The sequence below is a fragment of the Rhodanobacter koreensis genome (assembly GCF_054782855.1).
Window position 1 is genome coordinate 54,603 of sequence record NZ_BAAGRR010000002.1, and the last position, 56,315, is coordinate 110,917.

The window sequence follows — 56,315 nt, forward strand, 5'->3', positions numbered from 1 at the left end:
CCATCGAGTCGGTCCAGGTCGCCACGGTCTGGCCGTCGATGCTGAGAATGCGATCACCTGGCAGGATGCCGGCTTTCGCGGCGATGCTCTGCGGCGCGGCAGTCACCACCGGTGCCACATCCGGCCGGCCCAGCATGAACATCAGCCAGAACGCGGCGATGGTGAAGATCAGGTTGAAGCCGGGGCCGGCGGCGACGATGGCAATACGCTTCCACACCGACTTGCCGGTGAACTCCTGATCGCGCAAGGCGGGGTCGACCTCGCCCTCGCGTGCATCCAGCATCTTGACGTAACCGCCCAGCGGGATCGCGGCAATCTGGTATTCGGTGCCGTCGCGGCCGATGCGCTTCCAGACCGCGTTGCCGAAGCCGACCGAAAAACGCAACACCTTGACCCCGCAACGACGCGCGACCCAGTAATGGCCGAATTCATGAAAGGTCACCAGCACGCCCAGCGTGACCAGCAACCAGAACACCGAGCCGAAGAAGGAAGTCATCAAGTACCGTTGGGAAAAGTCATCGGACCAAGGATATCAGCAAGCATTGCGCAGAATGCGGTGGGCCGCCTCACGGGCGACCCGATCGCGTTCAGCAAGAGTCCCAACATCGACCACGGCTTGCGCCGGCAGTTCCGCAAGGACTGCCTCGACGACATCGGCGATCGACAGGAACGGCAGTGTTCCAGCCAGGAACGCCTCCACGGCGACTTCGTTGGCGGCATTCAGCACGGCGGCAGCATCGCCACCGGCACGCAGCGCCTGGAAGGCGAGTGCCAGGCAGCGGAACGTGGCCAGGTCCGGCTGTTCGAACTGCAATGGTGCACAGGCAGCCAGATCCAGTGGCGTTACCCCGGCCTCGACCCGCTGCGGCCATGCCAGGGCATGGGCAATCGCGGTGCGCATGTCCGGATTGCCGAGCTGGGCCAGTACCGAGCCGTCGACGTATTCGACCAGCGAGTGCACCAGGCTCTGCGGATGCACCAGCACGTCGATCGCCTCGGCTGGTGCGCCGAACAAGTGGTGCGCCTCGATCACCTCCAACCCCTTGTTCATCAGGGTGGCCGAATCGACCGAGATCTTGCGGCCCATCACCCAGTTAGGGTGCTTGCAGGCCTGTTCCGGTGTGATGTGGGCCAGCTCCGCGCGGCTGCGGCCACGGAACGGGCCGCCGGAGGCGGTCAGGATCAGCCGGCGCACGCCGCTCTGATTCAGGTCGGGACGACCGCCAGGCAGGCACTGGAAGATCGCGTTGTGTTCGGAATCCACCGGGACCAGCGCGCCACCGCCGGCGGCCACTGCTTCCAGCAGCAACGGCCCGGCCATCACGATGGATTCCTTGTTCGCCAGCAGCAGGTGCTTGCCCGCACGTGCAGCGGCAAGAGTGGAGTCCAGCCCGGCAGCGCCGACAATCGCAGCCACCACGGTGTCGCACAGCGCGCCGGCGGCTGCGTCGGTCAGTGCGGCGTGGCCGCTGGCCACCTCGCAGTGCACGCCGGCGGTGGCCAGACGACGGGCCAGTTCGGCCTCCAGTGCGGGATCGGCAATCACCGCCAGCTGCGGTCGATGCCGTATGCACAGCTCGGCCAGCGCCTCGACCTGGCGATGCGCGGTCAGCACGGTGGCGCGGAAGCGCTCCGGGTGGCGCGCAATGACGTCGAGCGTGTTGCCGCCAATCGAGCCGGTCGCGCCGAGGACTGCGACGTTCTTCATCATAGGCAGGCTCTAAAGTCCCAGCAACAGCAAGCCGGCGGCGAACACCGGCAACGCGGCAAACACGCTGTCGAGTCGATCCATCAGGCCGCCATGGCCGGGAAAGATGGTGCCCGAGTCTTTCACCTGGGCGTGCCGTTTCATCAGACTCTCGATCAGGTCGCCGACAATCGAGGCTGCCACGGTGAGCAGGGCCAGCACGGCCAAACCAAGCATCTGTGCGCTTCGTACATCGAGCAGCCAGCCACCGAACATGGTCACCAGCACCCCGGCAACCATGGCACCGTAGGCACCGGCCCAGGTCTTGCCCGGGCTGATCTGCGGTGCCAGCTTGCGCTTGCCAAAGGTGCGACCGCTGAAATAGGCGCCGATGTCGGCGGCCCAGACAATCACCAGTGCCAGCAGGGTCCACCAGTGGCCGTGCGGCAATCGCTCATGGATGCTCACCAGGGCGATCCATGCCGGGAAGATCACGAACGCACCGGCCAGCAGTTTCAACATGCGGTTTTCGCCGGTCGGAGCGGCGGCGAATGCGAAATGGCGCAGCCACAGGCAGGCCACCAGCCACCATGCTACGCCAGCGGCCAGCAGTAGCGGCGTCGTCATGCCGAGATGTCCGTACCACAGCAAGGCGAACACGATGATGGCGGCGACCAGCAGGCCGATACGTGCGAACTGATTCTTCAGTCCGCTGAGCTGGGCCCATTCCCACAGCGCCGCGAGGAACGCCGCCGCCGAGATCAGCGCGAACACTGTGCTCGACGACAGCAGGATGATCAGGATCACCAGTGGCGCGAGCACCAGGGCAGTGAGGGTGCGCTGAAGCAGCATGGAAATCCTTCAGGAAGTGGCGGCGACCTGCTCACCGGTGCGACCGTAACGGCGCTCGCGGCGGGCATAGTCTTCGATGGCCTGACGCAGGCAGGCCTGGTCGAAGTCCGGCCACAGGGTATCGGTAAAGTACAGCTCGGCGTACGCGGCCTGCCATAATAGGAAATTGCTGATGCGATACTCGCCGCCGGTGCGGATGAACAGGTCCAGCGGCGGTAGATCGGCCAGGCTCATCCAGCGGTTCAGCATGGTCTCGTCGATGTCATCGACGCCCAGCTCGCCGCGTTTCACGGCCTCGGCAGCCTGGCGGGTGGCCTGGACGATGTCCCAGCGGCCACCGTAGTTGACCGCAATATTCACGTGCAGCTTGTCATTGCCTGCGGTACGAGCCATCGACGCCTGCATGCGCTGGCGCAGCGGCTCGTCGAATGCGCTCAGGTCGCCGATGAAACGCAGGCGCACGCCGTTTGCATGCAGTTCGTCCACTTCCTTGTCCAGCGCGCGCACGAACAGATTCATCAGGGCGCCAACTTCGTCCTGCGGGCGCTGCCAGTTTTCGCTGGAGAATGCGAACAGGGTCAGTGCCTGCACGCCTTCGCGCATGCAGGATTCGATCGCCGCGCGCACGGCCTTGCGGCCGGCGTTGTGGCCGAAGCTGCGCGGGCGGTGACGGGCCCGGGCCCAGCGACCGTTGCCATCCATCACGATGGCGATATGGAGCGGAACCTGTCGAGCCTTGGCCTTGGTCATGGAATGAGGCAGGGTGATGGCCTCGTCAGAGTGCCATCAACTCCTCTTCCTTGGCCTTCACCACGGCATCGACATCCTTCACGGCGCGATCGGTCAGTTTCTGGATCTCGTCGTCGACGCGACGGTCGTCGTCCTCGGTAATGAGTTTCTCCTTGAGCAGATCCTTGACCTGCTGCAGGGCGTCGCGGCGCACGTTGCGGATCGCGATCTTGGCATTCTCGCCCTCGTGGCCGACATGCTTGGCCAGCTCCCGGCGGCGTTCCTCGGTGAGCGCCGGCATGTTCAGGCGGATCACCGTGCCGGCGGTGGTCGGCGTGATGCCGATATCCGAGGCCATCAGGGCCTTCTCGATCGGCGCCACCATGGTCTTTTCCCACGGTGTGATGAGGATCGTGCGCCCATCGGCCAGCGCTACCGAGGCAACCTGGGTCAGCGGCATGTCGGCGCCGTAGTAGGGCACCTTGATGTGATCCACCAGCGCCGTGCTGGCGCGGCCGGTGCGCAGGCGGGTGAGGTCGTGCTTGAGCGATTCGATGCTCTTGCCCATGCGGGTCTGGGCATCGGTCTTGATGTCGTTGAGCATGTGAGGTTTCCCGGTGGATCTGGCTAGCCGTGAAGTATAGCAGCGGGGGCCGGTTCAGCCGCCGTCGACCAGGGTGCCGATCGCGTCGCCGTGCATGATCCGCATCAGGCTGCCCGGGACGGTCATGTCGTAGATGCGCAGCGGCATCTGGTGGTCGCGGCACAGCGCGATGGCGGCCGTATCCATCACCGCCAGCTTGCGCTCGATCACGTCATCGTAACCAAGCCGCTCGTAACGGGTGGCATCGTGGTGCTTGGCCGGGTCGGCGGTATACACGCCATCGACCTTGGTGGCCTTCAGCAGCAGCTCCGCACCTACCTCGACGGCGCGCAGCGCGGCGGCCGAGTCGGTGGTGAAGAACGGGTTGCCGGTGCCGGCGGCGAACAGCACGATGCGGCCCTTCTCGATATGGCGGATCGCGCGGCGGCGGATGAAGTCCTCGGCCACGTCGTGGATCTGGATCGCGCTCATCACGCGGGCGAAGCCGCCGCGGCGCTCGATCGCATCCTGCATCGCCAGCGCGTTCATCACCGTGGCCAGCATGCCCATGTGGTCGCCGGTGACCCGGTCCATGCCGGCGGCGGCCAGACCGGCACCGCGGAAGATGTTGCCGCCGCCGATCACCACACCGATCTGGATGCCGGCGCGCTGCACCTCGATGATCTCGTCGGCCAGCCGGCCGATCACCTTCGGGTCGATGCCATAGTCGGCCTCGCCCATCAGGGCTTCACCGGAGAGCTTGAGCAGGATGCGATGGTACTTGGGCTGGTCGCTCATGGGATCTCCGGATTGTATGGGGCAAACCGCTGCATTGTAGCGGAGAGCGGGGGCGGGGAACGAGGAGTGAGGAGTGAGGGCGTTCGCCGCCAGGCTCCTGCCAAAAAAGAAAAGGGCCGCGGTTTCCCGCGACCCTTGATTCGAAGCGTTGCTTTTTCCAAACAGTCAGGCCACGGATGGCCGCTCTGCCGATCAGGGGCGACCGTTACCGCAGGCCGGCCTGCTTCATCACTTCGGCGGCGAAATCCTCTTCCACCTTCTCGATGCCTTCGCCGACAGCCAGACGGACCACCGAGATCACATCGGCGCCTTCCTTCTTCAGTGCGTCGGCGACAGTCGCATTGGTGTCCAGCACGTAGGGCTGACCCAGCAGGGTGACTTCGGAGATGATCTTGTTGACCTTGCCGCCGACGATCTTCTCGAGGATCTCGGCCGGCTTGGCCTTTTCCTTGTCGGACATCTGGCTCAGCGCGATGTCCTTTTCCTTGGCCAGGAAGTCGGCAGGGACATCCTCGGCACGGACATAGGCCGGATTCATCGCCGCCACATGCATCGCAATACCCTTGGCCAGCTCCTCGGAGCCGCCCCTGAGCGCCACCAGCACGCCAATGCGGCCGCCGTGGATATAGCTGCCGATCACGCCGTCGGTCTTGACGACAGCCATGCGGCGCACGTCGATCTTCTCGCCGATGGTGGCGATCAGTGCCTTGGCGGCTTCCTCGACATTGCTGGCACCCGGATAGGCGGCAGCCTTCAGCGCGTCGATGTCGGTGGCGTCGGAGTTCAGCGCGACGTCGGCTACGGTGTCGCTGAACTTCAGGAAGCTGGCGTCCTTGCCGACGAAGTCGGTTTCGCAGTTGACTTCGACCAGCACGGCCTTGCCGGGGGCCTGGGCGGCTACGATGCGGCCTTCGGCGGCGATGCGGCTGGCTTTCTTGTCAGCCTTGGCCAGGCCGGACTTGCGCAGCCATTCCATCGCTACTTCGATGTCGCCGTTGTTCTCGACCAGCGCCTTCTTGCATTCCATCATGCCGGCGCCGGACCGCTCGCGCAGCTCCTTGACCAGTTGGGCGGAGATATTGCTCATCGTTATTCCTCTAATGCCTTGGTTGCGCGGTGGCAGCTGAGTGCCACCGCGCGGTTATCGCTTGCTTGCGGATCCGACGGCAGGGACTGCTGTCGTCGCGCTTACTTGGCGGCGGGTGCGCCGTCGTTGCGCGAGCCACGACCACCGTCACGGCCACCTTCGCGGCGCGGTGCACCGGCGCCCTTGCGCGGGGCAGCGTCGCGGCGCGGAGCCGGCTTGCGATCGATCTTGGCGACCGGGTTGCCTTCCTCGTCCAGCTCGACGAAGTCGTTGGCGTCGCCCTGGGCAGCGGCCGGCGCGGCAGCCTTGCCTTCGAGGATCGAGTCGGCGGCGGCGCGGGCGTACAGCTGGATCGCGCGGATCGCGTCGTCATTGCCCGGGATGGCGTAGTCGACCAGTTCCGGGTTGTAGTTGGTGTCGACCACGGCGATCACCGGGATGCCGAGCTTCTTGGCTTCCTGCACGGCGATGTCTTCGTGACCGATGTCGATCACGAACAATGCGTCAGGCAGACGGTTCATGTCCTTGATGCCGCCCAGCGAGGCCTGCAGCTTGTCGCGCTCGCGGCGACGGGCCAGCACTTCGTGCTTGACCAGCTTCTCGAAGCTGCCATCGGTCTCGGCCGCTTCCAGTTCCTTCAGGCGGGCGACCGACTGCTTGACGGTGCGGAAGTTGGTCAGCATGCCGCCGAGCCAGCGCGAGGTGACGAACGGCATGCCGGCGCGTGCGGCTTCCTCGGCCAACGGCTCACGGGCGGAGCGCTTGGTGCCGACGAACAGCACGGTGCCGCGCTTCTGCGCCAGAGCCGACAGGAAATGCATCGCGTCGGTGAACAGCGGCAGGGTCTTTTCGAGATTGATGATGTGGATCTTGCCGCGCGCACCGAAGATGTACGGGGCCATCTTGGGGTTCCAGTAACGGGTCTGGTGACCGAAATGGACGCCGGCTTCGAGCATCTGGCGCATGGTGACTTGTGCCATGGGTGTAACTCCTTGCAATGGTCCTTGAAGGACCTGGGGGTTGGGACCTCCACGCATCCCCGGCTTCGACCGCGACATGCCCGTTTCTCGTTGGTGGGCGTGCCGCGGCACCCCGAAGGCGGTGCCGATGCGTGTGTGGCGTTGGTTGGGTGTTGTACCGCGGGGCGGTTACAATTCCCGTTCGCTTTGCAGCTTGATCGGGGCGTGAAAACGTCCCATGCGGTCTGCAAAACTCCGAAATTGTAGCCGGTCTGCCGGCTTGGCGGCAAGTTGCTGATGCAATTCAAGTATTGAATCGCGGAACTTGCAGCATCATCTAGGCGAAACCATGGCGATTACCCTGAAAACCCCTGAAGACCTCGAAGGCATGCGTGTTGCCGGCAAGCTGGCGGCCGAGGTGCTGGCGATGCTGAAGGAGCACGTCAAGCCCGGGGTGACCACGGAGGAGCTGGATCGCCTCGCCTACGAACACATCGTCAACGTACAGCAGGCGATCCCGGCCAACGTGGGTTACCACGGCTTTCCCAAGACGCTGTGCAGTTCGGTCAACCATGTGATCTGCCACGGTATTCCCAGCCCGGGCAAGGTGCTCAAGGACGGGGACATCGTCAATCTGGATGTCACCGTGATCAAGGATGGCTGGCATGGCGACACCAGCCGCATGTATTTCGTCGGCACACCAGGCGTGCTGGCCAAACGGCTGGTCGACACCACGTTCGAGGCGATGATGCGCGGCATCCAGGCAGTGCGCCCCGGCGCCACCTTGGGTGACGTCGGTCATGCGATCCAGCAGCACGCCGAGGCGGCGGGTTTCAGCGTGGTGCGCGAGTACTGCGGCCACGGTATCGGCAAGGTTTACCACGACGAGCCGCAGGTGCTGCACTACGGCAAGCCCGGTACCGGCGTCGAGCTGAAGAAGGGCATGACCTTCACCGTCGAGCCGATGATCAACGCCGGCAAGCCGCAGACGAAGCAGCTGCCGGATGGCTGGACCGTGGTGACCAAGGATCATTCGTTGTCGGCGCAGTGGGAACACACGATTGCGGTCACCGACAACGGCTTCGAGATACTCACTGCCTGGCCCGATCAGGAGTAGCGGGCAAAGAGCAGGCGGGCAAAGGGCAGGAGTGAGAAACGAGTGGTGGCACGATGTGCTTTACTCGTTTCCCACTCCTGTTTTCTCGTGTCCCGGATCCTGTCATGTCACCGTCCGACACCCCCTTGCCGCCGTTGCCTCGCCTGCCCGTGGCGGTGCCACGTTCCGGTGTCTCGGTCGAGGCGCGCCGCGCCTTGCGGCAGTTGCTGGGTGATGTCGACCGCGCACTCGCCACTGCTTTCCGGGACGGCACGGACGTCAGCCTGCTGGCCCGGCGGCGCGGCGAGTCGGTCGAGCGGGTAGTGGCGCATGTATGGGTGGCCTGCCTTGGCGACGTGGGTGATACGGCGTTGTTCGCGGTCGGTGGTTTTGGCCGCGGCCTGTTGTTTCCGTATTCGGATGTGGATCTGCTGGCGCTGGTCGAGGCAGCCGAGCCGGCCCGCTTGCGTGCGCTGGAGCAGTTTTTTGCCACGCTGTGGGATGTCGGCCTGAAGGTCGGGCACGCCGTGCGTGATCCAGTGCAATGTCGTGCACTCGCAGTGCAGGATGCCAGCGTGTTCACCAGCCTGCTGGACGCACGTCGGCTGGCCGGTGATCCGGCACTGGACGCGCGCCTGCGTGCCATCGTCGATGATCCTGCGCTGTGGCCGCCGCGCGAATATCTGGCGGCCCGGCTGGCCGAGCGCGATGCACGGCATGCCCGTTACGATGACACCGCCTACAACCTCGAACCGAACCTCAAGGATGGCCCGGGCGGACTGCGCACGCTCGATTCGCTGCGCTGGATCGGCCGACGGCTGGCGCATGCGGACGACCTGTCCGCCATGGTGACCGAAGGGTTGCTGGATCCTGCCGAACAGGCTGCGCTGGAACAATCCGAAGCCACCTTGCGCCGTTATCGCTATGCGCTGCACCTGGAGGCCGGCCGTCCCGAGGAGCGTCTGCTGTTCGACTACCAGCGCGCGCTGGCCACGCGGCTGGGGTTCGAGGACGAACACGCGAAGAATCTCGGGGTCGAGCAGTTCATGCAGGGCTATTACCGTGCAGCCAGCCAGGTCGAGCGGCTGGGAGTGCAGGTAGCCGAACGTTTCGAGGAAATGCTGGAGCCGCCGGGTGAGGCGGAATCGGTTGGCACCGATTTCGTCCGCTACGGCAAACGGCTGGCGGCACGTGATCCGCAGCTGTTCATGCGGCGACCCGCTGCATTGGTGGAAATCTTCATCGCGCGACTGGACCAGCCCGGCGTGGTCGGCTTCAGCGCCGATACCATGCGGCGCATTCACCAGGCGACCGCTGTGCATGGCGATGCTCTGGCGGACGATCGCGACGTGCTGGCGGTCTTCCTGCAGCTGCTGCGTCGCGGGGCACCGGCCGTGGAGGCGCTGTGGCGGATGAACCGGCATGGCTTGCTGGCGGCGATCCTGCCTGCGTTCGGCAAGGTATTCGGCCGCATGCAGTACGACCTGTTCCATGTCTACACGGTCGATGAGCACACCTTGCGCGTGCTGCGCAACATGGCGCGGTTTGCCGATGCATCGGCGCAGCGCGAGTTTCCGCTGGGCTGCGAAATCTGGGCTGGCCTGCCCGCGCCTGAAGTGCTGCTGCTGGCTGCATTGTTCCATGACATCGCGAAAGGTCGCGGCGGCGATCACTCGGTGCTGGGCGAGCAGGATGCACGCGTATTCTGCTCGCGACTGGGCCTGGCGCCTGGCGATGTCGAGCGGGTCGCGTGGCTGGTGCGCTGGCATCTGCTGATGAGCACCACCGCGCAACGCCAGGACATCACCGATCCGGAGGTGGTGCACCGGTTTGCCGAGCTGGTCGGCAATCGCGAGCGGCTTGGCCAGCTGTACCTGCTGACCATCGCCGACATCATCGGCACCAGCCCGCGACTGTGGAACGGCTGGAAGGATCGCCTGCTGTCCGATCTGTGCATCGCCACCCGTTACGCCATGCGCAGCGATGTGGAACTGCCGCGCGACATCGGCGTGCGGGTGAGCGAATGTTCCGAATATGCGCTGGCCCTGCTGATGAACGAGGGTTACGCCGAGGCCGATGTGGTGCGTGTGTGGGCCGATTTTCCGCAGCTCAGCTTTCTGCGCCATCGGCCCGAGCAGATCGCCTGGCAGACCGGCGCGATCCTGCGCGCGGGCGGTGCGGTACCGCTGGTCGCCGTGCATCCGCTGTCGGTGCGCGGCAGCACGGAATTGTTCGTTTGCACGCCTGACCGCGATGGCCTGTTCGCCACCGTCACGGCGATGCTGGATCGTCTGCGCTTCTCGGTCATGGAATCGCGCGTGCTCAGCTCACCGACAGGCATGGCGCTGGATACCTTCCTGCTGCTTGATGCGGAGAGCCAGCAACCGGTCAGCGCGGCTCGTGCCGAGGAGCTTCAACAGCGTCTGCAGCGCGCCCTGGCGCAATCCGGTGGGGTACAGCCGAGCAAGCGCGGCATGTCGCGGCATCAGAAACATTTCCAGATGACCCCGCAGATCAGTTTTCATGCCGCCGGCGACCGCACCCAGCTGGCCCTGGTGGGTGCCGACCGCCCCGGCCTGCTCGCCGCGGTGGCGCAGGTCATGCTGCACACCGAAGTGCGTGTGCACGATGCGCGTATCGCCACGTTCGGCGAGCGTGTGGAGGATTTCTTCCAGCTGACCGATCGGCACAATGCGCCACTCGGTATCGCACAGCAGGAACGCCTGCTGCAGGCGTTGCTGGAGCGGATTGGTCCGGCCAGGGACTGAGTGCCGCCCGTGTCGGCGTGAGCTGGAGGACTCGCGTTATCATCGCGGTCGCTGCGTACGGCAGCGCCAGCTGGCGATTCTGTTGTGACCTATCCGCTGATCAAGTCGTTGCACCTGTTGTTCGTCATTGCCTGGATGGCCACGGTGTTCTATCTGCCGCGCATCTTGGTGAATCTGGCCGAGTCGGCCGATGAGCCGGCCGTGCAGGCACGACTGCAGTTGATGGGGCGGCGGCTGTACAAGTTCGGCCACAACATGTTTGGCATCGCCTTCCTGTTCGGGCTGACGTTGTGGCAGGGCTGGCGGGTGTTCCCGCAGGCGCTGCCGAACGTCACCGCCTCGATGCACTGGATCGATGCCAAGCTGACCCTGGTGGCACTGCTGCTGGTCTATTTCGTATGGGCCGGGCGCATGCTCAAACGCAGCGAGAAGGGCGGTGCGCTGCCCTCGTCACGCACCCTGCGCTGGTTCAACGAGTTGCCGGTGCTGTTGCTGCTCGGAGTGGTCTACCTGGTGATCGCCAAGCCGTTCTGAGGCCTGCCCCGGCGGCGCCATCAATCCTTGGCGTGGAACTCGCGATACCAGGTGACGAATTTCTCGACGCCTTGTTCGATGCTGGTATTCGGCGCATAGCCGACGTCCCGGCGCAGCGCGGACACGTCGGCCCAGGTGTCGGGTACATCACCGGGCTGCATCGGCAGCAGGCGTTTCTCGACGGTGCGCCCGAGATGCTGTTCCAGCAGCTCGATGAAACGCAGCAGCTGCACGGGCTGGTCGTTGCCGATGTTGTAGATGCGGTACGGGGCGCTCGATGTGCCGGGATTCGGCAGTTCGGCGTTGTAACCCGGGTCAGGTTCGGCCGGATGGTCGAGTGCACGGATCACGCCCTCGACGATATCGTCGATATAGGTGAAGTCGCGGCTGTGGTGACCGTGGTTGAACACGTCGATCGGTTCGCCGCGGCTGATCCGGTCCGCGAACAGGATAGGCGACATGTCGGGACGGCCCCACGGTCCGTAGACGGTGAAGAAGCGCAGGCCAGTGGTCGGCAGGTTGTACAGGTGGCTGTAGGTGTGCGCCATCAACTCGTTCGCCTTCTTGCTGGCGGCGTAAAGGCTGACCGGATGATCGACCGCATCCTCGACCGCGAACGGCAGTTTGCGGTTGGCGCCATAGACGGAGCTGGATGAGGCGTAGACCAGATGCTCGATCTTCCCATGCCGGCAGCCTTCAAGGATGTTGACGAAGCCGACCAGATTGCTCTGCACGTAGGCGCGCGGGTTCTGCAGTGAATAGCGCACACCGGCCTGCGCAGCCAGGTTCACCACCCGTTGCGGTTTGAACATGGCGAAGGCGTGATCCACCGCGACAGCGTCGGCGAGATCGGCGCGCTGATGGGTGTAGTTCGGATGATCGACGAAACGTGCCAGCCGGGCTTCTTTCAGCGCAGGATCGTAGTAGTTGTTGTGATTGTCGAAGCCGTGGACTACATCGCCGCGCGCCAGCAGGCGCTGCGCCAGGGCGGCGCCAATGAAGCCGGCGGTGCCGGTGACCAGAATGCGCATGGACGTTCCTCGGGATGACGATTGCATTCTATCGCCGAAGGCAGAGCGCATGACCGCAGCAGCGAGGATTGACAGCCAATCTGGGCTAAACTAGCGTTTCGACAATTCCACAAGACCAAGGTGGCCCGCGCCCAGCGCCGGCCGAGTGTGCGACATGGCAACTACCTATTGCTCACGCTGACATCCTCGACGCCTTGTGTTTTTCATTGAAGAAGGGCGGATGCCCTTTTTTGCTTTTCAGAGAATGGTTCCCATGATTGAGATCACGCTACCCGACGGCAGCAAGCGGCCGTTCGATCACCCCGTCACCGTACAGGACGTGGCCGCCTCGATTGGCGCCGGTCTGGCCAAGGCGACGCTGGCCGGCAAGGTCGACGGTCAGCTGGTGGATGCCAGTTTTCCGATCGAGCACGACGCCAGCCTGCAGATCATCACCGACAAGAGTCCCGAGGCGCTGGAGATCCTGCGCCACTCCACCGCACACCTGATGGGGCAGGCCGTGCAGCGCCTGTATCCGGGCGCGCAGGTCACGATCGGTCCGGTGATCGACAACGGTTTCTTCTACGACTTCGCCTACGAACGCCCGTTCACGCCGGACGATCTGCCGAAGATCGAGGCAGAGATGGAGAAGATCGTCGCCGAACAATTGCCGGTGACGCGCAGCGTGAAGTCGCGCGGCGAGGCGGTGAAGTTCTTCCGCGGACTGGGGGAGAACTACAAGGCCGAGATCATCGAGTCGATCCCCTCCGACGAGCCGCTGTCGCTGTATTCGCAAGGCGAGTTCACCGACCTGTGCCGTGGCCCGCATGTGCCGAACACCGGCAAGCTGCGTGCGTTCAAGTTGATGAAGGTAGCCGGCGCGTATTGGCGCGGCGATTCCAACAACGCGATGCTGACCCGTATCTATGGCACGGCATGGTTGAACGACAAGGATCTGAAGGCTTACCTGCTTCAGCTGGAAGAAGCCGAGAAGCGTGACCATCGCAAGATCGGCAAGCAACTCGACCTGTTCCACCAGCAGGAAGAAAGCCCGGGCATGGTGTTCTGGCATCCGAACGGCTGGGCGATCTGGCAGGCCGTGGAGCAGTACATGCGTGGCGTATACAAGCGCAGCGGCTACCAGGAAGTGCGCTGCCCGATGGTGCTGGACGTGTCGCTGTGGAAGAAATCCGGACACTGGGACAACTACGCCGAGAACATGTTCTTCACCGAGTCGGAGAAGCACACCTATGCGTTGAAGCCGATGAACTGTCCCGGCCATGTGCAGGTGTTCAACACTGGTCTGCACAGCTATCGCGAATTGCCGATCCGCTACGGCGAATTCGGTGGCTGCCATCGCAACGAGCCGTCCGGCGCGCTGCACGGCATCATGCGCGTGCGTGCGTTCACCCAGGACGACGGCCATATCTTCTGCACGCCGGACCAGGTCGAGGCGGAAGTCACTGCATTCCATCTGCAGGCGATGAAGGTATATGCCGACTTCGGCTTCACCGATCTGGCGATCAAGCTGGCGCTGCGGCCGGACAAGCGCATCGGCTCGGACGAATTCTGGGATCGCACCGAGGAAATGCTGCGTCGTGCTCTGCGCGCGGCCGGCGTGGAATGGGAGGAACTGCCGGGCGAGGGCGCGTTCTACGCGCCCAAGATCGAGTATCACCTCAAGGATTCGATCGGCCGTGCCTGGCAGGTCGGCACCATGCAGGTCGACTTCATGATGCCCGAGCGTCTCGACGCCGAGTATGTGGACGAACACTCGCATAAACAGCACCCGGTGATGCTGCATCGGGCCATCGTGGGCTCGATGGAGCGCTTCATCGGCATCCTGATCGAGCACCATGCCGGCCTGCTGCCGGCGTGGCTGGCCCCGATACAGGCAGTGGTGCTGAATATCACCGATGCGCAGGGCGATTACGTCAGCCAGGTGACGCAAACCCTTGTCGACAAAGGTTTCCGGGTACAATCGGATTTGCGCAACGAGAAAGTCGGCTATAAAATCCGCGAGCATACGATGCAGAAAGTGCCTTATCTCCTCGTGGTCGGTGACCGCGAGAAAGAGACGGGTGCGGTTTCCGTGCGTACCCGTTCGGGCGAGGATCTGGGCAGCATGCCGCTGGCCGATTTCGTTGAGCGACTGGTGACCGAAACCCGGCGCTGAGCGCCGAACGGTCAGTTTCATTACTTCTTCTGGAGGATCGTGGTATCGCTACCACCGACAACAAGGGCAACCGTCGTAACCTGGAAATCCGCGTCCCGCGGGTGCGTGTGATTGGTGCCGAAGCGGAACAGCTTGGCATCCTGACCCGTGACGAAGCGCTGGCGCTGGCACAGGAAGCCGGCATGGATCTGGTCGAGATCCAGCCGAACGGTGACCCACCGGTCTGCCGCATCATGGATTACGGCAAGTTCAAGTTCGAAGCCCAGAAGAAGGCGCAGGCCGCCAAGAAGAAGCAGAAGCAGGTCGAGATCAAGGAAGTGAAGTTCCGCCCGGTCACGGACGTGGGCGACTACCAGATCAAGCTGCGCAACATGCTTCGCTTCCTCGAGGAAGGCGACAAGGTCAAGGTCACCATCCGCTTCCGCGGCCGCGAGATGTCGCACCAGGACCTGGGCCAGAACCTGGCCAAGAAGATCCAGGAAGACGTCGGCGAGAACGGTCAGATCGAGTCCTTCCCGCGGCTCGAAGGGCGCCAGATGGTCATGATGATCGGCCCCAAGAAGAAGCAATAAGACAGACGGCGGCCCAAGGGTCGCCGTTTGCCTTCCATGGTCTGGCATCGGGCAGCTTTATTCCGTATAATCGCTGGTTCGACCCGCAGGAAGGGTCGTGAACCGATCGTGGCAGGACGGAAAGCGTGGTCTTCGGATCACCGCCAGATCAGTCAGAAACCAGATACGGAGCATTCTCATGCCCAAGATCAAGACCAACCGGGCGGCGGCGAAGCGTTTTCGCAAGACCGCGTCGGGCAAGTTCAAGGCAGGCCATGCGTTCAAGTCGCACATCCTGACCAAAAAGTCGACCAAGCGTAAGCGCGGTCTCCGTGCCACCAACCACGTCAAGGCTTGCGACACCAAGGGTGTAGCACGCATGTTGCCGTACTTGTAAGGCAGGAGATAAACCATGGCTCGTGTAAAGCGTGGCGTTACCGCCCGTCGTCGTCACAAGAAAATCATTGGCCGCGCCAAGGGCTACTACAACGCCCGCCGCAAGGTCTTCCGCGTTGCCAACCAGGCCGTCATCAAGGCCGGTCAGTACGCCTATATCGGCCGCAAGCAGCGCAAGCGTCAGTTCCGCGCCCTGTGGATCGTCCGCATCAACGCGGCCGCGCGCATGTTCGGCCTGTCCTACAGCCGCCTGATCAATGGCCTGAGCAAGGCCGGTATCACGGTCGACCGCAAGGTGCTGGCTGATATCGCCGTGCACGACATCAAGGCGTTTGGCGTGATTGCCGAGAAGGCGAAGGCCAGTCTGGCCGCTTGATCGGCTGGCGCCTCGGCGCTGACGATATGATGTGAATCAAGCGGGGAGGAGGCCAACGTCTCCTCCCCGTTTTTGTTTCTGTGAATCGCTAACCGGAATCGCATCGATGGACGATCTGGACAGCCGCGCCGCGCAGGCGCTGGCCGATATCGACAAGGCCGACACGCTCGATGCGCTCGATGCGCTGCGCGTCAGCCTGCTGGGCAAGAGCGGCATCGTCACCGCTGCGCTGAAAGCGCTGGGTGCGCTGGCACCGGACGAGCGCAAGACACGCGGCGCCGAAGTCAATCGCGTCAAGGATCGTCTGGCCGACGCATTGGCCGCGCGCAAGCAAGTGCTCGAACAGGTTGAGCTGGATCGCCGGCTGGCTTCCGAGAAACTCGATATCAGTCTGCCCGGTCGCGATGGTGAGCGCGGCGGCATCCATCCGATCACGCGTGCACTGGAGCGCATCAGCGCGATTTTTGCGCGACTCGGCTACCAGCGCGCCGACGGTCCGGAGATCGAGGACGACTGGCATAACTTCGAGGCGCTGAATTTTCCGCCGCACCATCCGGCGCGCGCGATGCACGACACCTTCTATTTCGGCGACGGACGCCTGCTGCGCACGCATACCTCGCCGGTGCAGATCCGCTCGATGAAAGGTCGGCAGCCGCCGATCCGCATCATTGCGCCGGGCAAGGTGTATCGCAGCGATTCGGATCAGACCCACTCGCCGATGTTCCACCAGATCGAAGGTCTGCTGGTCGATGAGACCTCCAGCTTCGCCGATCTGAAGGGCACGCTGGCCGAATTCATTCGCGCCTTCTTCGAACGCGATTTCGAGATGCGTTTCCGCCCCAGCTACTTCCCCTTCACCGAGCCGTCGGCCGAAGTGGATATCCGCTGGGACGCTGAGGACGGCAGCACGCGCTGGCTGGAAGTGCTGGGCTGCGGCATGGTGCACCCGACCGTGCTGGCCAATTGCGGCATCGATCCGGAGCGCTACACCGGCTTTGCCTTTGGCCTTGGCGTGGAGCGCTTCGCGATGCTGCGTTACGGCGTCTCCGATCTGCGCGCGTTCTTCGAGAACGATCTGCGCTTCCTCAAGCAGTTCGCCTGATTCCTTGTATTGAGCTGGGCCAGCAGGAAACGACACGATGAAATTCTCCGAAAACTGGCTGCGCGAACTGGTCGAGATCAAGGCCGATCGCGCTGCACTGGCCCATGCGCTGACCATGGCCGGACTGGAAGTGGAAGAACTGACCGTGCTGGGCGAAGGCCTGGCCGGCGTGGTGGTGGCCGAGATCGTCGCCGCCGAGAAGCATCCCGAAGCCGATCGCCTGCAGGTGTGCAAGGTGGACGTGGGGCAGGGCGAGCTGCTGCAGATCGTATGCGGCGCGCCGAATGCGCGTGTGGGCATCAAGGTGCCGCTGGCTACGGTCGGCACGAACCTGCCGGGAGGCATCGCGATCAAGGCAGCCAAACTGCGTGGCATCGAATCGTTCGGCATGCTGTGTTCGGCGAAGGAACTCGGCGTGGATGCCGATGCCTCCGGTCTGCTCGAGCTTCCGATCGATGCACCGGTCGGACAGCCGTTGGCCGATTACCTGGGGTTGCCCGACGCCAGCTTTGAGCTGAAGCTCACGCCGAACCGCCCGGACTGCCTGGGGCTGGTGGGTCTTGCGCACGATGTCGCTGCCTTGTTCAGCAGTGCTGTGAAAGTGCCTGCGCAGGTGGCCGCACCGGCGACGGGCACAGCAAAGCGCGGCATCCAACTGCAGGCGGGCAAGGACGCGCCGCGTTATCTGGGACGTGTCGTCGAGGGCATCGATCCCGCTGCACGCACACCGCTGTGGCTGGCCGAGCGCCTGCGCCGAGCCGGCATGCGGCCGATCAGCGCCGTGGTCGACATCACCAACTACGTGATGCTGGAACTGGGCCAGCCGCTGCACGCGTTCGACAACAATGCGCTGCAGGGCGACATCGTGGTGCGTTACGCGCATGCCGGTGAGACGCTGAAATTGCTCGACGGCAGTGAAGCTAGGCTCGACGAAGGCTTCGTGCTGATCGCGGACGAGCACAAGGCATTGGCGGTAGCCGGCGTGATGGGCGGTTTCGACTCGCGCGTGACTGACACCACCCATGACATTTTTCTGGAATCCGCGCATTTCGCGCCGGCCGCGATCATGGGGCGTGCGCGCAAGCTGGGCTTGCACACGGATGCTTCGCATCGTTTCGAACGCGGTGTCGACCCGGAGCTGCCACGCCGCGCGCTGGAACGTGCCACCGAGCTGCTGCTGTCGATTGCCGGCGGCAAGGCCGGGCCTGTGCTGATCGCGGAGAACCTTGCCGATCTTCCGAAGCCGGCGGCCGTGACGCTGCGTCGTGCACGCCTCAAGCGCGTGCTGGGCGTGGACGTGGCCGATGCGGAGGTCGCGCGCATCTTCACCGCGCTGGGCATGCAGGTCGAATCACAAGCGGATGGCTGGCGGATCACCGCGCCGAGTAGCCGTTTCGACATTGAACGCGAGGAGGACCTGATCGAGGAAGTGGCACGGATCTTCGGCTACGACAACATCCCCACGCATTCGCCGGCCGGCGCACTGGCGCTGGCGATCGAGCCGGAAGCGCGCATCAACGAATTGGCGCTGCGCGAGCAGTTGGCCGCGCGCGGCTACCACGAAGCGGTGAACCTTTCCTTTGTCGCGGCGGACCTGTTGACGCGCTGGGGCTTCACCGAGCAATTGGTGCCATTGGCCAATCCGTTGTCGACGGATCTGGCGATCATGCGCCCCTCGCTGCTGCCGGGCCTGATCGAGGCGTTGCGGCACAACCGTGCGCGGCAACAGGAGCGCGTGCGACTGTTCGAGGTGGCCCGGGTATTTGCGGCGGGCGATCCGCCGGTGGAGACCCCGAGCCTGGCGATCGTTGCCTGCGGCAGTGCGCGTGGCGAACAATGGGGCGAGCCGTCCCGTCAGCTCGATTTCCACGATCTCAAGGGCGATCTCGATGCCCTGATCGCCTGGGGTGGCGAGCCGCGGCGATGGTCGGTACATGCCGACGGCTTGCCAGGCTGGCTGCATCCCGGCCGCGGCGCAAGGGTGGTACGCGACGGCGAAACCGTCGGTTACCTCGGCGCGTTGCATCCGCAACTGGCCAAGGCGCTGGATCTGGGACCTGACGTGCACGTGCTGGAACTGGCGCTGGAGCCCCTGCTGGCGCGCCGCCTGCCGCTGGCACAACCGGTTCCGCGATTTCCTGCGGTACGCCGGGACATTGCGATGGATTTGCCGGAAGAGGTCAACTGGTCACAGATTGAGCAAACCGTTCGCGGCAGTCTTGGCGCGCGCCTGCAGGAACTGCGGCTGTTCGACCGCTACAGCGGCAAAGGGGTCGAAGCAGGCCGAAAAAGTCTCGCTATGGGCTTGATTTTACAGGACGCTTCACGCACCCTTACTGACGACGACGCGGACCGTTGCGTACGAGAAGCGATAGCTGCGTTGGAGCAGACATGCAAGGCAAAGCTGCGAGGATGAAATGGCGCTGACCAAGGCGGAAATGGCCGAGCGGCTTTTCCTCGATGTAGGCCTCAACAAGCGTGAGGCGAAGGAATTCGTGGACGCCTATTTCGAGGTGGTCCGCGAGGCGCTGGAAAATGGGGAGCAGGTGAAGTTGTCCGGTTTCGGCAATTTCGATCTGCGGCTGAAGAACCAGCGGCCGGGGCGCAACCCGAAAACCGGCGAGGAGATTCCGATCTCCGCGCGGCGCGTGGTGACGTTCCGGCCGGGACAGAAACTCAAGGTAAGAGTCGAGGGCTATGCTGGATCAAGGGAATAACACCGAACTGCCCGCCATTCCGGCCAAGCGCTACTTCACCATCGGTGAGGTGGGCGAGCTTTGCGGCGTGAAACCCCATGTGCTGCGCTACTGGGAACAGGAGTTTCCTGCGCTCAATCCGGTCAAGCGCCGCGGCAACCGGCGCTATTACCAGCGCCACGACGTGCTGATGATCCGGCAGATCCGTTCCCTGCTGTACGACGAGGGCTTCACCATCACCGGCGCACGTGCGCGGCTGGAAGGCCCGCAGGCGCGGATGGAAGCGAGCATGTCGCACCAGATCGTTCGTCAGGTGCGGATGGAACTGGAAGAAGTATTGACCTTGCTGCGTCGCTGAGAGTTCGCATGCCCGTGATGGCTTCCGGCGTGGCCCGGTGAGCTGCTAGACTTGCGGACTTGCTGATCAGTCGGGGCGTAGCGCAGCCTGGTAGCGCATCTGCCTGGGGGGCAGAGGGTCGTCGGTTCAAATCCGGCCGCCCCGACCAATTCGCAAGGATCACGTGACGGCGCCCAAGGGCGCCGTTGTCGTTTGTCACACGCGACGTTGCGGCTGGCGACGAGCTAGGCTGTGCCGGATATCACCAGCCAGACCTAACCAGGAGGTTGCGCATGCCATTGAACAGCTGTCACCCGGATGCCCCGCACATCAAGTTGAAGGCGCCTGACTGGTATGTGTCGGCACTGATGCTGGACCGGGCGCTGGACGCAATCCTGCGCCGGCTCAAGAAGCTCGATCGCGAACATGACATTCCCTACCTCGCCGGTTACAGCAAGGATGGCAAGACCATCTACATCGACCGTCACCTGCCGAAGAGCTTCACTTTCCGTGGTCGTACGGTCGAGGTGGATCGTTTCCTGATCCTGCATGAGGAGGTGGAGAAGACGCTGATCGACCAGCTCGGCCTGCACTATCTGCATGCCCATCAGATCGCCACCCGCGCGGAAGAGGCGGCGGTGAATGCCGAGCGTGTCACCTGGAAGGCGTATGACCGCTTCATGCAGCAATACGTGAAGTCGATCGGCGACGAACGCCTGGTCAAGGTGCCCGCGGATCTTGATCTGAAGCCATACCGCGACTACCACGACTACGACCTGATGCAGCGGATGGCGCAGCATATCGATCGTGCGCCAGGTGCCAGTGCAAAATTGCGCGAGGAGCTGAAGGAGTATGCCGCGGCGTTCCGCGAGGAACACCGGCTGGAGCGGCGTCATGCATCGGCCGGAAAGCCCGTGGCCAAGGCTGCTGCAGCCGGCGGGAACGGCGGCAAGCGTACTACTGCGAAAACCCCGGCCAGGAAGCCGGCAGCCGCAAGAACGACGGCCTCCGTGCGCGGCAAGCCTCGTTCGTCAATCACTTGATGCAGGTGGTCGTGCGGCAGCCCGTGCGAGTGCACGGACTGCCGCACGCGATCAATACAGGACGCGGCTGCGCAGGGTGCCGGGAATCGCCGCCAGTTGTCCCTTGAGCTCGCTGGCCTGCTGCGCGTCTGCACTGACATCGATCACCACGTAGCCGACCTCGCTGTCGGTCTGAAGGAACTGTGCATCGATGTTGATGTTGCCGGCCGAGAACAGTTCGTTGATGCGCGACAGCGTGCCCGGCACGTTGCGGTGGATGTGCAGCAGGCGTCGGCTGTGCGGGTGTTCGGGCAGGGTGACTTCGGGGAAATTCACCGCCGACAGGGTGGAGCCGTTGTCGCTGTAGCGGATCAGCTTGCTGGCCACCTCGATGCCGATGTTGTCCTGCGCCTCCAGCGTGCTGCCGCCGATGTGCGGGGTGAGGATGACGTTGTCCATGCCGACCAGCGGCGAGACGAAAGCGTCGTCGTTGCCCTTCGGTTCGAGCGGGAAGACATCCACCGCGGCACCGGCCAGGTGGCCGTCGCGCAGCGCCGCGGCCAATGCGTCGATGTCCACCACGCTGCCGCGCGAGGCGTTGATCAGCATCGCGCCGGCGCGCATCCTCTCCAGTTGTTCGCGCCGGATCATCAGCTGCGTAGCGGGGGTTTCCGGCACGTGCAGGGTGACTACGTCGGCGCGCTCCAGCAGCTCGTCGAGACTGGAAACCGCGCGGGCATTGCCGAGCGACAGCTTGGTTTCGACGTCGTGGAAGATCACGCGCATGCCAAGGCTTTCGGCCAGCACGCCCACCTGGGTACCAATGTGGCCATAGCCGACGATGCCGAGCACCTTGTCACGTGTCTCGAAACTGCCGGCGGCCGATTTGGTCCAGCCGCCGCGGTGGCACAGCGCGTTCTTCTGCGGGATGCCGCGCAGCAGCATGATCGCCTCGGCGATCACCAGCTCGGCCACGCTGCGCGTGTTGGAGTAGGGCGCATTGAACACCGGCACGCCGAGCTTTCTCGCGGCGCCCAGATCCACCTGGTTGGTACCGATGCAGAAGCAGCCTACCGCGAGCAGTCGCTTGGCCTGTGCCAGCACATCTTCCGTGAGCTGGGTGCGCGAGCGGATGCCGACGATGTGCGCGTCGGCGATGCGCTGCCGCAGCTCGGCCTCAGGCAACGATTTTGCGTGCAGTTCGACCTGGCTGTAGCCGGCGCGGTGAAAGCTGTCGACCGCGCTGGCGCTGACACCCTCCAACAGCAACACCTTGATGTCTTGACGAGGGTAGGAGGTCTGCATGGGAAGGCCTGGGCGGGAAGGAGTGCTTACTATGCCAGAGCCGGAGGCGAATTGCGGCACTGCAGCACTGGACGTGACGCGATGCGGCTGGCAGGCTGTGGGGACACTCTGGAGTCCCGCATGTCCGACGTCCGCCTTGCCGACCTGTCCAGCCGGCTGCCCGATTTGCGCCTGCTCACGACGGCGGGAGACCTGGAGCATTACGGCCGTGACTGGACCCGGCGCTGGACGCCGGCACCGCTGGCAATTGCCTTGCCGACGAGCATCGACGAGGTGCAGGCGATCGTACGCTGGGCCAACGAACAACGGGTGGCAGTTGTCCCGTCCGGCGGCCGTACCGGATTGTCTGGTGGCGCGGTGGCGGCGAACGGCGAACTGGTGCTGAGCCTGGAGCGGATGAACCGCGTGCTCGATTTCGATGCGGTCGATCGGACGCTTACAGTGCAGCCGGGCATCATCCTGCAGGCCGTGCACGAAGCAGCCCGCGGGCATGACCTGATCTATCCGGTCGATTTCGCTGCGCGGGGCTCATGCTCGATCGGCGGCAATATCGCCACCAACGCCGGTGGCATCCGGGTGATCCGCTACGGCAATACGCGCGAGTGGATCGCCGGGCTGAAGGTGGTGGCCGGCAACGGCGAGCTGCTGGAGTTCAACCGCGGCCTGATCAAGAACTCCAGCGGCTACGATTTCCGCCAGTTGCTGATCGGTTCGGAAGGTACGCTGGGCATCGTGGTGGAAGCGACCTTGAAGCTCACCGATCCGCCGCCGCCGTCGCAGGTCATGCTGCTGGCGTTGCCGGACATGGATGCCTTGATGCGGGTGTTTGCGCTGTTCCGCGCGCGGCTGACGCTGCAGGCGTTCGAGTTCTTCACCGATCATGCGTTGAAGCATGTACTGGCGCATGGCGCGCAGCGCGCCATCGACGGCGACTATCCGTATTACGTGGTGACCGAGTTCGATGCTGCCGACGAACGGACGCAGGACGCCGCACTGGCGGCGTTCGAACATGCACTGGACCAGGGCTGGGTCGGCGATGGCGTGATTGCGCAAAGCGAGGCACAGGCCTCCGCGTTATGGCGGCTGCGCGAAGGCATTACCGAAAGCCTGGCGCCGCGACGACCGTACAAGAACGACGTGTCGGTGCGGGTCAGCGCGGTACCGGCCTTCCTGCACGAGATGCAGGCGCTGTTGACGCGCGAGTATCCACGGATCGAGGTGGTCTGGTTCGGCCATATCGGCGACGGCAATCTGCACATCAACGTGTTGCGGCCAGACGACTTGGCCGAGGGTGCGTTCATCGCGCAGTGCGAGCATGTCACCAGGTTGCTGGCGGCCACCCTGCAGCGCCACGGCGGCAGCATTTCGGCGGAGCACGGCATCGGGCTGGTCAAGCGGGACTATCTGGAGAGCACGCGCAGTGCAGCGGAAATCGCACTGATGCGGGGTGTACGCAAGGTGTTCGACCCGAACGGCATCCTCAACCCGGGAAAGCTGTTTGCGGACGGCTGAGGGCTCGGAATCGAGGCGCATGTTAGTCTAGGCGGCTTGTCAGTTGGTCTTGAGGAGCCGTCATGTCCCCGCCGCTTCGTTCGCTTTACCCCGAGATCGAGCCGTTCGACAGCGGCTTTCTCAAGGTATCCGCGCTGCATACGCTGTACTACGAGCAGAGCGGCAACCCGAACGGCAAGCCGGTGGTATTCCTGCATGGTGGCCCGGGTGGCGGCACCAACGCGAAGTGCCGGCGCTTCTTCGATCCGGCGATCTACCGCATCGTGCTGTTCGACCAGCGCGGCTGCGGCAAGTCCACCCCACATGCCGAACTGACCGACAACACCACCTGGGATCTGGTTGCCGACATCGAGCGCCTGCGCGGACATCTGGCAATCGATCGCTGGCAGGTATTCGGCGGTTCGTGGGGCTCCACACTGGCGTTGGCGTATGCGCAGACACATCCGGACAAGGTGACCGAGCTGGTGTTGCGCGGCATCTTCATGCTGCGCCGCTGGGAGCTGGAGTGGTTTTACCAGAAGGGTTGCGACGCGCTGTATCCGGATGCCTGGGAAACCTATCTCGACGCGATCCCGGAGGTCGAGCGCGGCGATCTGATGAGTGCCTACCATCGCCGTCTGACCAGCACCGACGCGAAGACACGTACCGATGCTGCGCGCGCCTGGTCGGTGTGGGAGGGTGCCACCAGCTTCCTCTGGCAGGATCCGTCACACATCGAATCCAGTGCCGGAGACGAATTCGCACTGGCGTTCGCGCGCATCGAATGCCACTACTTCGTCAACGGCGGTTTCTTCGAGCATGACGACCAGCTTCTGCGCAACGTCGATCGCATCCGCAAGATTCCGGCGGTGATCGTGCAAGGGCGCTACGACGTGGTCTGCCCGCTGCGCAGCGCATGGGATCTGCACCGTGCATGGCCGGAGGCCGATTTGCATGTCGTGCAGGATGCGGGGCACTCCGCGTTCGAACCGGGCATCCTGCATGAGTTGGTGGAGGCGACCGACCGCTTCGGTCGCTAGTCCCGATTGCTTCGGGAGTGGCAGGACGGGTAATGACGACGGCTTTTCCTTAAGGCCCCGACGCAGCGGGCAATGCCCGCCCTACAACGCAGCTGCCTCAGGGAACCCCGAAAGATCCCCGATGCCATCATCCCGGCGTGACAGCTTCGCCGTTGTGAAGCGATCCCGGCCTTCGCCGGAATGACGATAGATGGTTATTCGAGGCTTCGTTCAATCGTTCGCCGGCAGTTGCTTGGTACCGAAGATCTTGTCGCCGGCGTCGCCGAGGCCGGGCAGGATATAGCCGTGCTCGTTGAGGCGCTCGTCGATCGATGCGGTGTAGATCTCGATGTCCGGATGGACGGCCTCGATGCGCTTGAGGCCCTCCGGCGCGGCGACCAGGAACAGCCCCTTGATGCGTTTGCAGCCGGCCGCTTTGAGCATGTCGACGGCAGCGATCAGGGTGCCGGCGGTAGCAAGCATCGGGTCGACGATAAGCGCGATGCGTTCGTCCATGCGCCCGCTGAGCTTTTCGTAATAGGCGACGGGTTTCAGCGTCTGCTCGTCGCGCTGCACACCGACCACGCTGACCTTGGCCGAGGGGATCATGTCGAGCACGCCGGGCAGCATGCCGAGACCGGCGCGCAGGATCGGCACGATGGTGATCTTCTTGCCCTTGATCCGCCGTACCTGCAGCGGGCCGGCCCAGCCGTGGATCTGCTCCGCGATGGTTTCCAGGTCCTTGGTGGCTTCGTAGGTGAGCAGTGCGGCCACCTCGGAAGCCAGCTCGCGGAACTCCTTGGTGCTGATGCCGGCGTGGCGCATCAGGCCGAGCTTGTGCTGGATCAGCGGATGGCGGACTTCGACGATCTTCATGGGTGACTGTCTTCAACGGCAGCGCATGGTGCGCGACAGTCAGGGAGCTTAGCGAAGCGGCCCTGCACACGCACGCATGAGCATGCTTGCGTGTGCAGTAGCCGATACAGTCAGGGTATTACGGTGTGGCGGGGGCGCTGGCGCCACCTTTCAGACAGCTGCTCATGAATGCCTTGTGCGCCGCGCCGGTGGGTGCCTTGAGCTTGGCGTCGGCGTTGCAGCTCTTCATCTTTTCCTGCTGGGTCTGCTTGGCCGACATCGGTGCGGCTGCGGCAGGTGCCGCTGCGGCGGTGCTTTCACCCTTCAGGCAGGAACTCATGAACGTCTTGCGGTCGGCCCCTTTCTTGCCGGTAGCCTGTTTGTTGCAATCGGACATGCGCTGCTGCGATGAACTGAGCGTCTTGGCGGCAGGGGCGGTCGTGCTGGCCTGCGGTGCCGCGGCGATGGCAGCGCCCGCAAAGGCGAAAGCGGCGCTGATGGCCAGCAGGCGTAGTGAGATCGACATGGTGGAGTCCTCCCTAGGTGACCGGCAGCTGCCGGCGAGGCAAGTCTATGCCGGCTGACGACTGCCATGGAAGGTTGCCAGGTATCGGATGCACACAATATTCATCTACGGCAACGCAGCCTGACTGCATTGCCGTAGCCAGGGTCTGAGCAAAGCATCTGCTCAGGTTGCCGGAGCTTGGGAAGCGATCAGGCCGCTTCGGCCTTGGCCTTGCGTGGACCTTCCAGCAACGCCTTGCGCACATGCGCCACGACCAGGTCGATTTCGGCACTGGTGACGTTGAAGTGCGGGGTGAAGCGCAGCGAGTTGACGCCGCCGTGGATCACGCCCACACCGTGCTCGCGCATGTACTCCTCGGTGGAATCGGCGCCATAGCACTTGTACTCGGGCGCCAGCTCGCAGGAGAACAGCAGGCCGGTGCCCTGCACCTTGGTGATCAGGCCGCCCAGTTCGTTCTTCAGCGCATTGAGCTTGTCGACGAATTCCCTGCCGCGCTCGCGGATGTTGTTGCGCACGTCATCGCTCAGTTGACCGATCGTGGCCAGCGCCACGTCCAGCGCCCGCGGGTTCGCGGTCATGGTGTTGCCGTAGATGCCCTTGCGGTACAGGCCGGCGGTGCGCGCGCTGACGGCCAGCACGGACAGCGGATACTGGCCGCCGTTGAGCGCCTTGGAGAAGGTCTCCATGTCCGGCGCCGGCAGCTTCTCGAAGCCCGGGTAGTCGGTGATCGACAGCACGCCATGCGCGCGCAGGCCGGCCTGGATCGAATCGACCAGCAGCAGGGTGCCGTGTGCCTCGGTCAGTGCGCGTGCCGCCTTGTAGAACTCCGGGGTCACCGCACGGCCCGGATCGCCTTCGCCCATCACCGGCTCCAGGAACATCGCCTCGATGAACCAGCCGTGCCGGTCGGCGTCGGCAAATGCCGCTTCCAGCTGCGCGATGTCATACGGCGCAACGGTGAGCAGGGTGTCCTCGTGCCGGTAGCTGGCAAGATGCTGCTGGTAGGTCTTGCGGCTGGAATCGGAGTACAGCGCCGGCTTGTCGGTACGGCCGTGGAATGCACCTTTCACCGCAAGCCGCTTGATCGTGCGGCCGGCATAGCGGGCACCGGTGTCGGTCATCAGCTTGGCATTGACATCGGCAATGCGGCAGGCCAGCGAGACCGACTCCGAGCCGGAATTCAGGCACAGGTAGCGTGCATACGGACTGCCGCCACGGTTGCGGCCGAGCTCCTTGTTGAGCGCGGCGGTGAATTGCAGCTGCGACACGCTGGGCGACATCACGTTGGCCATCACCTGCGGGCGGCTCAGCGCTTCGAGGATCGCCGGATCGTTGTGGCCGAAGCCGAGCATGCCGTAGCCGCCGTTGTCATGCACCACGGCACCTTTCAGGGTGACCACCCAGGGACCGCGCGCAGCCGCCGCCAGGTACGGGTTGATCGCGTCGTCCGGGTAGAAGTTGACGAAGCTGGCCTGGGCCTGGGCGAGCTGCTCGGCTTCATCCAGCTTGAGGAAGTCTGCCAGCTCGCCGCGCAATTCGCGGTGGCGTGCCACGGCTTCGGCAATCGCCTGGACCAGCAGGGGATCGTTCGCCGCCATGCGCTCGATGCTGGCATCGTCCAGACCGGTGGTCCGCGGCTTGCCGCCGAATTCGCGCAGTTCGCGCAGCTGGTTGATCACGCCCATGATGAATCCTCCGTAGCTTCGCCGGGCGGCACGCAGGGCCGGACTGGCGGACATTAGTGAAGCATTGAGGAAGCACGCTTCGACCGTATTTTCTCAATGCTTTCAGACATTTCAGGCCGTCAATCAATATCTTCCGGACGGCTTTATCCCTCACAGGATACCTTGCGACGCCGGCGGCCGTAACCCCGTGCCAGGGCGGCAGGTGACGGCTGTCACCCCCGATGGCTGACGCCGGCGACTGCCCGCCGCGCCTTGCCCCGCGCAGGATGGATGGCACTGGAGGAGATCCCCATGCCACATGCCAACGACCCGCTGGCCCGTCTCGATGGTGCCGTCAAGCGCTATGCCACCCTAACCGCGCTGGATGGTGCCCATCTGCAGCTGCGGCGCGGCGAACTGCTCGCGCTGCTTGGCCCCAACGGTGCCGGCAAGACCACGGCGATCGGCCTGCTGCTGGGGTTGATCCGTGCGGATGCCGGCACGGTCGAGCTGTTCGGACAGGATCCGCAGCGGATCGAGGCACGCCGGCGCATCGGCGTGATGCTGCAGAACGCCGAGCTGCCGGCAACGTTGCGGGTAGGCGAGCTGCTGCGACTGACCGCCAGCTATTACCCGGTGCCGCGGACCCTGCCGGAAACCGCCGAACTGGCCGGTGTCGCCGACCTGCTCAAGCGACCCTATGCGAAGCTTTCCGGCGGCCAGCAGCGGCGGGTGCAGTTTGCACTGGCCTTGTGTGGCCGGCCCGAGCTGCTGTTCCTGGACGAGCCCACCGTGGGCATGGATATCGAGGCGCGACAGAAGCTGTGGGCAGCGATACGCCAGCTGATTGCCGAAGGTTGCTCGGTGCTGCTGACCACACATTACCTGGAAGAGGCCGAGGCACTCGCCGACCGTGTGTGCGTGATGGCGCATGGCCGGGTGATCCATGAGGGCACGGTCGACGAGCTGCGTGCGCGGGTGGCGATGAAGCGAATCCGCTGCCTGAGCGCGCTGCCGGCCGACGTGGTGCGTGGCTGGCCCGAAGTCAGTGAAGTACGCCGGGACGAGGAGCGCCTGCACATCACCGCCGCCGATGCAGAACTCGTGGTACGTCGATTGCTCGACGCCGACCACCATCTGCGTGAACTGGAAGTGCAGCGGGCCGGTCTGGCCGAGGCCTTCACCGAACTCACCCGTGATGCCGGCGAGGCGTCGGTCAACGAACAGCGCGAGGCTGCCTGAAATGGAAACCATCATGTCTATCGGCGAACTGGCACCTGACACGGCGATGCCGCGCCGTCGCATCATCGGCGCCTATCTGGAAGAGGCACGCAGCGAATGCCTGCGCTACATGCGTGCACCCGGTTTCATGCTGCCGATCATGTTGTTTCCCGCGATGTTCTACCTGCTGTTCGGCGTATTGATGGCCAAGTCGAATGGCCCCGATGCGGCGCGCTACCTGCTGGCCAGCTACGGTGTGTTCGGCGTGATGAGCCCCGGCCTGTTCGGCTTCGGCGTATCGTTGGCACTCGAGCGTGACGGTGGTCTGCTGACCTTCAAGCGAGCGCTGCCGATGCCTCCGGGAGCATATCTGCTTGGCAAGATGCTGATGGCGATGGCTGCCGCCACCGTGGTCATCCTGTTGCTGTTGGCCATGGCTCTGCTGCTGGGGCATGTGACGTTGAGCCTGTCCCAAGCCGGTGCGCTGTTGCTCACCGGTGCATTCGGCGTGCTGCCGTTCTGCGCGCTGGGCATGTTCGTCGGCACCCTGATCAAGGGCCAGGGCGCGCCCGGCATGCTGCAGCTGATCTATCTGCCGATGTCGTTCATGTCCGGCCTGTGGTTCCCGTTGCCGATGTTGCCGAAGTTCCTGCAGCAGATCGCGCCGATATGGCCCAGCTACCACCTCGACCAGCTGGCGCTGGCGGCGGTGGGCATGAAACAGGGGCCGTTGTTGCCGCACGTACTGACGTTGTGCGGGTTCGCCGTCGGGTTCCTGCTGCTGGCGGCGCGGCGCCTGCGCCGGAACGGTTGAAGTAGGATGCCAGGCATGTCCATCCAGCAGCGGTCGGCCACAGCATGATTCCAGCCTTCATCGCCCGTTGGTTTGCCCCGGCCCCGGATTCCGATGTGGCCGAAGACATTCGCCGCGGCAAGTCGCCATGGGCCGACAGCGTGCACTTGCTGTGGTCGTTCTGGATCTTCATCACGCCGCTGTTCGGTAATGGCTTGCGCGGTTACACCCTGAGCTGGCTGCTGTTCACGCTGGGTTCGTATCCGGTGTTCCTGCTGCTGTTCGCCAAGGTCCAGCTGGCGCCGCGGCGCACGGCGCATTTCTATGCGTGGGGCATGGCGGCGTTGTGCTTCGGCTTGATGCGCTGGTATCCGAGCGGCCTCAGCTATTTCGTTTATGCCTGCGTGATGCTGGCCCATTGCGACATGCGGCAGCTTCGCAACCTGGTGATCCAGGTGCTGCTGCTCAACGCAGTCTATGTGGGGCTGGCGTGGTGGATTGGCTATCCCTCGTCGCTGCTGGTGATCATGCCGACCACGGTCTTCGCCGTCTGTACCATTGTCGCGGTCGAGCATCTCAACAAGGAGAAAGACGCGGCACTGAGCCTTTCGCATGACGAAGTGCGCCGGCTTGCCGCGACGGCGGAGCGCGAGCGGATCGGGCGCGATCTGCACGACCTGCTGGGGCATACGCTTTCACTGATCACGCTGAAGCTGGAACTGTCGCGCAAGTTGTTTGACCGCGATGTCGACGCGGCCCGACGCGAAGTGGAGGAGGCCGAGAAGGTCGCGCGTCATGCGCTGGCCGAAGTGCGCAGCGCGGTCACCGGCATCCGTGCCACCGATCTGGCCGCCGAACTGGCCTCGGCGCGCTTGTTGCTGGAATCCTCGCGCGTGCATCTGGAGTACGGTTCGCTGCCGGTGGATCTGCCTGTCGAGATCGAGCGCGGCCTGTCGCTGGTGTTGCGTGAAGCGGTCACCAATATTGCCCGTCACGCCGGTGCCAGCCGTGTACAGGTCGAACTGGTGCGCGAACATGCCAACGCCTGCATGCAGATCAACGACAACGGTCTGGGTGGTGTCACCAGCGACGGCAACGGCATCTGCGGCATGCGCGAGCGCGTACGTGCCATGGGGGGCAACCTGACCATCGAGTCGCCGCGCGGCAACGGCACGCGCCTGCGGGTGGTTGTGCCGGTGCCGGTGCTGCGTCTGGTGGAGACGTCGCGGAATCCGCCGGCTGCCACGTCGCCGGTGCGTGCTGCACCGGAATATCCTGCGGCTTGATCGCCGCGACGCTGGTCCTGGGCCAGCTCCTTTTTGGATGAGCAGGTAATGGCATGATTCGCGTGTTGCTGGCCGAGGATCAGGCGATGGTGCGTGGTGCCCTGTCGGCACTGCTCAAACTGGAGTCCGACATCGAGGTACTCGGTTCGGCTGCCGACGGCGAGGCGGCGTGGCGCGAGCTGCAGCGACTCAAGCCGGACGTGCTGGTCACCGACATCGAGATGCCCGGCCTGACCGGGCTGGAGCTGGCGCAGCGTATCCAGCGCCAGGAGCTGCCGATCAAGGTGATCATCGTCACCACCTTCGCCAGACCAGGTTTCCTGCGTCGTGCACTGGATGCCGGCGTGTCCGGTTATCTGCTCAAGGATGCGCCTGCCGAAAATCTTGCCGAGGCACTGCGCACCATCCATCGTGGCGGTCGCGCCATCGATCCGCAGCTCGCCCTGGAGGCGTGGTCGGAAGCCGACCCGTTGAACGACCGTGAGCGCCAGGTGTTGCGGTTGGCCGGCGAAGGCCAGTCTGCCGGCGACATCGCCACGCAGTTGAACCTGTCACATGGCACCGTGCGCAATTACCTGTCCGAGGCGATCGGCAAGCTCGGCGTCGCCAATCGCATCGAGGCGTACCGGCTGGCGCGGCAGAAGGGCTGGCTGTAGCGAAATGCACAAGGGCCGGCGTGCTGCGGGATAATGTCCCGTTTCCGCCGGCTGGCCGAGTACTCCTTGAAGAAGTCCGATTTCGATTTTGAACTGCCCCCCGAGCTGATCGCGCAGGCGCCGTTGCCCGAGCGTTCGGCCAGCCGGATGCTGCTGCTCGATGTGGCGGCGCAGTCGCGGCAGGACCGCATGTTCCGTGAGTTGCCCGGGTTCCTGCGGCCCGGCGACCTGCTGGTGTTCAACGACACCCGCGTTCTGCCGGCACGCCTGTACGGGCGCAAGGAAAGTGGCGGTGCGGTCGAGATCCTGATCGAGCGGGTCACCGGTGCGCACGAGGCCACGGTGCAGCTCGGCGTCAGCAAGAAACCGAAGGAGGGTGGCCGGATCGAACTGGCCGACGGCAGCCATGCGGTGGTGCTGGGACGTGACGAAGGTTTCTTCCGGCTGCATTTCGAGGCGCCGGAACCGTTGGAAAAGCTGCTGCTCAAGCTCGGCGAGATGCCGCTGCCGCCCTACATCGAGCGGCATGCCGACGCCAGCGACATGGAGCGCTACCAGACCGTGTTCGCGCGCGAACCCGGTGCCGTGGCCGCGCCGACCGCCGGGCTGCATTTCGACGAAGCCATGCTGGCGATGTTGCGCGAACGCGGCATCGAGTTCGGCTACATCACCCTGCATGTGGGCGCCGGCACGTTCCAGCCGGTGCGTGCGGACGATCTGAAGGATCACCACATGCACCGCGAGTGGCTGAACGTCGGTGCCCATCTGATCGGGCAGATCCGTCGTACGCGCGCGAACGGTGGCCGGGTGATTGCCGTCGGCACCACCGTGGTACGTGCGCTGGAAAGCGCCAGCAAGGACGGCGAGCTGCATCCGTTTTCGGGTGAGACGCAGATCTTCATCTTCCCCGGCTACCACTTCAGCAGCATCGACGGGCTGCTCACCAACTTCCATCTGCCGCAATCGACCCTGCTGATGCTGGTGTCGGCACTGGCCGGCCGCGAGTTCATGCTCGACGCGTATCGCCACGCGGTCGAGCAGCAATACCGCTTCTTCTCCTATGGCGATGCCATGCTGATCCTGCCGCAGGGCTGCTGAGTGGTGGCAACGGTTAAACTGGGCGGATGACTGCCATGAATTTCGATCTGCTCGCCACCGACGGCGCTGCCCGCCGCGGCCGCCTCAGCTTTGCCCGCGGCGCGGTGGAGACGCCGGCGTTCATGCCGGTGGGCACCTATGGGTCGGTCAAGGCGATGACGCCGCGCGACGTCACCGAGACCGGTGCCGAGATCATCCTGGGCAACACATTCCACCTGTTCCTGCGGCCGGGGCTGGAGATCGTCGAGAAGTTCGGCGGACTGCACAAGTTCATTGGTTGGGACAAACCCATCCTCACCGACTCGGGCGGCTTCCAGGTGTTCTCGCTGGCGCACAAGCGCAAGATCACCGAGGAGGGCGTGACGTTTGCCTCGCCGGTCGACGGTTCGAAGGTGTTCCTGTCGCCGGAAGTGTCGATGCAGATCCAGAAGACGCTGGACTCGGACATCGCGATGATCTTTGACGAGTGCACACCGTATCCGGCGACTGAGAAAGTGGCGTCCGATTCGATGGAGCTGTCGCTGCGCTGGGCCGAACGCTCGCGCCGGGCATTCGATGACCTGCAACGTGTCGATTCAAAGCCGCCGAATGCGCTGTTCGGCATCGTGCAGGGCAGCGTGTACGAGAACCTGCGCCAGCGCTCCGCGGCTGGGCTGGTGAAGATCGGCTTCGACGGCTATGCGGTCGGCGGCCTGGCGGTCGGCGAGCCGGAGGCCGAGCGCAACCACGCGCTGGATTTCACCGTGCCGTTGCTGCCGGTCGACAAGCCGCGTTACCTGATGGGCGTGGGCCGTCCGGAGGACATCGTCGAGGCGGTGCGCCGCGGCATCGACATGTTCGACTGCGTGATGCCGACCCGCAACGCGCGCAACGGCTTCCTGTTCACTGCCGAGGGCACGCTGCGCATCCGCAATGCCAAGTACGCCACCGACACCGGCGTGATCGAAGAGGGCTGCGACTGCTACGCCTGCAGTCATGGTTTCAGTCGTGCCTATCTGCGCCACCTCGACCGCTGCAACGAGATCCTCGGCAGCCAGCTCGCCACCATCCACAACCTGCGCTACTACCAGCGCCTGATGGCGGGCCTGCGCGAGGCCATTGCCGGCCGCAGGCTGGATGCCTTCGTGGTGGAGTTCTACGCCCGGCGGATGGTCGATGCCACGCCGCCGCCGGGGGACTGACGCGTGGCGACAACGGGGCGCCGCCTCCGCCCGATCCGGCCTGGACGGGCTTGCAACGGGCAGGCGGTGCCCACAATACGAAATGGCACAGGGTCCGGGGTGCCATGAGTCGCCGTGCATGCCGTGAGGGCGCATGGCATAATCGACGATCTTTTATCGGGCGTTCAGCTGAAATCCCTGCTGGCGCCATAACTTGCGAGACAAACCGATGAGTTTTCCGATCTCCCCCGTGCTCGCCCAGGCTGCGGCAGCACAGCCCGCCGGTGGCGGCATGTCCATGATCATCATGATGGTGGTGCTGTTCGGCCTGATGTATTTCATGATGATCCGTCCGCAGATGAAGCGGCAGAAGGAACATCGCGAGCTGGTTGCCGGTCTGTCCAAGGGTGACGAGGTGGTCACCAACGGCGGCATCGCCGGGCGCGTGGACGAGGTGGGCGAGACCTTCATCACGGTCGAGATCGCCGCCAACGTCAAGGTCAAGGTGCAGAAAGGGGCGGTCCAGCAGGTATTGCCCAAGGGCTCGCTGAAAGCCGTCTGATCGACCGATGCGAGGCGCCGCCCGGCGGCTGCCTGTCACGCGACCATTATCCCGATTGTTGCTACCGCTGCGGGCTGTTGCCGCGGCTTTGATGGATTCAGGGCATGAGTGATTTTCCCCGCTGGAAGTACGCGCTGGTCGCACTGGTGATGCTGTTCGGCATCATCTACGCACTGCCGAATGCATTTATCCCGCTGCCGGCCGTGCAGGTCACCGCCAATCGCGATGCGCCGCCGATCGACCAGTCCATCCAGCAGAAGGTCGCGGCGGCACTGGCCACGCAGCACATTGTTGCAGGCGAAGTGAGCGTGCAGGGCGATCATCTGCTGGCGACCTTTGCCAACAGCGACGTGCAGAAAAGCGGCGCGGATGCCATGAAGGCGGTGCTGGGCGACGGTTATACGGTGGCATTCAAGCTGCAGTCGACGGTGCCCGGCTGGTTGCGCGTGATCGGTGCGCGTTCGATGCCGCTGGGCCTCGACTTGCAGGGTGGCGTGCACTTCCTGATGCAGGTCGACGAGAACGACGTCATCGACAAGCAGGAAAACAGCTACGCGGACGATATCCGCAGCCTGTTGCGCGACAAGAACATCCGTTACGAGTCGGTGGCGCGCAATGCCGTGCGCGGCCAGGGCATTGCCGTGATCCTGCGTTCGGCCGACGACCGCTCCAAGGCGTCCGATGCGATTGCCAACGAATACACCGATCTGCTGGTGGCGAACGGCCCCAGCACCGGCGACCGCTTCGTGCTCAATGCCTCGGTGAAGCCGGAGAAGCTGCGTGACCTGTCGCGCAGCACGATCACCCAGAACCTGGGCACGCTGCGCAACCGCATCAACGCGCTGGGCGTGTCCGAGCCGCTGATCCAGCAGCAGGGTGAAAGCCGCATCGTCGTCGAGCTGGCCGGCGTGCAGGACCCGGCCGAGGCGAAGCGCCTGATCGGCGCCACCGCGACACTGCAGTACCGCGCCGGCATCGGCCAGCCCGGTGACCCGGCGGCGCAGGAAGCCGCGCGCACCGGCAACATCCCGCCGGATGCCAACCTGTTCTACATGCGCGGCACCAACCCGCCGGTTCCGGTGCTGGTGAGCAAGCGCATCATCGTGACCGGCAATGAGCTGGTGGACGCCGCCTCGGGTGTCGATCAGCAGTCCGGCACGCCGATGGTCAGTGTGACCCTCAATGCCGCTGGCGCGAAGAAAATGGGGGATTTCACCAACGCCAACATCCAGAAGCCGATGGCGGTGGTGTACGTCGAGCGCGTCACCGAGACCAAGATGGTGGACGGCAAGGAAGTGCGCACGCCGAAGATCACCGAATCGGTGATCAACGACGCCACCATCCAGGGGGCCTTCAGCAAGCAGTTCCAGACCACCGGCCTGGCCAGTCCGAAGGAAGCGTCCGACCTGGCCTTGCTGCTCAAGGGCGGTGCGCTCGCCGCGCCGGTCGACATCGTGGAGGAGCGCGTGATCGGTGCCAGCCTCGGTCAGGACAATATCGACAAGGGCTTCAAGGCGGTGCTGCTTGGTCTGGCACTCGTGCTGCTGGCGGCGGCGATCTACTACAAGCTGTTCGGCCTGGTCGCCGACATCGCGCTGTTCTTCAACCTGGTGATCCTGGTGGCGGTGATGTCGCTGATCGGGGTGACCCTGACCATGCCCGGTGTCGCCGGTATCGTGCTGACCCTCGGCATGGCAATCGATGCGAACGTGCTGATCTGCGAACGCGTGCGAGAGGAGTTGCGCAACGGCTCCACGCCGCACGCGGCGATCCGCGCCGGTTACGAGAAAGCGTGGTCGACCATTCTCGACGCCAACGTCACCCACCTGATCGCCGCGCTGGCGCTGACCACGATGGGCACCGGTGCGATCAAGGGCTTCGGTGTGACGCTGATGATCGGCATCCTGACCTCGCTGTTCACATCGGTGACGCTGACTCATGCGTTCACTGCGCTGATCCACGGCAACCGCAAGCTCAAGACGCTGTCGGTGTAAGGGCTTTTATTGAAACGTGCGGCCATGGATGGCCGCTTTACCCCGGAAACGGATTTCCGCATAGAGAATGCCCACATGGAAATCTTCAATCACGACAGCAACATCCCGTTCCTGGGGATGCGCAAATACAGCATCGCCATCGCCATCTTCCTGATGGTCGCCTCGGTGGTGCTGATTGCGACCAAAGGCCTCAATTACGGCCTGGATTTCACCGGTGGCGTCTCGATGGTGGTCGACTACGACCAGTCGGTGCAGATTGCCGATGTGCGCGCGGCGCTTGACAAGGGTGGCCTCGACCACGCCGTGGTGCAGAGCCTTGGCGGCACCCGCGAGGTGTCGATCCGCATGCAGCCGAAGGACGACAAGGCCTCGCCGCAGGTCGATGGCAAGGTCAACCTGGACACCATCTCCGCCGATGTCCTCAAGATGCTGCAGGCGGCGCGCCCCGATGCCAAGCTGAAGAGTCGCGACTACGTCGGCTCGGAAGTCGGCGCAGAGTTGCGCAGCGACGGCACCGTGGCCGCGGTATTCGTGATCCTCGGCATCATGGCCTACCTGTGGATCCGCTTCGAGCGCCGCTTCGCGATCGCCGCGGTGGCCACCGAGGTGCACGACGTGCTGGTGACGCTGGGCATCCTGGCGTTGGTGCAGCGCGAGTTCGACATGACCGTGCTGGCCTCGGTGCTGGCGGTGATCGGCTACTCGATCAACGACAAGGTAGTGGTGTTCGACCGTATCCGCGAGCTGTTCCGGCTGGCGCGCAAGGCCGAGCCGGAAGACATCCTCAACCGTTCGATCAACAACACGTTGTCGCGAACCATCATCACCTCGCTGTTCACCGCGATCACCATGGGCGCGCTGTACATCTTCGGCGGTCCGGTGGTGCACGGCTTCGCCGTGACCATGCTGATCGGCATCCTGGTCGGCACGCTGTCGTCGATCTTCGTCGCCAGCCCGATCCTGCTGTGGCTGGGCGTGTCGAAGAAGGACCTGATGCCGGTCACCAAGGAAAACCCGGAGCTGGCACGTCGTCCGTAAGCGTAGGCGGCCGATCCATGCAAACACGAAAGGCCCGGTCTGCACCGGGCCTTTCTGTTGGCGAGTGGCCTGTTGCGCTAATTGCGCAGCGATTCGTCCAGCTGCCGAAGTCGTCCCGGCGTGCCCACGTCGGTCCATGCGCCACGGTGGTGGCTGCCGCTGACAGCGCCGTCCGCGATCGCGGCCTGCAGCAACGGAAGGATCCTGAAACGCGGCGGCGTGGCCTCGGCACCCGGCGTGCCGCCGAGCGTCGCCTGCCAGTGCGCCACGAAGTCGCGCCGATAGACGCCGATGCCGCTGTAGGTGAGCCGTGGCGATCCGTCGTCGTGCAACCGGCCCGCACCGTCCAGCGCGAAGTCGCCGTGCGGATGATGCGGCGGGTTGTCCACCATCAGCAGGTGCGCGAGACCGGCCGGCTCGGTGGGCAGGGTGGCGAGGTCGGCATCGCACCATACGTCGCCGCTGACTACCAGGAAGGGCTCCGGGCCGAGCAGCGGCAGCGCGTTGAGCATGCCACCGCCGGTTTCCAGCGGCGTCGTGCCCTCGTAGGCATAGCGGATGCGCAGACCCCAGCGCGAACCGTCGCCCAGCATGTCGGGGAACTGTTCGGCCAGGTGCGAGGTGTTGATTGCCACGTAATGCACGCCAGCCGCAGCCAGCCGTTCCAGATGCCACACGATCAGCGGCTTGCCGCCCGCTTCCAGCAACGGCTTGGGCGTGTGGTCGGTCAGCGGACGCATGCGCTCGCCGAAGCCGGCGGCAAAGATCAGCGCGTGTCTCATGCCGTCACCGGCAGGCGCAGGTCGCGTGTGCCGACGCAGCGCCGGAGCAAGGCAGCAAACTCGGCCAGCTCGGGATAACCGCTCGCCACCTCGATCACGTAGTCGTACACCCGCGGCAGGTCATCGAGATAATCCTGCTTGCCATCGCGATAGCACAGCCGGCAGAAGATACCGAGCACCTTGATGTGGCGCTGCAGGCCGGTCAGGTCGAACCAGCGCAGGAATTGCACGCAGTCCACCTCGGCGTCGATCAGTTGCGCGGCCTGCAAGCGCTGGCGGTAGTCATCCACCCAGCCCTCCACGCGAGCGCGGTTCCACACGATGTAGCAGTCGCGCAGCAGCGAAGCGAGATCGTAGGTGATCGGGCCAACCAGCGCACCCTGAAAATCGATGATGCCGGGGTTCGGGAGTCTTGTCGTGATGCCCTGCGGACTGTCGTGATCCACGATCAGCAGGTTGCGACTGTGGTAGTCGCGGTGCACGAAGCAGTGCGGCTGCACCAGTGCGTTGTGCAGCAGCAGGGTGAATGCCGCTTCCAGTACATCCCATTCATCGCAGTCGGGGAGGTGTCCGAGATGCCGGCCGAGGAACCACTCCGGCATGATCTCCAGCTCGCGCTGCAGGAAGGCGCGGTCGTACGGCTGCATGCCGGTCACGTCCACGTCGCGCTGCATGCGCAGCAGTGCTTCCAGCGCGTCACCGTACAACGCATCCACCGTGCCGTCGTTCAATGCGGGCAGGTACAACCTCGAACCGAGATCCTCGATCAGCAGGAAACCCTGCTGCAGATCCTGCGCGCGCACCGCTGGCACATGCAGGCCGGCCGCGGCGAGTCGTTCGCCGATCTCCAGCCACGGCCGCGGATCCTCCTGCGCCGGCGGCGAATCCATCACGATCCAGCTGCGGCCCTGGTGTTGCGTGCGCCAGTAGCTGCGGAAGCTGGCATCCGCCGAGGCGGATTCGAGCGTCAGCGCGGGATCGCCGAGGATGCTGCGGACCCAGGCGAGGCGGGTGGTGGCGCGGTCGTTGGCAGTGGTCATGGCTGCTGGTGGAACGGAAACAGCACGCAGCTTAGCGGTGCGCCTTGCAGTGCGCGAGTCGCACGGGCGCGATGGGTGCCGGACATGGCCGTGCGTCGAGGCGGGAGCAATCAGGCGGAGCGTTTGCGCGAAGGTGTACCGGCAAGCGCCGCAACCAGGTCGCGCACCAGTTGGCGGTGCGCAGCCGGCAGCGCATGGATCGCGTCGACCAGCTCATCTGCATCGTATGAAGCAGTACTTTCCTTGACGTGTTTGCCGGCACCGCGGTGAGGCTCCATTTCACCGAAACCCAGGAGCCCACGATCAACGCGCAACCAGTCGGCGAGCACGGTCAGCTTGTCCGGCTGGGGAATGGCTTGTCCATTCAGCCATCGCCAAGCGGTCTGAAAGGTGACGGAAGGGCCGCGGAAGCGCGTATTGAACTGAGTGGCTAGCACTGACGGCCGCGATTCATACCCCTTTGCCCGCATTGCTGCCGCAAGACGCTTGGAGAATTCCGCTCGGTGATCGCTCATGCCACGGCACGGTACGCGGCGCCCGGGACTACGATTCACCTTACGAGTTCATTACTATTGACGTTTTACGTGAATTCGGGGGCGATACGTGGCCAAGTCCTTGCTCGAACAGTTGCCCGAGGTCATTGCCCGCGGGCGACAGCAGGCGGAGAAGATCCTGGAGGGCCGGGAAGAGCAGCGCCGCGCGATACGAAAGAAGCAGAAGCACGCGGACATGGACGACGTCGAGAACGCAGCTGCGGAGCAGGAAGTAGTCAAAGATGGGTATTTGGTCGACTACATCTCAGGCAAGCCGGTGAAGGATGGGCCGGAGGAGCGTGAGGCTGTCCAGGTGTTCTCCAGAATGCTGGTGGAGGACTGCGGTTACCCGAGGGCTCGCATCCAAAGCAGGCAGCAGCACAGGGTCAAGGTGCGGCCACGCACGTACAAAGCCAAAGCGTGTTGCGCCGTTGAATCACTTCGATGCGGAGTGATTCGGCGATGATCAAAAATATCCTGAGCGAAGTCCGCTGCGTGCCATCCGAAACATCAGATGGGCAAACGGAACTACTGGCGCAATTACGAGAACTTCTGCCTGCAGCCTTCCTCGATGGCGAACTTGACCGCATCGCCTTGCTCGATGCACTTGGCTTGGGCGAAGAAGCCAAATCGGCTTTTGCTTTTTCCTGGCCAGGCATTGAACAGGCACGGCAAGATGCCCGCACACCGACCACGGCTACGCTGATCCCGGATGTGCAGGCGTCGGTGAGATGGGACGACGCTCGGGACGTTCTGATCGAAGGCGACAACCTGCAGGTGCTCAAACTGCTGAAAAACGGCTACACCGGCGCCTTCAAGCTGATCTACATCGACCCGCCGTACAACACCGGCGACACATTCACCTATAACGACGACTTCTCGGTTCCCGAGGCCGAATACCTGCGCGCCACTGGCCAGGTGGACGATCAGGGCGCGACCACCAGCAAGAAGGAAACCAAAGGCCGGAAGCACGCACCGTGGCTGACCATGATGTTCCCGCGTCTGGTGGCGGCACGTCACCTGCTGCGCAAAGACGGCGTCTTTCTGGCCAGCATCGACAACAACGAAGTCCACCACCTGAGGCTGCTGCTGGACGCGGTGTTCGGCGCGGAAAACTTCGTGGACATGATGACGTGGCGTGGCGCGCGAAAGGGCGACGCAAAGCTAACTGGCGGCGGTCAAGACTACATTCTGGTTTATGCCAAAAACCGGCAGTATTTGAAGGAGCAGGACGTTCGTTGGCGTGAGCGCAAGGAGGGGTTGGAACCAATCTATGAAAAGTTGGAAGAGCTTCGCGCCACATATGGCACCGACTACGAGAAGATGACGACAGAGCTGCGCGAATGGTATCGGTCCCTCGCCGACGATAATCCTTCCAGGGCGCACGGCTACTACAACAGAGTTGACGCTCGCGGGATCTGGTTCCCTGACAACATTTCTAGTCCGAACTATCGCGAAAACCTCATTTACGACTGGAAGGGCTACAGTCCTCCAGGAAAAGGATGGCGATACGAAAAAACCACCATGCAGAAGTTGCATGACGATGGGCGACTGATTTACCCAGAGGACAAGACCAAACGAGTTCAGATCAAGTCCTATCTACACATGCGCGAAAACTGGGCGCCACCCTCCGTTTTCTATCGTGATCGGCGAGCAGCCTCGGCCACGCTCAATGCCCTGGTGGGCGCAGAGGTCTTCGATGACCCGAAGGCCACCGACGTGCTGGCTCGACTGATCCATGCCATCACCGGTGATGGCGATCTGGTGCTGGATTTCTTCGCTGGCTCCGGGGCCACGGGGCAAGCTGTTTGGGAGCAGAACCCACGCGACGGCAAAACCCGGCACTGGGTACTGGTGCAGCGTCCAGAAAAGCCGGACGAAACCACCGAGACCGGCAGGAACGCCGTGGCCGCCGGCTACGCCACCATCTTCGAGATTACCGCCGAGCGTCTGCGACGGGCGGCGGAGGGGATCGGCGGTGGACTGGGCTTCCGTGTGTTCCGCGCCCGGGAAACCGGGCTGGCTGTGGAAGCATCGGTCGTGGTTCAGGCCGGGCAGGCCGAAAGCGCCCAGTACGTCCTGATGTTGACCCAGGCCGGGCAGCCTCCAGTAAAGGACGATGCGAGTCCCGACGCTTTGGCGTGGGAAGTGGCCCTCAAAGCCAGTGCCACCCGGCTGGACGAAACGCTGACTCGCACTGAAGCCGACGGGGCGACCGTGTACGCCTTCCAGAACGCCGCTGGCGAGCGCCTGCTGGTTTGCCTGGACCGTTTCACCTCGGTCACCGCCGCCGCAGTGAAACTGCGCGAGACCGGTGACGACACCCTGATCTTGCGTGGAGATCGGGTTGATGACGCGCTGACCTTGACGCTGGCCCCGAGGCTGCGCTCGAAGCTCATCATGCTGGAAAGGTTGGCGCATGAAGTTTCGATTTGACGACCAGCCGCATCAGGCCCAAGCCATCGAATCCGTCGTGGATCTGTTCGAGGGCGGCGCCTTGGTGCCTCCTCAGGGGGTAATCGGCCAAGCGCCCGGCGCAGCCGGCCACGCCGGGTTTCAGCTTGATCGCACCGTGTTGGCCCAGAACCTGCTGGCCGTGACGATTCGGGAAGCCGTCGATGCGCAGGACACCCTGGTCCTGATGGAAGAAACCGATCTGCTGGAACAGCCCCGGGACTTCCCCAACTTCTCGGTGGAGATGGAAACGGGCACCGGCAAGACCTACGTCTACATTGCCACGGCGCTGCGCCTGGCCGAGACCTACGGCATGCGGAAGTTCGTGATCCTGGTTCACACCGTGGCCATCCGGGCCGGCGTGGTGAAGACCTTCGAACAGACCCGCGAACACTTCCGGGCCAAGTACCCCCACTTGGACTACCAGTGGCGCGCGCTGGGAGATAGCCAGGCAGTACCGGACTTCGCCGACCCATCGTCCAACGTGCAGTTCCTGGTGGCCGGCATCAGTTCGCTGGACAAGCCGGCGAGCAATACCTTGTACGCCTCGCCGGAACAGGCCAACCTCTGGAACGGAGGAGCCACCGGGATCGCACAGCTGGCCCAGTTGCGGCCGGTGGTGCTGATCGACGAGCCCCAGAACATGGGCACGTCCAAGCGCCGGAAGACCATTGCCACCCTCAATCCGCTGGTGGCGTTGCGGTACAGTGCCACGCACCGCGATCCGTACAACCTGGTTCATCGCCTGTCCGCCAAGCGCGCGGCGGAACTGGGCCTGGTGAAGCGCGTGAGTGTGAAAGGCGTAGTCGCTGGTGCCAGCGGCCAGCCGTACCTCCACCTCAAGGAAATCCGGTCTCGAACCGTGCGAGGCACAACGCGTTGGCTGGCCGAACTGGTCATCGACGCGGCTAACGGTGATCGCCAAATCGTGGTGTTGGCGCCGGGGGCCGACCTGCAGGACGAAAGCGGCGGGTTGGCCCAATACCAGGGCTACATCATCGAAAGCATGACCCGTTCGGAACTGCGGTTTGAGAACGGCGTGACACTCGCCATCGGCCAAACCTTGGGCGTGGACGGTCTGTCGGTCTGGCGCGATCAGGTGCGCCACACCATCCGCGTGCACCTGCAAAAACAGGCGGATGTGGAGCAGCGCGGTCAGGGCCTGAAAGTGCTGTCGCTGTTCTTCGTGGAACGCGTCGCTGACTACATCGGCAACGCCGCGACCTTGCCGGCGATGTTCGATGCGCTGTTCCGCGAGGAATGGGCACGCTCCGGTCGAGCGGCCGATGCCATGCCCGATCCGGCGACATTGCGTGTCCACTACTTCCCATCGACGAAGACTGGGATCTACAAGGACACCAGCGGCAAGGCCAGCGAAGAAGGGTTCGAGGCGAGGGCCTACGACGAGATCATCGCCAACAAGGAAAAACTGCTGGATTCGGCCAACCCTCGTGCCTTCATTTTTTCGCACTCGGCGTTGCGCGAAGGTTGGGACAACCCGAACGTATTCCAGATCGGGTTCCTGCGGCATACCCGATCGGACACTGAGCGCCGGCAACAAATCGGGCGTGGCCTGCGCCTGCCGGTGGATCAAAACGGCAACCGCGTGCAAGACGAAGCGATCAACCGCCTGACCTTGGTGGTGGACGAGAGCTTCAGCGAGTTCCGCGACGGCCTCAACGCCGAGTACGGCGGTGCTGGCAACCGGCCAGACGTGGAAAACGAAGATCACAGCGTCACCATCCACCTGCGACCCGACAAGTTCCAAAGCTCCGAGTTTGCCGCGTTGTGGCAGCGTATTCGTTACCGGGCCGTGTATCGCATTGAGCGCGTGGACGAAACCACGCTGGCCGCGACCGTGGCCATGCACGAGCACTTGGACAACCTGCGAAACATCCAGCGGCGAGCCAACGTGGTTCAGAGCGCCGATCTGGTGTACGACGACCGCGGCAAGGTCATCACCACTGACATAACTGTTGCGGAAACCTCCGGCGAGCGCATGGTTCTGGCCGGACAACGGTTGCCCAACGTGGTTCAGATGGTCGAAGACCAACTCCAGCACGGCAAGTTTCCCCTGCAGCTGACCCGGCCGACCGTGGTTGCGATCTTGTCGGCCATTCCGGTGCACTACCGGGCCGGCGCCATCCACGATCCGGGATACTGGGCGCGCATCGTCGCCCATGTGATCCGCACTGCGGTCATCGAACAGATGGTTCAAAACATCGAGTACGTTCCCGTGGACGAAGCCCACTGGTGGGACGCCAACGTGGTGTTTCTGGATAGCGAAACCAAGAACAAGCCGCTGGCCATACCAGGGCAGCCAACGCCGTCGTCGGGTGTGGCAGAGGCACCGATCGACGGCACCAACCTTCACGACTACGTGGATTACGACAGTTTGGTGGAAAAATCCTTCGCCGAACTGCTGGAAAACTACCGTGGCACTGTAAAGCTGTTCACCAAACTGCCGCGCCGCTTCCGCGTGAAAACGCCGGTGGGTGAGTATTCGCCGGACTGGGCCATCGTGTTCGAACGCGACGGCGAGGAACTCCTATATCTGGTGCGCGAAACCAAGGACACGCTCAACCTCGATGATCTGGAATGGGATGAGGCCATGCGAATCCGGTTTGCGGCCAAACACTTCGCGGTGGCGCCGCGCGGCGTGGTGGACTTCAACAACACCACAGACAAGGCCGGGATCTGCTTAGCAAATGGATAGCATCAATTGGGACGAAGTTGCCGCCATCAGCACAGCTGCGGAAGCCACTTTCACCGCAGTAATGACTGATAGATACCAGCCATGCGTGCCATGGGGACCCGGCACTATGGCATTACACGTTGGTGGGTGAATCCCTATTCCACGATTGGCACAGCAAGAATGCTCGGCTAGCCGAGCAGTCGTCGATTTCCTGCATCCGTGCTGCACAGACCGCGCAGCCACAAGGCGATCTTGCATTGGGCAACGGACTTTGAGTGCTGTCGCCCTTGGTGGAATGCGTGTCTAGGTCAGGTTGTACGCACGCTCCTCGTGCTCGGCGATATCCAGGCCCATCTGTTCCTGCTCCGCATCGATGCGCAGGCCGATGGTGCGGTCGAGCAGCTTCAGGATGCCCCAGCTGAGCAGTGTGCTCCACACGATGGTGAAGCCCACGCCCTTGGCCTGGATCCACAGTTGCAGCAGTGGCGACGTCACCGTGCCGAAGCCGCCCAGTTTTGGCGCGGCGAACGGGCCGGTGAGCAGGGCGCCGATGATGCCGGCGATGGCGTGCACGCCAAACACGTCCAGCGAGTCGTCGTAACCCAGTTTGTGCTTGAGCCGGGTGGCGGTGAAGAAACACACCATGCCGGCAACAAATCCGATCAGCAGGGCGCCGGCGGGACCTGCCGTGCCGGCTGCGGGGGTGATCGCGACGAGGCCGGCCACCGCGCCCGAGGCGATGCCCAGCACGCTGGCGCGTTTGTGGATCGCCCATTCCACCGCCGTCCAGCCGATCGCTGCAGCAGCGGTGGCAATCTGTGTCACCAGCATGGCCATGCCGGCACTGCCGTTCGCGGCCACCGCCGAGCCGGCGTTGAAGCCGAACCAGCCCAGCCACAGCAGGCTGGCACCGATCACGGTGTAGCCGAGGTTGTGCGGCGGCATGTGCGTCTGCGGCCAGCCGCGGCGCTTGCCGATCACCAGGCAGGCGACCAGGCCCGCGATGCCAGCGTTGATGTGCACCACGGTGCCGCCGGCGAAGTCGAGCACGCCGAGGTCGCCGAGCAGCGAGCCGGGACCGCTCCACACCATGTGCGCCACCGGCAGGTAGACGAAGGTCAGCCACAGCGCGCTGAACCACAGCATCGCGCTGAACTTCATGCGCTCGGCGTAGGCGCCGATGATCAGCACCGGCGTGATAATCGCGAAAGTCAGCTGGAACATCACGAACACGCTTTCAGGCACCGTCTGGTACAGCGAACCTGGTTTAAGGTCGGCGAGCATGGCGCGATCGAGGCCGCCGACGATCGAGTGCCAGTTCGTCACGCCGGCGTGCATGCCCTCGGTGCTGAAGGCCAGCGAGTAGCCGTAGAGCATCCACAGCACGGTGACCAGGGCGGTGATCGCGAAGCACTGCATCATCACCGACAGCAGGTTCTTGGTGCGCACCATGCCGCCGTAGAACAGTGCGGCGCCGGGTATCGTCATCATCAGTACCAGCATGCTGGCGACGATCATCCAGGCGGTGTCGCCGCTGTTCAGTGCCTGGGCAGGCGAGGTCTGGGCAAAGGCGGGCAGCGGCGCGGCGAGACCGGCGCCAAGAAAGAACATGATTCGCTTAGAGCGCATCGGCATCGACCTCCTGCGTGCGGATGCGGATGACCTGGTCGAGCTCGCCGACAAAGATCTTGCCGTCGCCGATCTTGCCGGTGCGGGCCGCACCGCTGATCGCCTCGATCGCGTGGTCGAGGCGGTCGTCGCTCACCGCCACTTCGATCTTCAGCTTGGGCAGGAAATCGACCACGTATTCGGCGCCGCGATACAGCTCGGTATGTCCGTGCTGGCGACCGAAGCCCTTCACCTCGGTCACCGTCATCCCCTGCACGCCGGCCTCGGCCAGCGCCTCGCGTACATCGTCCAGCGTGAACGGCTTGATGATGGCCGTGATCCACTTCATGGCATGCTCCTCGTGGTTGCTGGTATTGCGATGCAGCACGATGCGTGCCATTACAGCGTTACGAAAAATGATTCATGATTTCAATAATTTGCTTCGTTGTTGAACGGTATGTCGCACGGAAACCGGGCAGTCGCAGGGATAATTGCACTTCGTTGGTGCATCAGCTCGAATTGACCGCGGCGCATGGAATCAGTACCATTTTAGTACCGATTCAAATGCTCCCCAGCCCGGGCACCTCATGCTCCGTGTCAGCCGACTGACCGACTACGCCACCGTGGTGATGACCTGCATCGCCGCGCATCCGGATGACGTGCTCAGCGCGGTGCAGATCGCCGAGGAAGCGCATCTCGAGCTGCCGACCGTGAGCAAGCTGCTGAAGGCGTTGGGCCACGCCGATCTGGTCGAGTCGTTCCGCGGTGTCAATGGCGGCTACCGGTTGGCCCGGCCGGCCAGCGAGATCTCGCTGGCCGAGATCGTCGAGGCGCTGGAAGGGCCGATCGGCATGACCGAATGCAGCGTGGCCGAAGGCCAGTGCGACCGTGAATCGCAATGCGGTGTGCGTGGCAGCTGGCAACGGATCAACAGCGTGCTGGACCACACCTTGCGCGCCGTCAGCCTGGCCGAGATGCTCAAGCCGTTGCCGACCCGGCTTGCACCGATCAAGCCGGCAGCAATCAAGCCGGCACCAATCAAGCACATCGCCGTGACCGTGAAGACCGGCGAGGCCACCACCGAATGAATGACACCATGACCCGCGAAAGCATCACTGCCGCCACCACGCTGCGCGACAACGCCGAAGTGGCCGAGGCGCTGGGTCGCAGCTATGCCGCCGGCTTCGTCACCGAGATCGAGATGACCGGTTTGCCGCCGGGGCTGAACGAGGAAACCGTCCGCCAGATTTCCGCGATCAAGCACGAGCCGTCGTGGATGACAGAGTGGCGGCTCGAAGCCTATCGCCACTGGCTGACCATGCCCAAACCCGATTGGGCCAAGCTCAAGATCGATCCGATCGATTACCAGGCGATCAGCTACTACGCCGCGCCCAAGGCCGGCCCGAAGTCGCTGGATGAAGTCGATCCGGCATTGCTGGAAACCTACGAGAAGCTGGGCATCCCGCTGCACGAACGCGCGGCGCTGGCGGGTGTTGCGGTGGACGCGGTGTTCGACTCGGTCTCGGTCGGCACCACCTTTCGCAAGCAGCTGGCCGAGGCTGGCGTGCTGTTCTGCTCGATGAGCGAGGCGATCCGCGAATATCCCGAACTGGTGCAGAAGTACCTCGGCAGCGTGGTGCCGACCGGCGACAACTTCTTCGCGGCGCTGAACTCGGCAGTGTTCTCCGACGGCAGCTTCGTGTTCATCCCGAAGGGTGTGCGCTGCCCGATGGAACTGTCCACCTACTTCCGCATCAACGCGCAGAATACCGGCCAGTTCGAGCGCACCCTGATCGTGGCCGAGGAGGGCGCGCACGTCTCCTACCTCGAAGGTTGCACCGCGCCGAAGCGCGACGAGAACCAGCTGCACGCAGCGGTGGTGGAACTCGTGGCGCTGGAGAAGGCGCAGATCAAGTACTCCACCGTGCAGAACTGGTATCCCGGCGACGAGAACGGCGTCGGCGGCATCTACAACTTCGTCACCAAGCGCGGCGACTGCCGCGGCGATGATTCGAAGATCAGCTGGACGCAGGTGGAAACCGGTTCGGCGGTCACCTGGAAATACCCGAGCGTGGTGCTGCGTGGCGATCGTTCGGTCGGCGAGTTCTACTCGGTCGCACTGACGCATCACTACCAGCAGGCCGACACCGGCACCAAGATGATCCACCTCGGCAGGCACACCAAGTCGAAGATCGTCTCCAAGGGCATCAGCGCCGGACGCAGTTCCAACAGCTATCGCGGCCTGGTCAAGATGGAGAAGAGTGCCGAGGGTGCGCGCAACTACACCCAGTGCGACTCGCTACTGATCGGCAAGAAATGCGGCGCACACACCTTCCCGTACATGGAAGTGAAGAATCCGACGGCGATCGTCGAGCACGAGGCGACCACCTCGAAGATCTCCGATGACCAGATGTTCTACTGCCGCGCGCGTGGTATCAGCGAGGAAGACGCGGTGTCGATGATCGTCGACGGCTTCTGCAAGCAGGTGTTCCGCGAGCTGCCGATGGAGTTCGCGGTGGAAGCGAAGAAACTGCTGGAAGTGTCGCTGGAAGGCGCGGTGGGCTGATGCATGTCAACGGCAGGCATGGCCGGCGCGTCATGGCATCGTGGCAAGCACTTTCCGGGCCGGATGCGGCCATGAGCTTGCCCATGTTCAACTCCTTCATGCCTCGGACAAATTCAAGGAAACACAGCATGAAATGGTTTTCCAGCGTGTTGATGGTCGCTTCGGCAGCAGCACTTTCAGGCTGTATCCCCATCAAGCACCACGACCTCACCGCCCCGCAGATCAGCGGCACGGTGACCCGCGCCGGTGTGCCCGTATCGGGCATGCGCGTGCAGCTGGCTGACGTGCTCGATGACAGCGGTGCTCCTGCGCCCGGTGCGCTCAAGGACGAGGCGGTGACGGACGAGCAGGGACATTTCACCGTCGGTCCGCTCTATCGCGTGACGAAGAAGAAGGCCTCGGTACCCCTGGTCAGCATCGACCTGCACACCGTGCCGTGGGGTCTGCGCCTGTCCGCCGACAACAAGACCTGGCACGCCGGATGGCTTTCGGACCCGACCATGCTGGGCGACGTGCCGAAAGCACCGATTTCCGCCATGTGCGACCTGTCGGTCGACAGCAAGTCCAGCGTGATCGACGGTGACCTCGCGGTCATGGGCAAGGGCCCGTGCATCCTGCAATTGATCGTGAAAAAGAAGAAGTGAACATGCTGAAAATCGAAAACCTGCACGCCCGCGTCGAGGGCAAGGAAATCCTCAAGGGGCTCAGCCTCAGCGTGAATGCGGGCGAGGTGCACGCGATCATGGGGCCGAACGGCGCGGGCAAGTCGACGCTGGGCAACGTGCTGTCCGGCCGCGATGGCTACGAGGTGACTGCTGGCAGCGTGACCTACAACGGCATCGACCTGCTGGCACTGGAGCCGGAGGCGCGTGCCGCCGCGGGCGTATTCCTGGCGTTCCAGTACCCGGTGGAGATTCCCGGCGTCAACAACACCTACTTTCTGCGCGCGGCCTTCAATGCGCAGCGCAAGGCGCGGGGAGAAAAGGAATTCGATTCGATGCAGTTCCTCAAGCTGGTGCGCGAGAAACTGAAGGTGATGCAGATCTCCGACGAGCTGCTGCACCGCGCGGTCAACGAGGGTTTCTCCGGCGGCGAGAAGAAGCGCAACGAGATATTCCAGATGGCGGTGCTCGAGCCGCAGCTGGCGATTCTCGACGAGACCGATTCGGGGCTCGACATCGACGCATTGAAACAGGTCGCGCAGGGTGTCAACACGCTGCGTTCGCCCGAGCGTGCGTTCCTGATGATCACCCACTACCAGCGCCTGCTCGATTACGTGGTGCCGGATTTCGTGCACGTGCTGGCCGATGGTCGCATCGTCGAAAGCGGCGACAAGTCGCTGGCCCTGAAGCTGGAAGAGCATGGCTATGCCGGTCTCGCCGAGGGAGCCGCGGCATGAGCCAGCCGGCGCCGTTGCCGTTGCCGTTGGTCGAGTCGCTGCTCGATGCGCCGCTGCCGGCCAGCGGCATCGCATGGCTGGATGCGGCGCGGCAGGAGAATCGCGAGGCGTTTGCCGCCGGCGGCCTGCCTGACACACGGGTGGAAGCGTGGAAGTACACCGCGTTGCGTGCGCTGGGTCAGCGCCGCTTTGCCCGTGGCGATGTCGCCGCGCAGGGTCGTACGGTAGATGCCTCGGTGCTAGCGTTGCCGGGTATCGAGGGGCCGCGCCTGGTGTTCCTCAACGGCGAGTTCCGCGCCGACCTGTCGATATTCGGCAACCTGCCCGATGGGCTCGCCTTGCAGCCGTTGTCGCAGGTGCTGCGTGGCGATGCCGAGCCGTTGCGTTTCGCGCTGTCGCGGCATTACCGCGAAACCGGCGATGCGTTCGCACGGATCAATGCAGCAAGCGCCGGTGACGGCGTAGTGCTGCGGGTTGCCGCCGGCACGAAGATCGCCGCGCCGGTGCAACTGGTGTTCATCGGCGCAGCTGCCGACGTCGAGCTTGCCTGGCACCTGCGCAACGTGATCGAGTTGGGTGAAGGTGCCGAGCTGAATTTGATCGAACAGCATGTTTCCGACGCCGAGCCGGTACAGCTGACCACGGTGGTCAGTGATATCGAACTGCGCGAAGGTGCACGACTGCACCATACCGTGCTGCAGAACGTCGCGGTCGCTACCAGCCTGATTCGTCGCAGCAGCGTGCGCCTGCACGCGCGTGCCCACGCGATGCTGCATGTACTGGAGCTTGGTGGTGCGCTGGTGCGTCACGACCTGCGCGCCGAGCTGGCCGGCGACGGGGCACGGTTCGATACCCGCGGCGTGTTCATGCCGCACGGTCGCCAGCACATCGACACCCAGCTGGCGATCCGTCATCAGGCATTGAACACCACATCCGTGTCGACCTGGCGCGGTGTGGCGAATGACCGCGCGCGCGGCGTGTTCCGCGGCGCGATCGTGGTGGCGCCCGGTGCCGACGGCAGCGATGCCGGCCTCAGCAACAAGAACCTGCTGTTGTCGCCCAGCGCCGAGATCGACACCAAGCCGGAGCTGGAAATCTACGCCGACGAGGTGAAAGCCGCGCACGGCGCCACCGTAGGCCAGCTCGATGAGCGCTCGCTGTTCTATCTGCGTTCGCGCGGCATTCCGATGGCGGAGGCGCGCGCACTGCTCACGGCCGCATTCTGCCGCGCGATGCTTGATGATCTGCCGAACGAGGCGCTGCACGAGCATCTGTCGGCGCTGCTGGTCGCACAATTGCCTGCGTGATTTTTATCTCCTCCCCCTGCTTGCAGGGGGGAGGCCGGGAGGGGGTGACGCTCTTGCGAAGAGCGCCCCTCCCCAACCCTCCCCTGCGAAGCAGGGGAGGGAGCCACTTTTGGAAACGTCGAAGATGACCGCACCACAAGCAGCAACACCTACGGTTTTTGACGTCCAGCGCATCCGCGCGGATTTCCCGCTGCTGTCGCGCAGCGTGCATGGCAAGCCGCTGGTGTATCTCGACAATGCGAATACCAGCCAGAAACCGGCATCGGTGATCGAGGCGGTGAATGCGCATTACCGCGAACGCAACGCCAACGTGGCGCGTGCGGTGCACCAGCTGGGCGAGGAAGCCACCACCGCCTATGAGGGCACACGCGACAAGCTGGCGCGCTTCATCAACGCGCCGTCGCGCAACGAGCTCATCCTCACTTCGGGTACGACCCAGTCGATCAACCTGGTGGCCTACAGTTACGCCTTGCCGCGGCTGAAGCCGGGTGACGCGATCCTCACCACGGTGATGGAGCATCACGCCAACATCGTGCCGTGGCAGCTGGTCGCCGAGCGCAGCGGCGCCACGGTCAAGGCGGCGCCGATCAATGAACGCGGCGAGCTGATCGTCGAGAAGTACCTCGAGATGCTGACGCCGGAGGTGAAGCTGGCCTGCGTCACGCATGTCTCCAATGTGCTCGGCACGGTCAACCCGGTGCGCGAGATTGCGCGCGAATGCAGGAAGCGCGGCATCGCGCTGCTGGTCGACGGCTCGCAGGCGGTGCCGCACCGGCCGGTCGACGTGCAGGCGCTGGGCTGCGATTTCTACGCGATCACCGGCCACAAGATGCTCGGCCCGACCGGCACCGGCGCGCTGTGGGCGAAGCGCGAACACCTGGAGTCGATGCCGCCGTTCTTCGGCGGTGGCGAGATGATCCGCGAGGTGCGCTTCAGCGGCACCACCTTCGCGGCACCGCCGCACAAGTTCGAGGCGGGTACGCCGAACATCGCCGGCTTCGTCGGCCTGGGTGCGGCGATCGACTACTACGAGTCGGTCGGTTTCGAGGCGATCCACGCGTGGGAGCAGCAACTGCTCGGTTATGCCACCGAGCGTCTGCGCGAGATTCCCGGCCTGCGCATCTTCGGTGAGGCATCGGAGAAGGAACCGGTGATTTCGTTCCTGCTGGAAGGTGCGCAGGCCACCGACATGGCGACCCTGCTCGACCTGCAGGGCATCGCCGTGCGCTCGGGCCACCATTGCGCGCATCCGCTGATGCAGTTCTACGACGTGCCCGCCACGCTGCGTGCCTCGCTGGCGTTCTACAACACGCGCGAGGAAATCGACGCGTTCATCGTCGCCCTGCTCAAGGTGCGCAAGCTGCTGATGTAACCGGGCGATGCTGCCGCGGCCCGACCCGGCATCGCCGTTTGCTCAGCCGACGGCCAGTCCGCGCAGGTCCACGCCGTCCACGGTTACCCGCAGCACCGAGCCGTGCTCGTACCAGTCGCCGAGCACAATGCGCTGGGCTGGCTGGCCGTCCAGCTCGAACGCGTGCACGGCGGGTCGGTGCGTATGCCCGTGGATCATCCGTGTCACGCCGGCGTGGCGCATCGCCTCGGCCACCGCGTCGGCATTCACGTCCATGATGCTTTCCATCGTGCTGCCGGTGTGCTGGCGGCTTTCCTCGCGTGCCCTGGCGGCGAGCGCGCGGCGCGCCTCCAGCGGCATCGCCAGCACCTGCGCCTGCCATTCGGGCGAGCGCAGCTGCCGGCGCGCGGCCTGGTAGGCGACGTCGTCGGTGCACAGCACGTCGCCGTGCATCAGCAGGGTGGGGCGGCTCTGGATGTCGTGCACGGTGCCATCGTCGAGCAGGGTCATGCCGGCGTGCCGCGCAAACGTCTCGCCGAGCAGGAAGTCACGGTTGCCGACCATGAAGTACACCGGCACGCCGGCATCGCGTACGGCGCGGGTGGCATGGGCGATGCGCTGCGGCAGTTCGGCGTCGTCGTCGTCGCCGATCCAGGCCTCGACCAGGTCGCCGAGGATGTACAGCGCGTCGGCGTGGCGGACCTCGTCGCTGGCGAGGTAGTTTTCGAAGAGCGCGGTGATCTTTGGCCGACTGGGATCGAGGTGCAGATCGGCGATGAACAGGGTAGCCATCTCGACGCTCAGCCGTTGCTGCCGGGCTTGGCGGGTTTCCGGCCCGGCTTGGTCGCCGGTTTGACGGTTGCCGGTGTCGCTGCGGCAGGCGACTTGGCGCTGCTGGCCGGGGCAGGAGACGCTTCCTCGCCGATCACATGCGCGCTCTCGATCAGCACCAGCGGGTTCGGCACGTCGCCGGCAAACGGGCCGAGCGCGTGGGTCGGCAGGGCGGCGATCTTGTCGACCACGTCCATGCCCTTGATCACCTTGCCGAACACGGTATAGCCCCAGGTCAGGCCGCTCTGGTTGCCGACGAAATCCAGTCGCCGGTTGTCGACCAGGTTGAAGAAGAACTGCGAAGTGCCGGAATTCGGATCGGCACCGCGCGCCACCGCCACGGTGCCGCGCAGGTTGGACAGGCCGTTGTCGGCTTCGCTGGCGATGGCCGGACGCGTGCGCTTCGGCTGCAGGTCGCGTGTATACAGGCCGCCCTGCAGCAGATACCCGGGAATGGCCCGATGCAGCAGGGTGCCGTCGTAGAAGCCGTCGCGCACGTACTGCAGGAAATTGGCCACGCTCTTCGGCGCCTTGTCCGGATACAGCTCCAGCGTGATGTCGCCCTGCGAGGTATGCAGCAGTACCTGGGGCGTTGGCGATGCGGTCGCGGCGGTGGCCGGCTTGGCGGCTTGTGCCGCCAGGGTCAGTGGCAGGGTTGCCAACAGGATCGGCAGGAGGATGGCGAGCAGGGACTTGAGCATGGGCTTCGACAGTCTGGACGTCGGGACATGATACGCGGCCACGGCGCGGCGTGGTTCAGAAGCCCGCAACAGCGATCAGCTGGCGGATAGTTCCAGCCTCAAACCCAGCTCGGCCATCGGCGCCTGTTCCTGCTGCAGGTCGGCCTCGCTGAGCGGATGCTGTTCCAGCCAGGCGATCGGCAGGCTCAGTCGCAGGGACTTGCTGTTGGCGGCCAGGCGCATCGGCGGCAACGACTCGGCACGGCGGGCACGACGGAACAGCACGGCCAGGCGCAGCAGCGCGGTGGTGTAGCGCGCCAGCTGGCGGTAACGCTGTGGCAGCGCCATGAGCGCCGCCCGATCCGGTTTGCGTCGGTGCATCTCGACCACGGCCGCCAGCAACTGCTGTTCCTGTCGCGAGAAGCCGGCGAGGTCGGCATTGCGCAGGATGTAGGCGCCATGGTGGTGATGCTGGCTGTGCGCGATGGCCAGGCCGATCTCGTGTACGCGCGATGCCCACGACAGCCACTCGCGTGCGTCGGCGTCCAGTTTCCAGGACTTGGCGACCTGGTCGAACAGCATCAATGCGGTCGACTCCACCCGACGCGCCTGGGCGCGGTCCACGCCGTAGCGGGTGGCCAGTGCATCGATGCTGGCGGTACGCGGGTCGCTGCCGCCGGCGCGGCCGAGCAGGTCCCACAGCAGGCCTTCACGCATCGAGCTTTCGCATACGCGCATCCGCTCGATGCCGAGCGCGGCGAACGCTGCCTCGAAGATCACCACGCCACCGGCGATCACCGGTGCCCGATCCTCGACCAGGCCGGGCAGCTTGAGCGTGTCGACCTGGCCATGCTCGATCAGCACGTCGCGCAACGCGGCGAGCGAGGTCGGGGTGATGCCGTCATCGGAAAACTTCATCGCCTGCACCACCGCGCCGATCGACTTGGCGGTGCCGGACGAACCAAAGGCATCCTGCCAGCCCGATTCGCGGTAATCCTCGGCAAACTGCTGCAGCAGCACGCCGATCTCGCTGCGCGCGCGCTGCCAGCGTTTGCGGTTGAGCTTGCCGCCGGGGAAGAAGCGCAGGGTCGAGGCGATGCAGCCGGCCTGCACGCTCTCGGTATGCAGCGGCGCCAGTCCGCGGCCGATGATGAATTCGGTGCTGCCGCCGCCGACGTCGATCACCAGCCGTGGCTCGCGCGAAGCGGGCAGGTCGTGCGCGGCGCCGAGGAAGATCAGGCGGCCTTCCTCGCGACCGGACACGACCTCGATCGGATGGCCGAGCGCCGCTTCGGCGGCGGTCAGGAAGACCTGGGGCGAGGCCAGCCGGCGCACCGTGTTGGTGGCCACGGCGCGCACCCGTATCGAGGGCAGGCCGGCGATGCGCTGGCCGAAACGGGCCAGGCAGTTCAGCGCGCGTGCGCGCCGCTCGGCGTCCAGCGTGCCATCGGCGCGCAAACCGGCGGCCATCCGCACGGTGTCGCGCAGCCGGTCGATCACCCGGGGCTCGCCGTGCTCCATGCGCGCCACCACCATGTGGAAGCTGTTCGAGCCCATGTCCACCGCGGCGATCAGTTCGCCATCGCGGATCGGTGTCTGTTCGGCAGCACTCACGCCAATGCTCCGGGAATGGCGTGGTGCG

53 protein-coding genes and 1 tRNA gene (1 of these 54 only partly in view) are annotated in these 56,315 nt (G+C 64.3%); 33 read left to right on the top strand and 21 right to left on the bottom strand.

Annotated elements, in window-relative coordinates; genetic code table 11:
* The 8 genes from rseP to rpsB form a co-directional block, all read right to left on the bottom strand.
* Nucleotides 1-496: the 5' portion of an RIP metalloprotease RseP gene (gene rseP, locus ACYVKM_RS05960; protein ID WP_460876642.1), read on the bottom strand. The gene continues 851 nt to the left of window position 1, outside the view; the window shows 496 of its 1,347 coding nt (coding positions 1-496); the start codon lies at nt 494-496; the stop codon falls past the left edge of the window.
* Between the two features lie 36 nt (nt 497-532).
* On the bottom strand, nt 533-1,708 hold the full coding sequence (locus ACYVKM_RS05965) for a 1-deoxy-D-xylulose-5-phosphate reductoisomerase (RefSeq protein WP_460876643.1): 1,176 nt from the start codon (nt 1,706-1,708) through the stop codon (nt 533-535).
* Nucleotides 1,709-1,720: 12 nt separating this feature from the next.
* Nucleotides 1,721-2,539, bottom strand: a complete 819-nt coding sequence (locus ACYVKM_RS05970; RefSeq protein ID WP_460876645.1) for a phosphatidate cytidylyltransferase — start codon at nt 2,537-2,539, stop codon at nt 1,721-1,723.
* Between the two features lie 9 nt (nt 2,540-2,548).
* Complete coding sequence (gene uppS / locus ACYVKM_RS05975; protein WP_460876647.1) at nt 2,549-3,289, bottom strand: polyprenyl diphosphate synthase; 741 nt, start codon at nt 3,287-3,289, stop codon at nt 2,549-2,551.
* 25 nt (nt 3,290-3,314) lie between these two features.
* Nucleotides 3,315-3,872 carry a ribosome recycling factor gene (gene frr / locus ACYVKM_RS05980; RefSeq protein WP_460876649.1) on the bottom strand — a complete coding sequence of 186 codons (558 nt, stop codon included), beginning with the start codon at nt 3,870-3,872 and terminating at the stop codon, nt 3,315-3,317.
* Between the two features lie 54 nt (nt 3,873-3,926).
* Nucleotides 3,927-4,649: a UMP kinase gene (gene pyrH, locus ACYVKM_RS05985; protein WP_460876650.1), complete on the bottom strand. Its 723-nt coding sequence runs from the start codon at nt 4,647-4,649 to the stop codon at nt 3,927-3,929.
* Between the two features lie 205 nt (nt 4,650-4,854).
* Nucleotides 4,855-5,736 (bottom strand): translation elongation factor Ts, encoded by an 882-nt coding sequence (tsf, locus tag ACYVKM_RS05990; RefSeq protein WP_460876652.1) that lies wholly within the window; start codon nt 5,734-5,736, stop codon nt 4,855-4,857.
* 101 nt (nt 5,737-5,837) lie between these two features.
* Nucleotides 5,838-6,716 (bottom strand): 30S ribosomal protein S2, encoded by an 879-nt coding sequence (rpsB, locus tag ACYVKM_RS05995; protein WP_460876654.1) that lies wholly within the window; start codon nt 6,714-6,716, stop codon nt 5,838-5,840.
* A gap of 328 nt (nt 6,717-7,044) precedes the next feature.
* On the opposite strand from rpsB, the gene map reads away from it, so the two are divergent.
* The 3 genes from map to ACYVKM_RS06010 all read left to right on the top strand — a co-directional run bounded on the left by map (nt 7,045) and on the right by ACYVKM_RS06010 (nt 11,093).
* Nucleotides 7,045-7,812, top strand: coding sequence for a type I methionyl aminopeptidase (gene map / locus ACYVKM_RS06000; protein WP_460876656.1), 768 nt, complete (start codon nt 7,045-7,047; stop codon nt 7,810-7,812).
* 104 nt (nt 7,813-7,916) lie between these two features.
* Nucleotides 7,917-10,559, top strand: a complete 2,643-nt coding sequence (gene glnD, locus ACYVKM_RS06005) for a [protein-PII] uridylyltransferase (RefSeq protein WP_460876657.1) — start codon at nt 7,917-7,919, stop codon at nt 10,557-10,559.
* Between the two features lie 84 nt (nt 10,560-10,643).
* Nucleotides 10,644-11,093, top strand: coding sequence for a CopD family protein (locus ACYVKM_RS06010; RefSeq protein WP_460876659.1), 450 nt, complete (start codon nt 10,644-10,646; stop codon nt 11,091-11,093).
* 20 nt (nt 11,094-11,113) lie between these two features.
* Here ACYVKM_RS06010 and ACYVKM_RS06015 read toward each other — a convergent pair whose 3' ends face one another.
* On the bottom strand, nt 11,114-12,124 hold the full coding sequence (locus ACYVKM_RS06015) for an NAD-dependent epimerase (protein WP_460876661.1): 1,011 nt from the start codon (nt 12,122-12,124) through the stop codon (nt 11,114-11,116).
* Between the two features lie 253 nt (nt 12,125-12,377).
* Here ACYVKM_RS06015 and thrS point away from each other — a divergent pair, with 253 nt between their 5' ends.
* The 10 genes from thrS to ACYVKM_RS06065 all read left to right on the top strand — a co-directional run bounded on the left by thrS (nt 12,378) and on the right by ACYVKM_RS06065 (nt 20,780).
* On the top strand, nt 12,378-14,279 hold the full coding sequence (gene thrS / locus ACYVKM_RS06020) for a threonine--tRNA ligase (RefSeq protein ID WP_460876662.1): 1,902 nt from the start codon (nt 12,378-12,380) through the stop codon (nt 14,277-14,279).
* Nucleotides 14,280-14,323: 44 nt separating this feature from the next.
* On the top strand, nt 14,324-14,851 hold the full coding sequence (gene infC, locus ACYVKM_RS06025; protein ID WP_077445149.1) for a translation initiation factor IF-3: 528 nt from the start codon (nt 14,324-14,326) through the stop codon (nt 14,849-14,851).
* A gap of 178 nt (nt 14,852-15,029) precedes the next feature.
* Nucleotides 15,030-15,227 (top strand): 50S ribosomal protein L35, encoded by a 198-nt coding sequence (gene rpmI / locus ACYVKM_RS06030; RefSeq protein WP_038615747.1) that lies wholly within the window; start codon nt 15,030-15,032, stop codon nt 15,225-15,227.
* Nucleotides 15,228-15,242: 15 nt separating this feature from the next.
* On the top strand, nt 15,243-15,602 hold the full coding sequence (rplT, locus tag ACYVKM_RS06035; protein WP_007804486.1) for a 50S ribosomal protein L20: 360 nt from the start codon (nt 15,243-15,245) through the stop codon (nt 15,600-15,602).
* A 106-nt stretch (nt 15,603-15,708) separates the two neighbouring features.
* A complete protein-coding gene (gene pheS, locus ACYVKM_RS06040; RefSeq protein WP_460876665.1) occupies nt 15,709-16,704 on the top strand; it encodes a phenylalanine--tRNA ligase subunit alpha in 996 nt (331 codons plus the stop codon).
* Nucleotides 16,705-16,741: 37 nt separating this feature from the next.
* Nucleotides 16,742-19,120, top strand: a complete 2,379-nt coding sequence (gene pheT / locus ACYVKM_RS06045; protein WP_460876667.1) for a phenylalanine--tRNA ligase subunit beta — start codon at nt 16,742-16,744, stop codon at nt 19,118-19,120.
* A 1-nt stretch (nt 19,121) separates the two neighbouring features.
* Nucleotides 19,122-19,421 carry an integration host factor subunit alpha gene (gene ihfA, locus ACYVKM_RS06050; protein WP_077442396.1) on the top strand — a complete coding sequence of 100 codons (300 nt, stop codon included), beginning with the start codon at nt 19,122-19,124 and terminating at the stop codon, nt 19,419-19,421.
* A complete protein-coding gene (locus ACYVKM_RS06055; RefSeq protein ID WP_007804493.1) occupies nt 19,402-19,758 on the top strand; it encodes a MerR family transcriptional regulator in 357 nt (118 codons plus the stop codon). Before ihfA ends, ACYVKM_RS06055 begins: the two co-directional genes overlap by 20 nt.
* Nucleotides 19,759-19,829: 71 nt before the next feature.
* A tRNA-Pro gene (locus ACYVKM_RS06060) sits at nt 19,830-19,906 on the top strand.
* 124 nt (nt 19,907-20,030) lie between these two features.
* Nucleotides 20,031-20,780, top strand: coding sequence for a hypothetical protein (locus tag ACYVKM_RS06065; protein ID WP_460876669.1), 750 nt, complete (start codon nt 20,031-20,033; stop codon nt 20,778-20,780).
* A gap of 51 nt (nt 20,781-20,831) precedes the next feature.
* Here ACYVKM_RS06065 and serA read toward each other — a convergent pair whose 3' ends face one another.
* A complete protein-coding gene (gene serA / locus ACYVKM_RS06070) occupies nt 20,832-22,064 on the bottom strand; it encodes a phosphoglycerate dehydrogenase (RefSeq protein ID WP_460876670.1) in 1,233 nt (410 codons plus the stop codon).
* A 120-nt stretch (nt 22,065-22,184) separates the two neighbouring features.
* Here serA and ACYVKM_RS06075 point away from each other — a divergent pair, with 120 nt between their 5' ends.
* Together ACYVKM_RS06075 and pip are read left to right on the top strand one after the other, a co-directional pair.
* A complete protein-coding gene (locus tag ACYVKM_RS06075; protein WP_460876672.1) occupies nt 22,185-23,576 on the top strand; it encodes an FAD-binding oxidoreductase in 1,392 nt (463 codons plus the stop codon).
* Between the two features lie 62 nt (nt 23,577-23,638).
* Complete coding sequence (pip, locus tag ACYVKM_RS06080) at nt 23,639-24,595, top strand: prolyl aminopeptidase (protein ID WP_460876674.1); 957 nt, start codon at nt 23,639-23,641, stop codon at nt 24,593-24,595.
* 210 nt (nt 24,596-24,805) lie between these two features.
* Here pip and upp read toward each other — a convergent pair whose 3' ends face one another.
* The 3 genes from upp to ACYVKM_RS06095 all read right to left on the bottom strand — a co-directional run bounded on the left by upp (nt 24,806) and on the right by ACYVKM_RS06095 (nt 27,640).
* Nucleotides 24,806-25,450, bottom strand: a complete 645-nt coding sequence (upp, locus tag ACYVKM_RS06085; protein WP_460876676.1) for a uracil phosphoribosyltransferase — start codon at nt 25,448-25,450, stop codon at nt 24,806-24,808.
* A gap of 118 nt (nt 25,451-25,568) precedes the next feature.
* Nucleotides 25,569-25,955: a PsiF family protein gene (locus ACYVKM_RS06090; RefSeq protein WP_460876677.1), complete on the bottom strand. Its 387-nt coding sequence runs from the start codon at nt 25,953-25,955 to the stop codon at nt 25,569-25,571.
* Between the two features lie 188 nt (nt 25,956-26,143).
* Nucleotides 26,144-27,640 (bottom strand): aminotransferase class III-fold pyridoxal phosphate-dependent enzyme, encoded by a 1,497-nt coding sequence (locus tag ACYVKM_RS06095; RefSeq protein ID WP_460876678.1) that lies wholly within the window; start codon nt 27,638-27,640, stop codon nt 26,144-26,146.
* A 291-nt stretch (nt 27,641-27,931) separates the two neighbouring features.
* On the opposite strand from ACYVKM_RS06095, the gene ACYVKM_RS06100 reads away from it, so the two are divergent.
* From ACYVKM_RS06100 to secF, 9 genes are all read left to right on the top strand, one after another.
* Nucleotides 27,932-28,861, top strand: a complete 930-nt coding sequence (locus ACYVKM_RS06100; RefSeq protein WP_460876680.1) for an ABC transporter ATP-binding protein — start codon at nt 27,932-27,934, stop codon at nt 28,859-28,861.
* A gap of 13 nt (nt 28,862-28,874) precedes the next feature.
* The gene (locus ACYVKM_RS06105; protein WP_460876682.1) at nt 28,875-29,654 is read left to right on the top strand and encodes an ABC transporter permease; all 780 of its coding nucleotides are present in this window, start codon (nt 28,875-28,877) and stop codon (nt 29,652-29,654) included.
* 44 nt (nt 29,655-29,698) lie between these two features.
* Entirely contained in the window at nt 29,699-30,919 is a 1,221-nt protein-coding gene (locus tag ACYVKM_RS06110) for a sensor histidine kinase (RefSeq protein ID WP_460876683.1), read from the top strand.
* Nucleotides 30,920-30,972: 53 nt separating this feature from the next.
* On the top strand, nt 30,973-31,575 hold the full coding sequence (locus ACYVKM_RS06115; RefSeq protein WP_460876684.1) for a response regulator: 603 nt from the start codon (nt 30,973-30,975) through the stop codon (nt 31,573-31,575).
* Between the two features lie 33 nt (nt 31,576-31,608).
* Nucleotides 31,609-32,673, top strand: a complete 1,065-nt coding sequence (gene queA, locus ACYVKM_RS06120) for a tRNA preQ1(34) S-adenosylmethionine ribosyltransferase-isomerase QueA (protein WP_460876685.1) — start codon at nt 31,609-31,611, stop codon at nt 32,671-32,673.
* A gap of 26 nt (nt 32,674-32,699) precedes the next feature.
* Nucleotides 32,700-33,854, top strand: coding sequence for a tRNA guanosine(34) transglycosylase Tgt (tgt, locus tag ACYVKM_RS06125; protein WP_460876687.1), 1,155 nt, complete (start codon nt 32,700-32,702; stop codon nt 33,852-33,854).
* A 208-nt stretch (nt 33,855-34,062) separates the two neighbouring features.
* Nucleotides 34,063-34,395, top strand: a complete 333-nt coding sequence (yajC, locus tag ACYVKM_RS06130) for a preprotein translocase subunit YajC (protein WP_460876688.1) — start codon at nt 34,063-34,065, stop codon at nt 34,393-34,395.
* 104 nt (nt 34,396-34,499) lie between these two features.
* A complete protein-coding gene (gene secD, locus ACYVKM_RS06135; protein WP_460876690.1) occupies nt 34,500-36,389 on the top strand; it encodes a protein translocase subunit SecD in 1,890 nt (629 codons plus the stop codon).
* A gap of 75 nt (nt 36,390-36,464) precedes the next feature.
* On the top strand, nt 36,465-37,427 hold the full coding sequence (gene secF, locus ACYVKM_RS06140) for a protein translocase subunit SecF (RefSeq protein WP_460876692.1): 963 nt from the start codon (nt 36,465-36,467) through the stop codon (nt 37,425-37,427).
* Nucleotides 37,428-37,504: 77 nt separating this feature from the next.
* On the opposite strand, the gene murU is transcribed toward secF, so the two are convergent.
* The 3 genes from murU to ACYVKM_RS06155 all read right to left on the bottom strand — a co-directional run bounded on the left by murU (nt 37,505) and on the right by ACYVKM_RS06155 (nt 39,764).
* On the bottom strand, nt 37,505-38,209 hold the full coding sequence (gene murU / locus ACYVKM_RS06145; protein WP_460876693.1) for an N-acetylmuramate alpha-1-phosphate uridylyltransferase MurU: 705 nt from the start codon (nt 38,207-38,209) through the stop codon (nt 37,505-37,507).
* The gene (locus ACYVKM_RS06150; RefSeq protein ID WP_460876694.1) at nt 38,206-39,249 is read right to left on the bottom strand and encodes an aminoglycoside phosphotransferase family protein; all 1,044 of its coding nucleotides are present in this window, start codon (nt 39,247-39,249) and stop codon (nt 38,206-38,208) included. Before ACYVKM_RS06150 ends, murU begins: the two co-directional genes overlap by 4 nt.
* Nucleotides 39,250-39,359: 110 nt before the next feature.
* Nucleotides 39,360-39,764: a hypothetical protein gene (locus ACYVKM_RS06155; protein WP_460876696.1), complete on the bottom strand. Its 405-nt coding sequence runs from the start codon at nt 39,762-39,764 to the stop codon at nt 39,360-39,362.
* 88 nt (nt 39,765-39,852) lie between these two features.
* Between ACYVKM_RS06155 and ACYVKM_RS06160 the strand changes: the two genes are divergently transcribed.
* Genes ACYVKM_RS06160 through ACYVKM_RS06170 form a run of 3 tightly spaced genes read left to right on the top strand, consistent with a single transcriptional unit; the run spans nt 39,853 to nt 44,952 of the window.
* Complete coding sequence (locus ACYVKM_RS06160; RefSeq protein ID WP_460876698.1) at nt 39,853-40,248, top strand: hypothetical protein; 396 nt, start codon at nt 39,853-39,855, stop codon at nt 40,246-40,248.
* Nucleotides 40,245-42,218, top strand: a complete 1,974-nt coding sequence (locus tag ACYVKM_RS06165; protein WP_460876700.1) for a site-specific DNA-methyltransferase — start codon at nt 40,245-40,247, stop codon at nt 42,216-42,218. The genes ACYVKM_RS06160 and ACYVKM_RS06165 overlap by 4 nt, the downstream gene beginning before the upstream one ends.
* The gene (locus ACYVKM_RS06170; RefSeq protein ID WP_460876701.1) at nt 42,202-44,952 is read left to right on the top strand and encodes a restriction endonuclease; all 2,751 of its coding nucleotides are present in this window, start codon (nt 42,202-42,204) and stop codon (nt 44,950-44,952) included. Before ACYVKM_RS06165 ends, ACYVKM_RS06170 begins: the two co-directional genes overlap by 17 nt.
* A 282-nt stretch (nt 44,953-45,234) precedes the next feature.
* Here the strand turns inward: ACYVKM_RS06170 and ACYVKM_RS06175 are convergent, their stop codons facing one another.
* Both ACYVKM_RS06175 and ACYVKM_RS06180 read right to left on the bottom strand, forming a co-directional pair.
* Nucleotides 45,235-46,560: an ammonium transporter gene (locus tag ACYVKM_RS06175; protein WP_460876703.1), complete on the bottom strand. Its 1,326-nt coding sequence runs from the start codon at nt 46,558-46,560 to the stop codon at nt 45,235-45,237.
* Nucleotides 46,550-46,888 carry a P-II family nitrogen regulator gene (locus ACYVKM_RS06180; protein WP_449429003.1) on the bottom strand — a complete coding sequence of 113 codons (339 nt, stop codon included), beginning with the start codon at nt 46,886-46,888 and terminating at the stop codon, nt 46,550-46,552. The genes ACYVKM_RS06175 and ACYVKM_RS06180 overlap by 11 nt, the downstream gene beginning before the upstream one ends.
* Before the next feature lie 238 nt (nt 46,889-47,126).
* On the opposite strand from ACYVKM_RS06180, the gene ACYVKM_RS06185 reads away from it, so the two are divergent.
* The 6 genes from ACYVKM_RS06185 (at nt 47,127) to ACYVKM_RS06210 (ending at nt 53,183) form a co-directional block, all read left to right on the top strand.
* Nucleotides 47,127-47,627, top strand: coding sequence for an SUF system Fe-S cluster assembly regulator (locus ACYVKM_RS06185; protein ID WP_460876705.1), 501 nt, complete (start codon nt 47,127-47,129; stop codon nt 47,625-47,627).
* Nucleotides 47,628-47,635: 8 nt separating this feature from the next.
* Nucleotides 47,636-49,105, top strand: coding sequence for a Fe-S cluster assembly protein SufB (gene sufB, locus ACYVKM_RS06190; RefSeq protein ID WP_460876707.1), 1,470 nt, complete (start codon nt 47,636-47,638; stop codon nt 49,103-49,105).
* 128 nt (nt 49,106-49,233) lie between these two features.
* Entirely contained in the window at nt 49,234-49,749 is a 516-nt protein-coding gene (locus ACYVKM_RS06195) for a carboxypeptidase-like regulatory domain-containing protein (protein ID WP_460876709.1), read from the top strand.
* A gap of 2 nt (nt 49,750-49,751) precedes the next feature.
* Nucleotides 49,752-50,504 (top strand): Fe-S cluster assembly ATPase SufC, encoded by a 753-nt coding sequence (gene sufC / locus ACYVKM_RS06200; RefSeq protein WP_460876711.1) that lies wholly within the window; start codon nt 49,752-49,754, stop codon nt 50,502-50,504.
* Nucleotides 50,501-51,811, top strand: coding sequence for a Fe-S cluster assembly protein SufD (sufD, locus tag ACYVKM_RS06205; RefSeq protein WP_460876712.1), 1,311 nt, complete (start codon nt 50,501-50,503; stop codon nt 51,809-51,811). Before sufC ends, sufD begins: the two co-directional genes overlap by 4 nt.
* A gap of 124 nt (nt 51,812-51,935) precedes the next feature.
* A complete protein-coding gene (locus ACYVKM_RS06210) occupies nt 51,936-53,183 on the top strand; it encodes a cysteine desulfurase (protein ID WP_460876714.1) in 1,248 nt (415 codons plus the stop codon).
* Nucleotides 53,184-53,225: 42 nt separating this feature from the next.
* Here ACYVKM_RS06210 and ACYVKM_RS06215 read toward each other — a convergent pair whose 3' ends face one another.
* From ACYVKM_RS06215 to ACYVKM_RS06225, 3 genes are all read right to left on the bottom strand, one after another.
* Nucleotides 53,226-53,954 (bottom strand): UDP-2,3-diacylglucosamine diphosphatase, encoded by a 729-nt coding sequence (locus ACYVKM_RS06215; RefSeq protein ID WP_460876716.1) that lies wholly within the window; start codon nt 53,952-53,954, stop codon nt 53,226-53,228.
* Between the two features lie 8 nt (nt 53,955-53,962).
* Nucleotides 53,963-54,694 (bottom strand): peptidylprolyl isomerase, encoded by a 732-nt coding sequence (locus ACYVKM_RS06220; protein ID WP_460876718.1) that lies wholly within the window; start codon nt 54,692-54,694, stop codon nt 53,963-53,965.
* A 75-nt stretch (nt 54,695-54,769) separates the two neighbouring features.
* Nucleotides 54,770-56,287, bottom strand: a complete 1,518-nt coding sequence (locus ACYVKM_RS06225) for a Ppx/GppA phosphatase family protein (RefSeq protein ID WP_460876719.1) — start codon at nt 56,285-56,287, stop codon at nt 54,770-54,772.
* Nucleotides 56,288-56,315 lie beyond the last annotated feature (28 nt).

Bases quoted from the DNA above. Each gene is read 5' to 3' on its own strand.
- upp (WP_460876676.1), bottom strand. From the start codon at position 25,450: ATGAAGATCGTCGAAGTCCGCCATCCGCTGATCCAGCACAAGCTCGGC.
- thrS (WP_460876662.1), top strand. From the start codon at position 12,378: ATGATTGAGATCACGCTACCCGACGGCAGCAAGCGGCCGTTCGATCAC.
- secD (WP_460876690.1), top strand. From the start codon at position 34,500: ATGAGTGATTTTCCCCGCTGGAAGTACGCGCTGGTCGCACTGGTGATG.
- ACYVKM_RS06095 (WP_460876678.1), bottom strand. From the start codon at position 27,640: ATGGGCGTGATCAACCAGCTGCGCGAACTGCGCGAATTCGGCGGCAAG.
- sufB (WP_460876707.1), top strand. From the start codon at position 47,636: ATGACCCGCGAAAGCATCACTGCCGCCACCACGCTGCGCGACAACGCC.
- murU (WP_460876693.1), bottom strand. From the start codon at position 38,209: ATGAGACACGCGCTGATCTTTGCCGCCGGCTTCGGCGAGCGCATGCGT.
- ACYVKM_RS06090 (WP_460876677.1), bottom strand. From the start codon at position 25,955: ATGTCGATCTCACTACGCCTGCTGGCCATCAGCGCCGCTTTCGCCTTT.
- uppS (WP_460876647.1), bottom strand. From the start codon at position 3,289: ATGACCAAGGCCAAGGCTCGACAGGTTCCGCTCCATATCGCCATCGTG.
- ACYVKM_RS06015 (WP_460876661.1), bottom strand. From the start codon at position 12,124: ATGCGCATTCTGGTCACCGGCACCGCCGGCTTCATTGGCGCCGCCCTG.
- frr (WP_460876649.1), bottom strand. From the start codon at position 3,872: ATGCTCAACGACATCAAGACCGATGCCCAGACCCGCATGGGCAAGAGC.
- ACYVKM_RS06055 (WP_007804493.1), top strand. From the start codon at position 19,402: ATGCTGGATCAAGGGAATAACACCGAACTGCCCGCCATTCCGGCCAAG.
- ACYVKM_RS06065 (WP_460876669.1), top strand. From the start codon at position 20,031: ATGCCATTGAACAGCTGTCACCCGGATGCCCCGCACATCAAGTTGAAG.
- ACYVKM_RS06155 (WP_460876696.1), bottom strand. From the start codon at position 39,764: ATGAGCGATCACCGAGCGGAATTCTCCAAGCGTCTTGCGGCAGCAATG.
- ACYVKM_RS06150 (WP_460876694.1), bottom strand. From the start codon at position 39,249: ATGACCACTGCCAACGACCGCGCCACCACCCGCCTCGCCTGGGTCCGC.
- ACYVKM_RS06175 (WP_460876703.1), bottom strand. From the start codon at position 46,560: ATGCGCTCTAAGCGAATCATGTTCTTTCTTGGCGCCGGTCTCGCCGCG.
- ACYVKM_RS05965 (WP_460876643.1), bottom strand. From the start codon at position 1,708: ATGAAGAACGTCGCAGTCCTCGGCGCGACCGGCTCGATTGGCGGCAAC.
- yajC (WP_460876688.1), top strand. From the start codon at position 34,063: ATGAGTTTTCCGATCTCCCCCGTGCTCGCCCAGGCTGCGGCAGCACAG.
- ACYVKM_RS06075 (WP_460876672.1), top strand. From the start codon at position 22,185: ATGTCCGACGTCCGCCTTGCCGACCTGTCCAGCCGGCTGCCCGATTTG.
- ACYVKM_RS06185 (WP_460876705.1), top strand. From the start codon at position 47,127: ATGCTCCGTGTCAGCCGACTGACCGACTACGCCACCGTGGTGATGACC.
- rpsB (WP_460876654.1), bottom strand. From the start codon at position 6,716: ATGGCACAAGTCACCATGCGCCAGATGCTCGAAGCCGGCGTCCATTTC.
- ACYVKM_RS06115 (WP_460876684.1), top strand. From the start codon at position 30,973: ATGATTCGCGTGTTGCTGGCCGAGGATCAGGCGATGGTGCGTGGTGCC.
- tsf (WP_460876652.1), bottom strand. From the start codon at position 5,736: ATGAGCAATATCTCCGCCCAACTGGTCAAGGAGCTGCGCGAGCGGTCC.
- rplT (WP_007804486.1), top strand. From the start codon at position 15,243: ATGGCTCGTGTAAAGCGTGGCGTTACCGCCCGTCGTCGTCACAAGAAA.
- ACYVKM_RS06180 (WP_449429003.1), bottom strand. From the start codon at position 46,888: ATGAAGTGGATCACGGCCATCATCAAGCCGTTCACGCTGGACGATGTA.
- ACYVKM_RS06100 (WP_460876680.1), top strand. From the start codon at position 27,932: ATGCCACATGCCAACGACCCGCTGGCCCGTCTCGATGGTGCCGTCAAG.
- ACYVKM_RS06220 (WP_460876718.1), bottom strand. From the start codon at position 54,694: ATGCTCAAGTCCCTGCTCGCCATCCTCCTGCCGATCCTGTTGGCAACC.
- ACYVKM_RS06110 (WP_460876683.1), top strand. From the start codon at position 29,699: ATGATTCCAGCCTTCATCGCCCGTTGGTTTGCCCCGGCCCCGGATTCC.
- pyrH (WP_460876650.1), bottom strand. From the start codon at position 4,649: ATGAGCGACCAGCCCAAGTACCATCGCATCCTGCTCAAGCTCTCCGGT.
- ACYVKM_RS06105 (WP_460876682.1), top strand. From the start codon at position 28,875: ATGTCTATCGGCGAACTGGCACCTGACACGGCGATGCCGCGCCGTCGC.
- sufC (WP_460876711.1), top strand. From the start codon at position 49,752: ATGCTGAAAATCGAAAACCTGCACGCCCGCGTCGAGGGCAAGGAAATC.
- glnD (WP_460876657.1), top strand. From the start codon at position 7,917: ATGTCACCGTCCGACACCCCCTTGCCGCCGTTGCCTCGCCTGCCCGTG.
- ACYVKM_RS06170 (WP_460876701.1), top strand. From the start codon at position 42,202: ATGAAGTTTCGATTTGACGACCAGCCGCATCAGGCCCAAGCCATCGAA.
- queA (WP_460876685.1), top strand. From the start codon at position 31,609: ATGTCCCGTTTCCGCCGGCTGGCCGAGTACTCCTTGAAGAAGTCCGAT.
- ihfA (WP_077442396.1), top strand. From the start codon at position 19,122: ATGGCGCTGACCAAGGCGGAAATGGCCGAGCGGCTTTTCCTCGATGTA.
- sufD (WP_460876712.1), top strand. From the start codon at position 50,501: ATGAGCCAGCCGGCGCCGTTGCCGTTGCCGTTGGTCGAGTCGCTGCTC.
- pheS (WP_460876665.1), top strand. From the start codon at position 15,709: ATGGACGATCTGGACAGCCGCGCCGCGCAGGCGCTGGCCGATATCGAC.
- pip (WP_460876674.1), top strand. From the start codon at position 23,639: ATGTCCCCGCCGCTTCGTTCGCTTTACCCCGAGATCGAGCCGTTCGAC.
- secF (WP_460876692.1), top strand. From the start codon at position 36,465: ATGGAAATCTTCAATCACGACAGCAACATCCCGTTCCTGGGGATGCGC.
- serA (WP_460876670.1), bottom strand. From the start codon at position 22,064: ATGCAGACCTCCTACCCTCGTCAAGACATCAAGGTGTTGCTGTTGGAG.
- rpmI (WP_038615747.1), top strand. From the start codon at position 15,030: ATGCCCAAGATCAAGACCAACCGGGCGGCGGCGAAGCGTTTTCGCAAG.
- ACYVKM_RS06210 (WP_460876714.1), top strand. From the start codon at position 51,936: ATGACCGCACCACAAGCAGCAACACCTACGGTTTTTGACGTCCAGCGC.
- pheT (WP_460876667.1), top strand. From the start codon at position 16,742: ATGAAATTCTCCGAAAACTGGCTGCGCGAACTGGTCGAGATCAAGGCC.
- ACYVKM_RS06215 (WP_460876716.1), bottom strand. From the start codon at position 53,954: ATGGCTACCCTGTTCATCGCCGATCTGCACCTCGATCCCAGTCGGCCA.
- ACYVKM_RS05970 (WP_460876645.1), bottom strand. From the start codon at position 2,539: ATGCTGCTTCAGCGCACCCTCACTGCCCTGGTGCTCGCGCCACTGGTG.
- ACYVKM_RS06195 (WP_460876709.1), top strand. From the start codon at position 49,234: ATGAAATGGTTTTCCAGCGTGTTGATGGTCGCTTCGGCAGCAGCACTT.
- tgt (WP_460876687.1), top strand. From the start codon at position 32,700: ATGACTGCCATGAATTTCGATCTGCTCGCCACCGACGGCGCTGCCCGC.
- ACYVKM_RS06165 (WP_460876700.1), top strand. From the start codon at position 40,245: ATGATCAAAAATATCCTGAGCGAAGTCCGCTGCGTGCCATCCGAAACA.
- map (WP_460876656.1), top strand. From the start codon at position 7,045: ATGGCGATTACCCTGAAAACCCCTGAAGACCTCGAAGGCATGCGTGTT.